We start from the raw sequence: 57,671 nt of genomic DNA, 5'->3' as shown, positions 1-57,671 counted from the left end.
AACTTTAAGGATTGCCGCTTCAATGGCATATTGCTCGGTTCCTTTCAATTTGGCTTTGGTTTCATCAAGCCCCGATGCCATTAACATTTCGGTAGCTTCCTCCATATTTTGACAGGCCCTGTATACTGCCGATTCTGAAGCATAGGTGCGGATAGCCTGTTGGGCCAGCTTGTATCTTATAGCCCCGTACTTTGAAATGGACCGGCCAAATTGTTCGCGTTCATTGGCATAACGTACTGATGCGGTTATCACATCCTTGCTTGCCCCTACTGTACCGCCACCTAATTTGATACGGCCAAGGTTTAATATGTTAACCGCTATCTTAAATCCATTTTGGCGTTCGGAAAGCAGGTTCTCCACCGGTACTTTACAATCGTTAAAAAATACCTGCCGGGTTGAGCTCCCTTTGATACCCATTTTGTGCTCTTCGGTATTCAGCGAAAGACCTTCAAAATCTTTTTCGACAATAAAAGCGCTCAGGTTTTCATCATCATCTATTTTGGCAAAAACGGTAAATACATCGGCGAAGCCCGCGTTGGTGATCCACATTTTTTGACCTGTGATGAGATAATGTTTACCATCAGCAGACAGCTTCGCCTTTGTTTTGCCCGAGTTGGCATCCGAGCCCGCAGATGGTTCGGTTAGGCAGTAAGCGCCTTTCCACTCGCCACTTGCCAATTTAGGAACATATTTTTGTTTTTGCGCTTCGGTACCATAATATAATATAGGCATGGTGCCTATACCTGTATGTGCCGAAAACGCCACTGAAAAGGAATGCCCGGCCCCCAATTTCTCGGTAACCAGCATAGATGTTTTAAAATCTTTACCAAAACCGCCATATTCTTCGGGTACCGATATGCCCAATAACCCAAGCGCGCCGGCCTCGTCCATTAAATGCCGCATCAGTCCTTCCTCCTGCTCGTCAATACGTTGCAGGTTGGGGGTTACCTGCTGGGCAAGAAAATTGGTACATGTTTCGGCAATCATTAACTGCTCTTCATTCCATTCTTCAGGAATAAAAATGCTGTCTGCAGCAGTTTCCCTGATCAGAAACTCGCCTCCTTTTATGGCTTTCATTGGTTCAGTGGCATTCATAAATAAGTATTTAATGGTTGTGTTTGGTCCCGTTTTAAAATTCAGCCGATTATACTAATCACTATGTTATATAAGTAATTATCAGCATGTAAAAAGCGCCCCGGTTTAAAGGGCAGCAATTGGTTTTATAATCAGGAGTAAAATTAGCAGCGATGATAAACTAAAGAAAGGGCTGCAATGCGGAGATATTAGTCAAAAAGTCGGATTGGGGTGGGGTGAGTGGTTGATTGGGTTGGATTGGGTTGATTGTGAGTGTTGTGTTGCGCAGCAGTTTCATGTCTGAACCGGGATTAAACAGATTTATCAGATTTTCAGGATTTTCATGAACTCAACTCAATAAACCCAATCCAACCCAATCAGCCAATCAACTTAATGCCCCGATACCGCCCTATAATCGGACGGCGACATGCCTGCATGTTTTTTGAAATATTTGCCGAAGGAGGATTGATCTGGGAAATGGATATCCTCGGCTACCCGGGCTATGCTTACATCGTGATTTCTTAGTAACACCTTGGCCTCCAGTATCACCGCATCGTCTATCCATTCGCCGGCCGTTCTGCCGGTAACTTCCTTAACGGTTTCTGTTAAGTGTTTTGGGGATACATACAACGCATCGGCATAATACTGCACGTTACGATGTTCTTTATAATGATGAAAAACCAGTTCCTGGAAAAGTACGTTCAGTTCCTGTTTCCGGGTTTGCTTACCCTTTATAATGATGTGCTGCTTTTCATAAATAGCTTGTATTTCGTAAAGCAGTGTCATTAAAGTACTCCTGGATATTTCAACATTATAAGGATGCCCTTCACGTTCTAATTTTTTCTGGATCAACAGGTAAATTTCCAATATCATCCTGGCATCTGCGTTATCGGGGTAAATTACCGGGATAGATGCGCTTTTAAAATAACTGAATGACTCCAAAAAGTGGCTGTTGACGCTATTTTCTGTTAAAAAGGCCTTACTGAACACAACAAAACGGCACAAAAAATCATCGCTGCTGTTATAAATTCGTAACACATGAAAAGGGGTTGCCAAAAGCATAGCATCGGGCCGGGCATCGTATACCTGCAGGTTAACTTCAACCTTGGCCGTGCCGCGTGTGCAAATACCTATTATATAACCATCCGACCTGTATGGGTATTCGCTCAAACTTAACAGCTGTTTTTCGTCAACAACAAAAAAATCAGCGCCGGCCAGCTTGTCGGCATATAGATCGGCAAATTTTGATAAGCTTAATTGTCCAACCTTATTGCTCATGTATGTTTTAATTATAATTATTTAATTCTTCTATTTTTCAAAAAAGGCCCCAAAACGGCGAAAGTTTTACAGTATTTTTTGCCCCTTAACTTAAATATAGGCGTTATCCGACTTTTTGACTAATATCTCCGCATTATAGCCCTTTTTTTCTTTTCAATCCAAACTAATTTTATTYCCGATAGCCGCCAATTGTAATCTACATGCAATTGCCTATTGTAACCAATTATATTTTTATGAGAAAAGTTTTACTTCTGATGCTTTTTATAGCACCGTTAACGGCTTTTTCCCAGGGTTTCCAGGTGAACCTGGAAGGGCAAAAGCAAATAGGTATGGGCCATACCGGGGTGGGTACCCTTCAGGATGGCGCATCTGTATTTTTTAACCCCGGTGCAGTAGCCATGCTGCCAGAAAACTACATACAGGGCGGCATAAGCCCATTATTTTTCAAATCTGATTTTAATCCGGCCGGCACATCAACTCAAAACAGAACCTTGAATAAAGTTGCAACACCATTTGAGTTTTATGCTGTTTGGGGTCCTAAGTCGTCTTTTTGGAAATTAGGGCTTGGCGTTTATACACCCTTTGGCGGTTTAACCGATTGGGGCAATACCTGGCAGGGTAAATACGTGCTGGAAAGCCTTAATCTGAAAGCTATTTATTTTCAACCTACACTAAGCATTAAACTGGCCGATTTCCTGAGTATTGGCGGTGGTTTTGTTTATAACCACGGCAGTGTTGACCTTACGCGTGCTATTCCCCTGGCAAACAGCTCCGGTGAACCAGGCCAGGCCGAATTAAAAGGCAGCGGAAAAGGCTACGGATGGAATGCCGGTATATATATCAAAACAGAATCGGGTATTACCGTGGGGATAACTCACCGTTCGCAGGTGAATACCACCATTCCCAATGGTAATGCCATTTTTAAAGTACCTACATCAATACAAAGCAGTTTCCCGCAGCCAAATACGTTTACTGCAACCATTCCGTTACCGGCCACCAATTCTATCGGCTTTGGGTTTTATCCCAGTAATAAGTGGATCCTGGCGCTTGATGTTAACCTGGTTGCCTGGGATGCCTATAAAACATTATCATTTGATTATAAAACCAATACAGCGGCTTTGCAAGACACCCACTCGGCCAGGAATTATCAACAGGCTGTTAGTTTACGTGGCGGCGCACAATACAAAGCTACAGATAAGCTTGCCCTGCGTTTCGGCGGAGGCTACGCCAGCACAGCTGTTGCAGATGGCTATGTAACGCCCGAAGCACCTGATGCCAACCGCGTTTATGGCACACTGGGCTTAGGTTATACATTAGCCAAACACCTGGATATAGATATCTCGTTTGAGTATGAACACCTGATGCAGCGTACCCAAACCAATATCGAATCGCAGCTATCGGGAACATTTAAAACTGATGTATATATTCCTGGTATCTCATTGGCTTATCACTGGTAATTCTTAAAAGAAATTAATACATGAAAACACTTAAACAGCATATTTATATTATTGCAGGGCTACTTTTATTAGGTGCCTGCAAGCCCGAGATCCATACTCCAAAACCGGTTGCCGGCTCGGCTGATTTCTCGCGGTACATATCGGTGGGCAATTCGCTTACAGCGGGTTATGCCGATGGTGGCTTATACCTTGCAGGGCAGCAGGTATCATACCCCAGCATTATTGGTAAACAAATGCAGGCAGTGGGCGGCGGCGCATTTACCCAACCCTTGTTCAGCACCGCCCAATCAAACGGATCGGGTTACTTATCGTTAACCGGTTTTAATGCCGATGGTACGCCAATAACTACTGCGGTTACCACAAACCTGGGTATCCGTGGCCAGGTAACTGTTCCGGGTTTTGGTAACGTTATTTTATATACCAAATACTCGGGCGATATTAATAACTACGGCGTACCGGGTATTAAACTGTTGCACATCACCTATGCACCTTACGGCAACCTTAACGGGTATTTTGAGCGCCTGCTGCCCGGAAATCCGCCAACAAACTCCACCACCTATCTTGATTTTGTTATGGCAAAACCGTTCACCTTCTTCTCAAACTGGCTGGGGAACAATGATGCTTTAAGTTATGCTACATCAGGCGGTGCCGGCGATGTATTGACAGATAAAAATACATTTGCCTATTTGTATAACGTATTGATAACTACCCTTACCTCCAAAGGGCAAAAAGGTGTAGTTGCGACGATACCCGATGTAACTTCTATACCTTATTTTAATACCATTACCGTTTCGGCAATACTGGCAGGAGTTCAAAAAGCAAACCCGACTGCCAAGGCGCTTTATATCAAGGCACTGGTTTCGGGTAGTACTTATGCGCCACGCGCGGCAACAACCAATGACCTTATTGTGCTTACCTTCCCGACAAGCAAAATTGGCCAGCTGGTTACAACACCTTATGGTAACTTACCTTACGGCTTAACCCCTTATACGCCAATAGATAACCAGTATGTACTTGATGAAAAAGAGGCTATCCTTACCGAAGATTATGTTACATCATATAACAATACCATAAAAACGATAGCCGCAGCAAAAGGCCTGGCTATTTTTGATGCTTACACTTTTCTGCGAAATATAAAACAGAACGGAATGGTGGTTGACGGGGTAAGTGTTAATTCCAACTATATCAGCGGAGGCCTGTTCTCGCTGGATGGGGTGCACCTTACACCACGCGGTTATGCTATAGTGGCCGATGAATTTATCAAAGCCATTAACGATAAATACAATTCGTCTATACCGCGGGTAAACATATCAGATTATAATGGGGTTAAGTTCCCTTGATGCAGTTGGCGGTTTTCAGTTTGCAGGCTGGGGAACATCTGACAGTTGTTTTGATAATTCCCAATTGATTATTATATAAACAGGATAAGCTACTCATCACCGGGTAGCTTATCCTGTTTTGGGGCGACATGTTTTACTTTTTTTGCGCCGGGATAAGTTCCTTTAGCTTTTCGTTGCCGTTGATGGTTTTTAAACCTTCTTCGTAGCCTATCATAAAAATTTCATCCACTGCATCGGTATCAAAAATACCGTAACCGCCTAAATCGTGTGGCTCAATAACTATATCGCACAACATTTTGTGGGTATTAAGCCCCGAGTTGATGGCTATCATAGCGGCCCTGTCAACCAGGTTACCAAATGATTTGATAGAGGTAACCACCGGTAAGTGGTTACACGATGATCCAATGATCAGGTCGCAATTACCCACTAACGGCTCGACGGGAAAATTATTCAGGATACCGCCATCTATATACATTCGGTTGTTGATGGTAATAGGCTTAAAAATTCCGGGTAAGCAGCACGAGGCCAAAACCGCCATGTCCAGCTCTCCATCGGTAAAGTAAACCAGCTTTGCTTCCCCCAGGTCGACAGCGGAGACGGTGATGCGCGTTTGGAGATTTTCGAAGGAATTATGCGGAATATATTTTGATATTAAAAACCGGGCTTTTAATATCGAGATCAACCCATCGCCACCAAAAGACGGGCGCAAAAGTTTAAGCAGGCTGTTGTCTTTAATCAGCTGCAATATTTCTTTTGGCGCATATCCCCCGGCAAAAAAAGCCGCGGCTATTGCTCCTGCACTTGTGCCCGATATATGCGAGAATTTAATACCATAATCTGTTAGCGCCTGCATTACACCTAAATGCGACACGCCCCTTACACCGCCACCCGAAAGTGCCAGTCCTATTTTTTTTGCCTTACCTTGATCGATACCTGAATTCATTGTGTATTTGTTTGTGAGCCATGTTATAGTGCCCCAATATTTGAGTGCGGGCAATAAGGCCTACTTTAATTCAAATAAGGTTAAAAATTTTGTCATATCATATTTTTATATGTTTTAACGGGGCAAACGCATCTTAAGTGGGTTAACATAACTTAACACATTTCAGATAAAATACTTTCAAGTATTTGATAGTCAATATCTTATATTCAATCATGGTTAACACTAAATTTAGCCTTTCACGTGTGAGTACAACATCCCGGAAAAAAATTCAGGCTAAAAAATGAGATTGCCGGGAATTGTAGTTACAGCAGGTTGTGATTGGATGCCGCCCCATTGCCAAACCGGTAACTAATGGATATTTCATGCGTGGCGTTGTTAAAGCCGCCCAAATTGGCTGATAAGGTGCCAAACTGGTAGCTGTAGCCTACATGGAAAGCATTCATATTTATGGTAACAATGCCGGCCATTGCGTTATCGGTGTTGTAGTTGATGCCAATGCCCAATGCCTGTTTCATGTACAACGTGCCGGATACATTAACCACAAGCGGCACGCCTTTGGCGTAGGCAACCAATGTTGCCGGTTTAAATTTAATATCCTCGCTGATATTGGTCAGCAATGCTCCCGAAAAGTAATAGTGGCTCTTGAAACTGGAATTGTTTTGTATAGATGCGGTACCCAAACTGGTTATGGTAAGCTCGGGCGCCGAGATTCCCAGGTAATACCAGTCGGTATAATAGATTACGCCAAATCCAATGTTAGGTTTGGTTCCCCGCACATCATTCCTGAAGGTGGGGTCGTTGGAATCCAATGATGAATAATTGGCCGTATAGTTACGGATACCGCCATTGATAGATACCGCTAAATAACTGTCGGGGTCCAGTTGAATCCCTTTTGCAAAATAGGCATTTACTTCGGTCTGGTGTTCTATTGCCAGCCGGTTGTCAAACACAATTAATCCGGCTGCGCCGTCAATAGATTCGATAGGCAGGTTTCCGTTGATGAGGTGGGTTACCGGCGCTCCGTCTATCCCCACCCACTGTTTACGGGCCAGGGTATGGATCGATCCAGCTTTATCCAAAAGGGAATAGGCCGGGTTAAAGGGTGTTAGGTTATCCATGTACTGGGTATAACTAAAGGCTTGCTGCTGGGCACAAGCACTGTGGCCTGTTACTATAAGTAACAGGCACAGGCTTAATGTAACAAGCAGGGAAAACTTGTTGTTATCAATCTTATTCATATCCCGCATCATGCCGCGTTATCAGTATTTAATGATGATGAAACCGGTTTTATGTTTATTTTCTTCGCCTTTCTTATATTCCAGCGTGTAAAAATAGGTGCCGGGTTGCTGCATGGTACCGCTGATGCTGGAGTGGCCGTCAAATACATTGGAGCTGTTATCATAGCCTTTTGCTTCAAATATTTTAACACCACTGCGGTTCATGATCGTTAATTTATTATCGGGGTAGGCTGTTAATCCGTCTATGATCAGCACATCGTTAATACCATCCCCGTTTGGCGAAAGGCCTTGGTGTACTACAATGCCTTCGTTGATGATGTCGCGCTGCGGCGGGGCTACAGCCACAGGTGCGCTCTTTAATGACATCAAGCCTGACGGAGGTTCTGTTCCGTAAATGAGCTGTCCTTTATAGTAAACCGTAATGTGGTTATTCTCTTTCATGACGTCTTTGGCCATGTACGAGTAATCATTCAGCTCATTAAAGTTCGACCAGTCTGCCTTGGTAATACGGTACTGGATGTTGCCCGACGAACTTAAAGGATAAAGGGTGCCTGCGGCCGAATTTACCGCAAGTTCAAAATAGGTATCGGCCCCGGTGAGCGCGGTAGCTAATGGTACAAAATTACCACTGATGTTACCGCTGCCTTTTTTAGCGTAATCTATCCAACAGTTCAGGCTCTGGGTACCGTCTTTGGTAAACCAGTAACGGGCTGTGATATCTCCAAAAGTTACAGGTACGTTGCCGGTATTATTAATTGCCAGGTAGGTGCTGATGGCATTGCCGCTGGTACCGGTGTTTTGGTTCTGGTAAAACACGTTAAGGCTGGTAAGCGGGGTAACGGCTGCCGGTTCGGTTCCCCATATCAGCATCCCGTTGCGGTAAAGCGTAATGTGGTTGTTATTAGCATAGCTGCCGGTATTGCTTTGGTAAGAGTAATCATCCGCCTCATTCAATAATCCCCAGTCCTGGTTGGCAAACCGCGATTGGATTTGCCCGGTATTACCGCCGGCACCCAGGTTGCCTGTTAGGGCAAAACTATAGTCGATGTAGCCCAGGGCACCATTCCGTGGCTGATCCAACGGAACATATTTCATTTTTACATTGCTGTTCCCCAGCTGGGCATAGTCTATCCAGGTATTCATGCCGGCATAATTCTCGGCCGTAAACCAGTAACGCATGGTTAATTCGCTGTAGGCTACACCAACGGAATCGGCATTCACTACTTTCACATATGGGCGGGCTATGTTATTGGTTAATTGCCCGGCATCGCCATCCTGGTATTGTACCTGCAGGTTAAGCGGTATAACCGTTAAGGTTTGGCTAAGCGTAGTATCTTTATAAGTTGCATTGCCGGGCTGGCTGGTTGTAATAATAGTTGTGCCGGTGCCAGTAATATGAACCAGTCCGTTTGTTACCGTTGCTACACCCGTATTATTGCTGCCAAGGCTTACCGGCAGGCCCGATGATGCGGTAGCCGAAACATTAAAGTCAGCATCACCTGGTCTTTTAGCAGGCAGGGCATTGAACGTAATTGTTTGGGCCAGTTTGTTTACCGTAAGGCTTTGGCTTACCGGACTTGCCGCAAGATAGGTAGCATTCCCGGTTTGCGAAGCGGTGATGTTTACTGTACCTGCACCTTTGATGTGAATTTTTCCATTTACAATGGTGGCAACTGTGGTATCAGCACTTACATAAGATGCCACCAGGCCTGAGCTTGCTACTGCGCCTGCATAGAAATCAGTATCGATAACAGTTTTAGGACTTAAAGTACTAAAAGCTATTGTCTGTCCTTTTTTAACTATGGTTAAAGTTTGATTCATCGATGTTGCTGCTTTATAACTTGTATTGCCGGCCTGCGAAGCGGTAATAACAGCTGCTCCCGCAGCTTTAATATGAATATTGCTGTTAACAACTGATGCGATTGTAGTGTCGGAGCTGGCGTATGTTAACGCAAGACCGGAAGATACGGTAGCTGGCGGCGCAAAATCGGCATCACCCATTACTTTTTGTACAATTGGATTAAAAGTTATGATTTGATCGCCCAGCAGATCGGCAGCAATTTCTGTGGCGCTTAATGCCCGGCTGTATATCTTAAACCCATCTATCGAGCCCTTGAACATGGGATCGGCAGAAAACTGCGATTTTCCTAAATAATTGGCACTTGTAGCGCCCAGGGCCGATGGTTTAATGCTAATACCTGTAGATGACGCCACCGAAGTTCCATTGATATACATGGTGCAGGTACTGCCCGACCGTGTTATGGCCAGGTTTGTCCAGGTGTTAAGTGGGAAAGTATAATTAAAATTAAAGTTCTGCTCGGCAGCCGATCCGTTTTTAATGGCATAGCGCACCGTTGATTTCCCGCTTACCACGGCCGCCTGAACGCTTAAAAACATATACTGGGTAGTGCTCGATCCAAAATCAAATACACGCATCCATGTACTGATAGCATCCATCCTTACCCAGGTCGAAATGGTGAAATCATTTAGCGTACTCATAATACCCGACGGAAGGGTGGCATATGAATTAGCTGTACCATCCAACAGGAGCGATTGGCCGTACTTGCCGGTACCACGGCTGGCTGTAGTTGCCAGTGTGGCATGGTTTGCGCTCCAGGCGTCAATCCCCTTTGTTCCGGCAGTTTCGTCAAATTTATAATAGTCGTTTTGGCCGGTATTTGGTTTCGCTACTACCTCTAAGCTGTTTGGGCTTTCGGCAGTACTGTCAATTGATGTAACTACATAAAAGTAGGTACTTCCGTTAGTTACGCCGGCATCTGTGTATTGCGTGGTGCTAACATTTGCAATAGTGGTATAAGGCCCACCCGAAGCTGAGGCACGCTTAACTTTATAGGTAAAGTTTGATATCGGCACCCATTCTATGATGTTTTTAGCATCGCCCGCGGCAACCAATAACCCGCTTACAACATTACTTTGAACGGTTAAAACCAGGGTTGCTGTGCCGGTGGTGTTCCCGTCTGACGCGGTTAGTGTTACTGTAAACACTCCCGTTTGCGTAGGAGTGCCGGAAATTACCCCGGTACTTGTATTAATATTAAGCCCTGAAGGAAGCCCGGTTGCCGAAAAACTATTGGGCGATTTAATAGCGCCAACTGTATAGTTAAATGGCTTCCCAATCAAAACAGTATCGGTTAAAGCGCTGGTAATGGTAACAAGCACAGTACGGTCGTCCAATAATACCACATCATTTCCTGTTCCGCCTTTATAGGTTATCCGGAAATTGTATGCACCAACGGTAATCAGCGCCATTTCGGGCAAATTTTTAAAGGTTCCGGCGATGGCACTGGTACCAGTGTTATCTATAATAGTATAGGATGTACCCAAGGGCAGTGTTCCGGCAATACCTGTTACCGACAATTGAGGAGAATTGGCCAGGCTCACACTGGTAGCTGTTACCTTATCTCCCGCAGCACTTCCCAAATCAATTTCGGCATTGTAGGTAGCATCAGATTTTAATGTTAAGGCTCCGGTTATCAGCGAACCGATGGCCTGGTTTCCGGGCTCAAGTATCGCCCCTGTTCCGCTTCCGGTTCCGATAGTAACTGATCCTGAACCCTTACCGGTTCCGCCGAATGAACCGGCTGTAACCGTAAGCGCGCTGTTAAATACGCCGGACGACGGATCGTTATTCAGCAAGAATTTTCCGCCATTGATGGTTGTGGCGCCGCCATATGAATTATTGCCGCTAAAAATAAGTACGCCCGAGCCTACTTTTTCAACGTTCATTGAGCCCGACATGACGCCTCCAAAATTTGTATTAAGGTTTAATGCACCAATGCTGATGGTAGGACTGCCTCCCGCATCTGTCCGGATTGCCCCCCTGCCGGAAAGTGCGCCAAAACTGATGGTACCGGTTGCGAACAGTATCCCCTGGCAGTCGTTTCCGTTGGCATCTAGGTTCCAGTAGGCCTTGGCACTGCCCGATTGGGGAACTTCAAAACGCACCCGGTTGTTACCGCTGCGTAATTTGGATACAAAAGTACCGGTGAAATTGCTGTTATCGCCAAAAAGGTGTAGGCCTGCGTAAACGTTTCCATCCTGTATAATGGTGCCGCTACCCAAAAGCTTACCATACAGGTTTATGGCGTTACTGGTTTGATAAAAATAACTGGTTTTACCCGCAGCTATTTCAAAATCGTTATAAAATGTCGCATCGCCGTTTGCAGAGAACAATGCGCCGCCATTCATAATAATTTTACCTGTGCCCAGCGGACCAGATGTTGGCGCCGAAGGCGTTCCTGTGCCAATGCCCGATACCTCCATGCCGTATACAGGGGGCCAGCTTTGCCCGTTACCGTTTAGCGTGGTATTACCGGTATAAGTATTGTTTCCTGATATATAAAGATATCCTATGCCGTTTTTAAGCAAACTTCCGTTGCCTCTTATGCCGCCAGTGAGGGATATAGTACCGTTGGTTACGGTGTTTACATTGAGTAAAGTATCCAAAACAATGGGCATGCTCAGCGTATGCGAGGTTGTAGCATTGTTAACCAGGTCATTCCTTAAACGAAGCGTATCGCCGGATATGTTGTAGCTATTTGCGCCAGCGTTAAATTGCATCCGCGAAACCGCAAGCCCTTTAATGTCATTAGTCAAAATGGTATCGGCCGATGCATTGAACATAACGATGGCCGGGCTTGCCGGGATAGCATTTTCTATCCAGTTGGAAGCCAGCTTTAATGAATCGGTTTCGGTTGCCGGTTTCCAGGTATACAAACCAGACCCGGGAACCCCGAATGCCTCGATCGAATTCGTGCTTTCTTTGGTTTGCCCTACTGACGAAACCACGTAATAATAAGGACTTCCGTTACTTACATTTACATCGGCGTAACTGGTACCCGGCACATTGGTTACGATTGTATAAGGGCCACCACTAACGGTGCTTCTTTTTACATTATAGGTTGCTGCTCCGGAAGCGGTGGTCCAGCTTAAATCAATTTCTTTGTTTTTATTGACCACAGTGGGTTGTGCAGGGGCCGCAGGCGGAACTGAAGCAAAGACCTCGTTGGAGTTACCACTTTCCAGATTCCCGGTAAGGGCCGTAATAACATAATAGTTATTTACTTCGGGCACAGGAGAAGCATCAGTAAAGCTGGTACCGCTAACCCCTGCCTGGATTGTTGTATATGCACCTCCGGCGCTTAGCGAACGTTTTACCGAATAACCGGAAGCGTTGGCCGAAGCTGCCCAGGTCAGTTTAATTTGCGAAGCGTTAACCACCGATGCCGCGGCCGAAGCAGGCGCTGCGGGCGTTTGGTTATTGATAACGTTGAAGATGAGGGTTGCCGTACCTGTGCCGCTGGCATTGGTAGCTGCTGTGGCAACTTCGCTTTGCCCTAAAGCAGTAGGTGTGCCGGAAATAATACCCGTAGCCGCATCAAGGCTAAGCCCGGCCGGCAAGCCGCTGGCATTATAAGAAGATGGATTAGCACCGGCGGTAATATTATAACTAAAAGGTGTGCTAATAGTAGCTGTGGCTGTGGTAGCACTGCTGATATCCGGAGAGCCGGCCGGCGCAGTTCGACTATAAGCTACATTGCTGAACGTGGCCGTATTGAGTGCCGAAGCATTACCAGAGATGGTATAAAACCCGGCATACAGATCGGTTGGGAAACCTGTTGCAGAATACCAGCAACTAAGATTGGTCCAGTTAATACCGTCCTGCGAATGGTAGGCGAATATACGCGTACCTACGCGTTCGATTTTTAACCACCAGGGGGCTTTGGGCTGCCAATGATTGCCGATACCGCCTGTAGCGTTGAGAAAAATATCCCAAAATGCGGAACCAGCAGCCAGCGATTGACGTAACATGACGCCGCAGCCGCCGGTATTGAGCGACATGCTGTTAACTTTTACCACCAGGCCAGCATTGCCGCTGATCTTTTTAAAATTGAAGCTGAAGGCATTACTGGTAGAAGTTCCGGCAGAATTAACTGTCCAGACCCCGTTATTCAACGAAGCGCTGCCTGCCAGCCCGGTATTACCGATATCCAGGTTGGTTACGTTACTCACCGCCTGTACATTATCGGCAGGGTAAACAACCGGCGTTAAAGGTGTGGCATGCGAGGTATCGGAAGATTTTAAATACAAAAACGAAAAACCATCTTCGCCTGCCAACGCCCGTATTTGCTCGGTATATGGTGTTGGGATGCCTTTACGCAGCGCATACGCTCCTTTAATAATATTGTTAAACGGATGCCTGTGAACAAATCCGGGAGGAATTCCCCAATTGGTCCAATAACTAGCATAGGCCCCGTATGGGATAAAAGATAAAGTACCGGCGGGCGACTGACTATATTGGCCATATAACTCGCCGATTTTAAGCAAACGATTATCAAATTCTGCAAACAGGTCAACCCCTTGTTTCCAGGCTACTTCGGCGCTCCACCCAAGCGCCTGGATCTGCTCAAACCAGTGGTCATCACGACCAGAGTCGCCTACTTCACCGTTAGGTAAGCTATTCCGCAACCCGCCGCCTGCATCCATGCGGTATACCTCAATGGCTTGCTGCCATAAAACAGGATCTTTTAAATAGGCCGATATACCAATTGCTATTGCAGTTTGAAGAGCCCCTTTATTAGCATCTCTTGTAGGGTAAGGCGACCAGGAAGTTGGAAATAAAACATTACGGAAATAATTGTTTACGTGCGTGTCATTAGCGGCTGTCCACCCGGGAAAGGTGCTTCTCAGGATATCGGCTCCTACAACAAAATAAGCTACCCGGTCGCCAATATCCAGCATATTTTCTCCGCCACCCCAGGTGGTGTTGGTAACCGCCCATGCATCCAGCATATTGGTGGCTTTACGGGCGTATGTGGAATCGCCTGTAAAAACATACATGAACGCCAGGTTATGAATAGCGATCATATCATCCAGCCAGGCCGGGTTGTTTAAATTGGGTGCACGGGTTACCGTAGCAAAAGGGCCCCTCATTCCATAGCTCAACTGCGAATGTGAATCGCCTTTGAGGGAGTTATATCCCGTAAGCCAGGGCTCGGTATTCATATTGGCTTTTAGCTGAGTGAGGTCGGCCTGGGTGAAGGGGACACCAGGGCTTGCAAAGGTTTGGGCAATTACTTGGCCCGTCATGGCCGACGACAAAAGCAAGATTACCACCATTACTAAAAAATAAGTAACTTTTTTTCTCATATAATTTAATATTACACCGGTTTACGGATAGGTTGTTTAGCTTTGGTTATATAGATGTTTGGATAATACCGATACTCAAAATTTAGCTATTGTCTATTATAACCTATAGTTAGCCTTTGCCAATACATAGGCAATTCACTAAAATGTTAGTACAATAACTTTCCGGGATCCTCCCGTTTTGTTTTAGAAAATACAGTTTTCGTTTAACTCCCGATTAACACCGATCGTCTAAAGGCATGAACTGTAAGGTTTATTTGCTTATTGATTTAAAATCAAATGTCGGCCCTAAAATGGAGATACAAGGGTGAACCAGCGACCAATTATAGGGGACAAAGCAACATTCGGAATACTTTGCGCCCTATTTTTCAGCGTGATGTGAGGGAGCGTGAGATTTCTGCTAAAAGTAATATTACCGGCAGATTCTGGGATTTTGTGTATTTTGGTGAGGCAGGCCGCAGCCTGAATCATACAATTCTTTTGGGGGACTGAAGGTAGAAGGCAGCCGGTAAGCTGCCTTCTACCAAAAAAACATTTGTGTTAAGGTGGCTTTGTGTTTAGTGTTAGCTATTATTTAAATCCGTTGACAGATCGGTATCCTGTTGATTTTTCTTTGCCTTTTTTGTCAAATTTTGCATCATCGTTTCGGCCACTTCTATAAAAACCATTAGCTTTTCTTCGCTTATGCCGGTTTTGGCCATTTCGTTTACCTCTCTTACTTTCATTTCCACATATGGAACAGATTTTAAAGCATGCGGGGATAACGAAATCAGGTGCTGACGCTTATCGGCGGGATTGGTTTTTACGATGACGATCTCGCTTTCTTCCATCGAAAAAATGATATGAGCCACTCTGGATTTATCGATGTGCAACAGTTCGGCTAATTGATTTTGGGTGATCGGCGCTGGTTGTTTGGCCAGTATAAGCATTACCTCAAAATGATGGTTTAACCGAATGGAAGACAGCTCCCTGGCGAGGTTCCTGGTATAAAAATAATTGATCAATCGTAAATTTTGCGATAGCAGTTCTGTGTTTTTCATTTGCTACTGTGCTATTTTGTTTTACCCGATGCTTTGTATTCATTGTGCTGGGCATGTGCTTCGGCAATATCATATTCCAGCTCCGGGTCGATATTTTGTGCCTCTACTTTCCGCGCCTTCTCCATTAACTCTTCGTGATGTTCCTGCAAATAGGCCAGCTGTTTTTTTCCGTACGAGAAACGGGTGAACAAAACAAAAAGCACCGGCACAATAAATATGGATATGGTTGATGAAGCTATCATGCCCCCTAAAACAGTTACTCCTATGGTATTCCGGGATTCGGCACCGGCACCGGTGGCCAATACCAGCGGCAATACACCCAAGATGAAAGCCAGCGAGGTCATGATGATGGGCCTTAGCCTCAGGCGAACAGCTTCCAGGGTGGATTTCACCAGCTCTTCTCCCCTATCAACCCTTATTTTGGCAAACTCCACAATAAGGATGGCATTCTTGGCAGAAAGGCCGATTAACGTGATGAGCCCTATTTGCGCGTAAACGTTATTGGTGATAGTTGGCACTACAGTAAGCGCCAGGATAGCCCCAAATGCGCTTATCGGCACAGCCAGCATCACCGAAAATGGTACCGACCAGCTTTCATACAATGCAGCAAGGAACAGAAATACAAACATAATGGAGAACATAAAAATGTAAACCGTAGTCGACCCTGCTTTTAATTCCTCGTAACTCAATCCCGAAAATTCATAGGTATACCCGCGAGGTAACGATTTGGCAGCTAAAGCCTTTATTGCCTCAATTGCCTGCCCGCTGCTGTATCCCTGTGGAATGGAACCATCAACTTCGGCAGAGCGGAAGATATTGAAGTGGGTGATGAGCGGAGCAGCCACTATCGGCTTATAACTGATTACCGTGCTTAAAGGAAGCATTTGGCCGGCCGAATTGCGCACATAATATTTATTCATATTGGAAATGAGCGCCCGGTAAGCCGTATCCGCCTGTACTACCACATGGTAAGTTCTGTTGTATAAAGTGAAATTACTGACAAACAAACTGCCCATATAAGCCTGCATGGTTGAGAAAACATCAGAAATATTGATGCCCAGCTTTTCGCATTTTTCACGATCTACATTAAGCTGATAACTTGGTGTATGCGCCGAAAAATAACTGTAAGCCCCGGCAGTAGCGGGATTGGCTTTTGCTGCCGCCACAAACTTTTTAACCACTTTTTCAAAGGTGTAAATATCATCGGTAGAGTTGCCTTGCTCAATTTGCATGCTGAACCCGGCGACCTGGCCAATGCCCCTGATGGGTGGCGGTTGCGCAACCACCACGTTGGCATTTTTGATACCGGCTTTGGCAATCTTTTTCTTAATCACGTTCATCAGCCCTGGCACTCTGGTATCGGGCGTCGTACGATCATCCCAGGGAGTAAGCATGCAAAACATGGAGCCGTTGTTGGAGTTGGCACCACCATTCAGGATATTGAAACCCGATATAGCGGTATAATGCAGGATTCCCGGTGTTGATGCCACAATTTTCATGAGCTTGTTCATCACATTAACCGATTGAATGGTTGACGAAGCTTCGGGCAGCTGATAAGTTACATACAAACGGCCACCGTCTTCTGCCGGCACAAAGCCCGAAGGCTTCAGCATGAACAGCATGTAAGTACCCACGCAAATACAAACCAGCAGCACAATGATGTATCGTGCGCCTTTAATACTTTTGTGTACACCGTTGGTGTATTTAAAGGTTAGTTTTTCAAACATCCGATTGAAACCCCTGAAAAACCGATCGAGCCAGTTCGATTTATCTGTTACCGGTTTGGTAGGCTTCAACAATAAGGTACAAAGCGCGGGGGTTAAAGATAAAGCAATAAATGCCGATAGAATAACTGAAATGGCGATGGTGATAGCAAACTGCTGGTATAAACGCCCGACTATCCCCGGTATAAAACCAACCGGCACAAATACCGACGCCAGGATGAGCGCGATGGCGATAACCGGTGCCGAGATCTCTTTCATGGCATGATAAGTAGCCTCCTTGGGCGACATGTGCTGCTCGTCAATATAATGCTGCACAGCCTCTACCACAATAATGGCATCATCTACCACTATACCTATCGCCAGTACAAAACCGAACATGGTTAAGGTGTTAACGGTGAAGCCTAAGGGTATAAAAAAGATGAATGTAGCCAATATGGATACCGGGATGGCCAATATAGGAATCAGCGTTGAACGCCAGTTTTGAAGGAAAAGAAACACCACAATGGCCACTAAAATAAGTGCCTTAATTAAAGTGCCAATTACTTCCTGCATCGATACCTTGATAATGGTTACCGATTCAAAAGGTACCACGTAATCAACATCGTTGGGGAACGATTTTTTCAATTTGGCCAAAGCCGCATATACGTTTTCGGCAGTTTGCAGGGCGTTGCTTCCCGGCGATTGATAGATCTGGATGGTAGAAGCGCGGTTGCCATCAACAAACGCATTGCTGGAAAAGGTGAATTTACCCAGTTCAACCCTGGCCACATCTTTCAAATGCACTAACTGACTGGTGCCGGGGATGCTTTTCACGACAATATTTTCATAATCCTTCACCTTGCTGATCATCCCGTTAACCAAAATACCGGTTTCATAGGTTTGGGAAGCGTCCTGCGGTGGGGCACCAACCGAGCCGGCGGCAACGTACACGTTTTGCGCGTTTAGCGCGGCGGTTACATCGGCCGGGGTTAAGCTATAGGATGCCATTTTATCGGGGTTCATCCAGATACGCATACTAAAATTATCGGTACGGGCGCTTACATCACCAACACCCGGCACACGTAATATGGCATCCTGGATGAAGGTACTGGTGTAGTTATCCAAAAAGGTAATATTATGGCTATGCTTTGGCGAGTAAATAGCGACCAGCATCAACTGATCGGGGTTACTGGCGCGTACGGTTAGCCCCAGTTTACTTACTACGGAAGGCAGCAAGGGGGCCGCTATCCCCACACGGTTTTGAACGTTTAGCGCAGCAATATGTACGTTGGTGCCTATTTTAAAGGTTACCCTGATACCCATGCTGCCGCTGTTGGTACTGGTGCTGGTCATATACTCCATTCCGGGCGTACCGTTTACCTGTTCTTCAATCGGTGTGGCTATATTTTGCTCCACGGTTTGCGCATCGGCACCCGTGTATGACCCGTTAACCGATACACTAGGCGGCGAGATATTGGGGTACTGATCAACCGCGAGGTTAACCAGGCAAATTACCCCGGCAATCATCAATACCAGCGATATTACGATGGCGGTTACGGGCCGCTTTATAAATGTATTTGAAATCATCCTTAATTAGCTTTATGTAATGCACGGGATTTTTCAATCTCATATTCCAGTTCGGGATCAATGTTTTGCGCCTCCACTTTTTTGGCTTTTTCCGCCAGGTCGGCTTTATGCGCTTGCAGGTACTCCAGTTTTTCTTTACCGTAGGAGAAGCGGGTGATGATTACAAACAATACCGGTACAATGAAAATAGCCAGTGTAGATGCTGCTATCATCCCGCCCAAAACGGTAAAACCTATGGTTCTGCGGGCTACAGCACCTGCACCAGTGGCTAATACCAGCGGCAGTACACCCAAAACAAAGGCAAGAGAGGTCATGATGATAGGCCGTAAACGCAGGCTTACCGCTTCCAGGGTTGATTTGATGAGCTCCTCACCCATATCTACCCTTACCTTGGCAAACTCTACTATCAGGATGGCGTTTTTGGCCGCAAGCCCGATGAGCGTAATTAACCCGATTTGCGCATACACGTTATTGGTTAAACTTGGCACCAGTACCAATGCCAGGATAGCTCCCATGGCACCTATCGGCACAGCTAATAATACAGAGAACGGTACCGACCAGCTTTCATACAAGGCCGCCAGGAACAGGAACACAAAGGTGATGGAGAATAGGAAAATGTAAATGGTTGTCGAGCCGGCCTTGATCTCCTCGTAACTCAGTCCCGAAAACTCATAATCGTACCCCTCTGGCAAAACTCTTTTTGCCAGCTCCCGCATGGCGGCTATGGCTTCGCCGCTGCTATGGCCTTCGGCTGCTGCGCCATCAACTTCGGCCGTGCGGAAGATATTAAAGTGGGAAATTAGCGGCGGCGCGTCGACAGGTTTATAGTTCATCAAGGTACCTAAAGGCACCATATCACCGGCCTGGTTACGCACATAGTATTTATCCATATTGGCAACTACTTTACGGAAAGCCGTATCGGCCTGTACCACTACGTGGAAAGTACGGTTATAGGTAGTAAAATCGTTAATGTATAAACTGCCCATATAAGCCTGGATAGTAGTGAATACATCGGCTACGTTCACGCCCAGTTTTTCGCATTTTTCCCTGTCGACAGTTAAACTGTAGTTAGGGGTATGCGAGGTATAAAACGTGAAGGCTTTGGAGATCACCGGATTTTTATTCGCCTCGGTCACAAATTTGTCTACTACTCTTTGAAAGTCCTGCAGGTTATCTGTTGTGCTTCGCTGTTCTATTTGTAAGCTGAAACCAACGGTTGTGCCAATACCTGGCAGTGGTGAGGGCTGGATAACTTCTACGTTAGCGTCCCGGATCCCTGCATCGGCAATTCGTTTTTGCAATTCGCCTATAATGCCCGGTACCTGCTCGGTTGTTTTGCTGCGCTCGTCCCATGGCGCAAGCTGGCAATAAATGGTGCCGTTATTGGAGTTACTGGCATTGGTTACCACGTTTAAGCCAGATAACGCCGCATAGTGCGCCACGCCCGGTGTTGAGCCGATAACCTTCATCAGTTTCGACATCACTTCTACAGATCTTGCGGTAGATGACGCGGGCTGCAACTGGAACGCAACATACAAATTGCCGTCATCCTCTGATGGAATAAAGCCTGATGGCTTATGCTGGAATAGGAAGAAAGTTGCCACGCAAATGCACAGCAGCAGGATCACAATAAAGCGGGATGCCTTGATGCTTTTTTTAACACCTTCGGTGTACCTGTCCGTTACCCTTTGAAACCAACTGTTAAATTTGAAAAACAGTTTGTTGATGCCTTTTGCGTCGGCGTCAATATGCGATGGTTTTAACAACAGCGTACACAAAGCCGGCGTTAATGATAGGGCGATAAATGCCGATATGATCACCGATATGGCTATGGTAATAGCAAATTGCTGGTACAAACGCCCAACTATACCGGGAATAAAGCCTACCGGTACAAACACCGCCGCCAATATGAGCGCGATGGCGATTACCGGTGCCGAAATATCCTTCATGGCCTGGTAAGTAGCCTCTTTGGCCGACATGCCTTCGTGATCGATATAATGCTGAACGGCCTCAACCACAATAATGGCATCATCAACCACAATACCTATGGCCAGTACAAAACCAAACATGGTTAGGGTATTAATGGTAAAGCCAAGTGGTATAAAAAAGCAAAACGTACCAAAAATAGATACCGGGATAGCCAGAACCGGGATCAGCGTTGACCGCCAGTTTTGCAGGAACAGGAATACCACCACGGCCACGAGACCCAGTGTTTTCAGTAAAGTTCCTACCACATCTTCCATAGAAACTTTTACTACCGTAACCGATTCAAACGGCACCCGGTATTGCACATCAGATGGGAAGTTGGTTTTCAATTTGGCCAAAGCCGCGTACACACCGTTGGCCGTTTCCAAAGCGTTGCTGCCGGGCGCCTGGTAAATTTGCAGGTAAGACGCCTTATGCCCATCAACAAAAGAATTACTGGAGAAGGTGAATTTACCCAACTCAACCCGGGCCACATCTTTCAAATAAACCAGCTGCCCGGTAGCAGGGATGGTTTTTACAATCACCTTTTCAAATTCCGATACTTTACTCAAGCGTCCGTTTACCAGGATGCCTAACTCGTAAGTTTGGCTGGAAGCCTGCGGCGGCACACCTGCTGTACCCGCCGCTACCTGCACGTTTTGGGCGTTAAGGGCGGCAATTACATCAGATGGGGTTAAGCTGTAGGCGGCCATTTTATCCGGGTTCATCCAGATACGCATGCTAAAATCATCCGTAAAGCGATTAATGCTACCTACGCCGGGAACACGCAACAGTGCATCCTGGATAAATATATTGGTGTAATTATCTAAAAAAGTGATGTTGTGCGTGCCTTTGGGTGCGTAAATTGCCACCATCATGAGCATGCTTGGGTTTACCGCGCGTACAGTTAACCCAAGCCGGCTTACCACGGCTGGCAACAGCGGGGTAGCAATACTCACCCTGTTTTGAACATCAAGCGCGGCAACATCTATATCCGTACCCATTTTAAAGGTTACGTTCATGCTCATTTGCCCGTTATTGGTATTGTTGCTTTGCATGTATTCCATGCCCGGCGTTCCGTTCACCTGCTCCTCAATGGGCGTGGCAACGGTTTGTTCAACCGTTTGCGCGTCGGCACCGGTAAACTGGCCGTTAACCTGTACAATAGGCGGGGTAATATCCGGATACTGATCTATCGGCAACATGAGGATACTCACGGTACCGGTAATAATCAGCACAATAGATATCACGATGGCCGTTACAGGTCTTTTTATAAAAGTATTAGCGATCATAGGATGTCTTCGTCTAAAATTTTTTGTTTGTGTTTTAACGTTACCACTAACGGGCTTTACCACCTGCCGATGGGCCTACCTTGTTGGCAGTGGTTATTTTTGAACCATCGTGCAGTAACTGCACGCCATCAACAATAACCTGTTCACCTTCATCGATGCCGCTTTTGATGATCATGTTGGGGCCAATGGTTTCGCCAACCTGTACCTTTTTCTGAAATGCCACCAGTTTTTTGATCTTGTTTTTGGCCGAATCGGCACCAGCTTTAGGGTTGTTCATCATGGTATCTTTGGCGGTATACACAAAGTATTCGCCCATTTGCTCAACAACGGCTTTGCCCGGTACTACAATTTGCGGCCCCGACTCCTGGTTGTGCACACGTACCACGCAACTCATGCCTACTCTTAACATTCCTTTGGGATTAGGGAATACCAGCCGGATGGTGATGGCACCTGTTTGCGAATTCACCGCCCTATCTATCACCGCTATTTTGCCGTTCACCGGGTAAAGCGAGTTATCTGCCAATAGAATGGTGAAAAGCGAATCGGTTGGTTCGTGCTTGCTTTGTTGCAGGCGCTCAAATTTTTGCAGCTGTTTTTCGTTGATCACAAAATCAACAGCCATTGGGTCGTTGGTTGAGATGGTATTTAGCCCGGTAGTACCCGCGGTTACCACGTTACCCAACTTCACCTGGCTTAGGCCAATAGTGCCATCAAAAGGCGCATATACATCGGCGTAGCTTAAATTGGTTTTAGCCGTCCTTACCGCCTGGTCTGCCGATTTTACCTGGCTTTTGGCGTTATCAAGGGTGATTACGGCATGGTCATACAGCTGCCTGGCAACGGCGTTATATTTATTGAGGTACTCATAGCGGTCGGCATCCTGCTGGGCCTGCAGCAATGTGCCTTCGGTAACTTTACGGTTGGCAACGGCGGCATCGTAGCTATCCTGGTAAATCCGCCTGTCAATTTCGTACAGCTTTTGACCTTTTTTTACCTCGGTTCCTTCGGTAAAAAATATGCCGGTTATGGCGCCCTGTACTTGCGGCAATAAGGTTACCTGGCTTAGCGCAGCGGTGGTTGACGGGTACTTATCATAATACAAAACCCGTCTTGCCTTCACCTTGTACAGGTTTACGGGCACTTCGGTATTTTCGGGCGGCTGCTTTTTTTGACAGGCTACAAAAAGTACTATACTTATAACAATGGCATTTAAAAATACGCGCTTCATCGGACTGGTTTTTTTAGTATTAATAAGTGATATCTCCCATCGCTTTTTCCAGGTCAATTTTGCTTGATAGCAGCTGAAAAAGCGAGTTAGTGTAATTGATTTCGGCTGTGATCAGGTTTGATTCGGCAGTGATCACGTTAAGGTAGGCTACAATGCCCTGTTTGTATTGCAGGTTTACCACAAAGTAAACACGCCGGGCCATAGCCACATTTTTGCGCTGCACATTAAAGCTAAACAGGTTGCTTTTATAACCGGCCAGCCCAGTGGTGTATTCCTTATACAGCTGCGATCTCAGGCCGACCACATCCCAGTGGATCAGCTGCTCCTGTAACTGCGATTTATGCACATTATGCATCCTTGCAAACCCCGTAAATATGGGAATACTAAGCGATACGCCAACAATTGAGCTTGGGTATGATTTTGACAACAGATTTGAAAAATTGTTGTTGGCATATTGCAGGCTGTAATTGAAAAAACCGGATACGGTTGGCAAATAAGCGTACTTGTAGTAATTGGTAAGCTGTACCTGCAAATCTTTTTGGGTTTCCACCTGCCTATATTCAATCCGCTTTTCATATTGTAATTGCCGGGTGGTATCAATTTGAATATCGGCCATCATCTGGGCCGTATCAATACTTACATTAAAATCCTGTTGTGGCTCGTAACCCATCAGTTGCTTTAATGCAGCGTATTGCGGTATAATATTTTCATTGGCCTGCTTTAACTGCGCCACCGAATTGTTGAGGGTGATAGTGGCTTGCAGGTAGTCGGTTTCGTCCACAATGCCACCTTTATATTGATGATAGGTATCGCGCAGATTTTTACGAAGCCTGGCGGTATCTTCCTTTAATACATTAATCTGCTGCAAAGTAAGCAACACGTTATAAAAGGATTTGCTCACTGCCGATACCAGGTATATTTTGGTACTATCGGTAACCTGCTGTGCCTGCTTTACCAACAAGGGGGCGCTTTTAGCCGCATACAACAGGCTGGGGCTTAAAATGGCCTGCGATACTGCCAGCTCCGGAATAAAAGTATTGTTGTAACTGCTGCGTACAGTACCGGTAGAGCCGGTGCCGGTTGTGGTGCCGGTGCTTGTAGAGATATTAGCGTTTGATTGCTGAATATAATGCACCACGTTACCATTGGCGTTCACCTGCGGTAACCAGGCTGCTAAGTTGATGGAATTGGTTGTACGGGCAATAGCGGTACTGATTAATGATTTGTTTAAAGCCGGCTGATGTATCAATGCGTAATCGATACATTGTTTAAGGGTTAAATACTCCCCGCCGTTTTTACCGGCATCGGTAGCGTTAGGCATTATCGGGAAACCGACCGTACTGGTATCGGGCACATTTTCGGGTACAGGAAATTGCTTCTTCTTATTACTTTGCGCGGCTGCGGTTAATGATAGTAAGAGTAGGCCTGCAAATAAAAACGGCCTTAAACCATAAATATTTATTGGTATGCGCGTCATGGCAAAACAGGTTGATGTTATAGTGAATGACGTTTTAACCGCCCTTCTGATTAAAATTTAGAAAAAAGGAAAACAGGGTTTGAAAGCGTCAAAACTGCAATGCCTACAAAAGGCATGAGATTGACACAACATTTACCGATTCCGGGTGCGGATTAACACCTGATCAGTAAATTCAAAAGATAGATAAACTCAAATTCGGAGCGTGCGGAGGCTGAGGTAAGAAGGGGACGAATGGGAATATACAGCATCCAAAGTGCCGTTTGGTTTGTTAGCAACAGTGAAAGCCGCAGCAGCAATAAGCAGGAATGCAAAAAACAGGATCACTGTTCTGGTGGGCGCAGCTAAATCCTTTCGGCTTTCAATGGAGTGAAAACTTCTTTGAAACTGAACCCGCGGTAAGTTGGCATTACCATTTTTATGGAGAAAATCTATAGAAGGTGGCGAATGCAGACCGCCTGCATCATTTTGCCGCGGCAGATAAGCGATATGAAAAAAACCAATAGCCTGGTACATCACCAAAAGCGATAATACTATGTATTGTTGTATGGTTTGTTTATACCTTTTCACCGCGCTATTTAACTAAGGCAAAAATAGTTCATCGCGCTAAAATGTTTTGTAATGATTTGGATACATGACTTTTGAAGGCAATATCCGCAGCTTTCCAGGCTGGCTCAAACTAAAATGGCAACCAAGTGCCACCAGCAGTTACCCAATTGATTTTATCGCTTTATAATTATTCAACAGCGGCGGCATACCCCATACTTCATTGATAATGTGACATATAGCTTTGACCAGCCTGTTGGTTATGTCACTTTGGGGTATTGTTTTTAAGCTTCAGGGTGCCTATCCGCCATTACACCAAAAAAAATAAAAAAAACATTTGGTTGTATCAAAAAAGCCTCTTACTTTTATTAAAGAATAGAACAGAACAGAATAACCAATTATTCAACAACCAAACCAATTATTATGAAAAAAAAAGTACCACCTAAAAAACTGGGCATGTATGTATTATGCCTTATTTTGCTACTTTGTTGCCAGCAGGGTTTTGCCCAGCAAAAAAGAAGTGTATCTGGCCATGTAACCGACGAACACGGCCAGCCCCTTCCCGGAGTAAGTATTTTGCTTGACGGAACTGCTGAAGGCACAAGTACCGATGTGAACGGATTTTACAAGATCAGCGTTCCCGAAATCAATGCAAAGCTCTCGTTCTCCTTTATCGGTTATTTGAAAAAAACAGTCGCAGTTACCAAAGACTGGAATGGCGATGTAGCCATGGCACCAGACAAAACCTCGGGAAACCTTGGCGAAGTAGTGGTGATTGGCTACGGCACCAGGAAAAAAGCAAACCTTACCGGAGCTGTAAGTACCATTAAAGGGACAGAACTGGAGAAATCGCCGGTTGCTAACGTATCCAATACGCTTGCAGGCGCTGTACCGGGGCTGATTGTTAACACCCGGAGCGGCGAACCAGGCGCTGATGATGCCAGTATCCTGGTGAGGGGAAAAGGTACCCTGGGTAATACCAGTCCGCTGGTTGTGATCGATGGTATCCCCGATCGTGGTTTTAATCGCTTAGATCCTGCGGATATCGAATCCTTCACCGTTTTAAAAGACGCTGCCGGGGCTATTTACGGTGCAAGGGCGGCAAACGGTGTTATATTGATTACCACTAAAAGAGGTACAGCAGGAAAAACCACTTTATCATTTACGTCCAATTTTTCTATGACGCAGCCTACTCGGGTCCCCAAAATGTTAAACTCCTGGGAGTTTGCGCAATCGGCCAATGAATATGACGACCTGGTTGGCCAGCAGCATGAATACACTGCCGATGATATTCAAAAGTACAAAGATGGCACCGACCCGCTTGGCCACCCCAACACCAATTGGTGGAAAGCAGTAATGAGAAACTGGGCAACTCAAACCAATAACGTGTTAACGTTAAGAGGCGGTTCGGATAAGGTAAAGTATTACATCTCGGGCCAGCACCTGTTTCAGAACAGTATATATAATAGCGGTACCGATTATTACAAAAATGACAATGGCCGCGCCAATATCGACATCTCGGCTACCGATAATTTCAAGATCGGCGTGGACGTGATGTACCGCGCTGAATACAAAAACGGCGAAGCGCCGGGATACGACGCCAATGCTATATTCAGCCAGTTGTGGAATGCCTATCCTTACCTGATTCCAGTATATCCAAATGGTAAAGTCGGCGTAGGTATTGGTGGCGGCCCTGCCACCAGTATGGTATATATATTGAATGGCGACCTGGGCTATACCCACAACAATTATAACTTTTTGCAAACGAAAACATCGTTCAGCTGGGCATTGCCAAAGGTAACGCCAGGCCTGCATCTTGACGGCTATTTTGCATACGATGTAAACTCAAACCAATATAAAGGTTTTAACGCGCTGCCCCCTCCTGCTTATAGTTATAATAAAACAACAGGCAATTATGATGAGTTTACCTCTACCGTTCCTCCAAATTTATCCATTACCAATAGCCAAACTGTAAGCAGGCTGGCTAACATTAAACTAGGCTACGAGCACAAATTTAAAAAGCATGGTATAGAAGCATTTGTAGCCTACGAGCAGCAACAACAAACGTATACCGAGCTGGATGCTTACCGTACCGGCTTTTTAAGTAATAACGTAACCGAATTATTTGCCGGCAGCACCGTAGGCCAAACCAACAATTCTATAACTACACAATTTGCCCGTCAAAACTTCATTAGCCGGTTATCTTATAACTATGATGACAGGTACCTGCTGGATTACAATATGCGTTATGACGGATCTCCTAACTTTCCGGCAGGCAAACGCTTTGGTTTCTTCCCATCCTTATCAGCCGCCTGGCGGATATCGCAGGAAAGCTTCTTCCACTCGTCTGTAATTGATGACCTGAAACTGAGAGGATCATGGGGCAAAACCGGTAATGATGCGGTTAACGCCTTCCAGTACATCCAAACCTATGGGCTTCAGGCAGGCCAGATATCACAATACCTGGGGGCAGGTTATTATTTTGGCCCCAACGCTACCCAGGTACCTGGTTTCTCGTTAGGCCCAACACCAAACACTAATATCACCTGGGAAGTGGCTACAACCACCAACCTTGGGATTGATGCGCAGTTATTTCATGCGCTTTCCATCAGCGTAGATGTTTTTCGCTCGTCAAGGAATAATATACTGGTTGCACCAAGCGCGGCCGTACCCGATTATACAGGGCTTACCTTACCCGATGTAAACCTGGGTAAAGTAAATAACAAGGGTATGGAGCTTGACCTTGGCTACAATAAAAAACTAAACGAAGATTTCTCTTTCAATGTTAATGGTAATATGACCTATGCGGTTAATAAGGTGATATACGGTGCCGAGCCGGCAAATGTACCTGCTTACCAGCGCGTAACAGGCTATCCCATTGATTCATGGTTGCTATACCAGGCCGATGGTATTTTTCAGAATACCACTGAGCTAAATGCTTCACCTCACCCAACAGGTACCGGTGTTGGCGATATCAGGTATAAAGATATAAACGGAGACGGAGTGATAAACGACCTTGACAAGGTAAGAACTACACTTTCAAACACACCGCAGATCCTTTACGGCCTCACCCTTGGCGGGCGGTATAAAAACTTCGATCTAACTATATTTTTCCAGGGACAGGCCAAATCAAAAGCCATTTTATTACCAAGCGGATTGAATATGGCCGAAGAGTTTTTCACAGGCCGCTGGCAAAAAGAAGGGGATGATACCTACCCCCGCACATTTAATGGCCCAACAAGCCGCACTTTTGGCTCAAACGCTTATCCATCAACTTTCTGGCTTCGCAATGATGCTTTCCTGCGCCTTAAAAACGTAGAGATTGGCTATAGCTTTTCTAAAGACCTGTTAGCCCGGATAAAAGTAAAGGCGGCAAGGGTATTCGTAAGCGGAAATAACCTGTTCTCCATTGACAGCTTTGGCCCTTCGTTCGACCCTGAAAGTGCTACCGGTACCGTTAATAACGGCAGGATCTATCCGCAGCAACGGGTCATCAATCTTGGGGTAAATGTTACATTTTAAATGATTTACGCAATGAAAAAAACAGTCAATATATTCAGTTTAGTACTGCTGCTGTGTACAGGTATCTCCTGTAAAAAAGTACTCGACTTGCAGCCAACCAGCTCCTTTTCAACCAATACGGTTTGGACGGACCCCGCCCTTATACAGGTATTTGTTAACCAGATATATAAAGAATCGGTATTTGCATTTAAAGATGGCGGCTTTGGATGGGGCTCTCAAACAGATGAGTTATACAGTAACTTTAACTGGTGCCATGAAAATACCTACGTGCTGGGGCAGGCTACTCCAGATAACCAGGGCAGCTCTTTCCCTTTAAATTACAGTTCTACCCTTAATTATTGGACAACTTTGTACAGCACCATCCAAAAAACCAACCAGTTTTTTCAAAATGTGGTACAGGCAGATACCGTGGGCCATGGTGCACAGCTCAACAATATGAAAGGTGAAGTTCACTTTTTAAGAGCATTATGTTATTTTGAATTATTGAAGCGCTTCGGCGGGGTACCATTGATCACCAAAGTTTATACGGCTAATGATAATACCTTCAATGAATCAAGGGCCACCTGGGACCAGACCAGAGATTTTATCCTGACTGATATTGCCGCAGCAGCTGCCATACTTCCAAAAAGCTATAGCAATACCGATAACTATGGCAAGGCCACCCTGGGTGCTGCGCTCGCGCTTAAATCGCGCCTGTTGCTGTATGCGGCAAGCCCTACTTATAACACCGGAAATGAGGCAGGCAGGTGGCAGGCAGCTTCCGATGCGGCAAAGGCTGTTATCGATCTGGGTCAATACTCGTTGCATGGCAATTCCTCAACCTACAACACCATTTTTACCGATTTTTTTAACAGCGAAGTAATATTTTCAAGGGTATTCAACGCAACTGTTCAGGAGGATAGGTACAATACGCTCTATCGCGACCTTAGCCCGAACGGATACAATGGCTACAGCGCTTACAATGTACTGGAGCAAATGGTGGAAGACTTTGATATGGCCGACGGAACGCCGTTTAACTGGGCTACCAACGGTGCGAACCCTTACCAGAACAGGGATCCGCGATTTTATGCAGACATCCTGTTTAACGGATCGCCTTTTCAGGGCCGGGGCGCGCAGTTTTATGAAGGCGGACTCGATTCAAAAGAAAGCTCTTTATCTCCATGGAATGCTTCAAAAACAGGGTATACCATGCGAAAAATGGTTGATGAAAGTTATAATTTTAATATTCAGCCCTATAGCGCCTGTCAGTGGGTATCATTCCGTCTGGCCGAAATTTATTTAAATTATGCAGAGGCTCAAGCCGCCCTTGGCAATAGCGGGCAGGCATTACTTTACCTGAATAAGATAAGGGACAGGGCCGGGATGCCGGCAATTACAGCAACCGGAGCCGCTTTAACAGACGCCGTTCGCCATGAAAGACGAATAGAACTATGTTTTGAAGGGCATCGTTACTTTGACCTGCGCCGATGGGGCATGGCCGAAATTGGTTCAAAGGATGGCTTGGGTATTACCATTACACCAACCTCCTCTGCAAATACTTCCTTTACTTACAAGGTAGTTACCATGCAAAAAAGGACATGGGTGCCCAGTTTTTATTACTATCCTATTCCCCGCAAGGAGATACAGATTAATCCTAACCTAAAACAAAACCCCAATTACAACTAAAACATACTACGCTTAAAAAAAGGCAGCAAAGCAGCTGCCTTTTTTTGCTTACTTTGCCTAAAACTACACGTACTCAATGGATAGAATTTTCGAAGAAATAAGGAAGCTGGCCGAAATCCCATCTTACTCAAAGCACGACCGCTTTGTACAGGGGATTATTAATTCTATAGATGAAAAAATAATTGGCCAGGACGAAATGCTGCCATCAGTAAACCGGCTGATTAAAGAGCTTGGTTTTTCAAGGGAAACCATTGTGAAAGGCTATAAGGATTTAATTAGCCGTGGGATTGTAGAAGCGAAGAACCGTTTGGGTTATTTTGTAGGCAACGGCAATACAGGCCAAACTTTAAACGTAGCCTTGCTGATGTATAACCTGGATACTTTTGAAGAGCAGTTTTACCGGAATTTCAGGCACGAACTGGGCGAAAATGTCCAGCTAACTCCTTATTTCCATCACGGCAATATCGAAATATTTGAAACTATACTGCTGCAAATAAAAGGCAAATATGGCATGTACGTAGTTGCTCCTATTCCGCATCCCAAAACAAAAGAATTATTGGAGACCATCCCCCGCAATAAATTCCTGATGTTTGACCGCTTTGAACAATTGGACGGCGACTTTAACCACATTACCCAGGAGTTTGGGGATGCATCTTACGCTGTTTTTTCAAAGCTGGCACCCAAAATAAAACAGTTTGATGAATTTATATTTTATCATTCGGCAAATTCATTAGATCCTAAAGAGATTGTAGATTCATTTAAAAAGTTTCTGAAAGAATTTAGCATCAAAGGCCGGATAGAGGAAGAATACCTTCCAGGTTCTGTTGAAAAGGGAAAGGTATATTTTACATTGGACAACTTTGCCTTATGGCAGATTATGCGCGATTGCAAAACCCAAAAACTTAAACCGGGTAAAGACCTCGGTGTGTTATCACATAATGATGAACCCGCTAAAGAGATCATCGGTATCACCACCTTTTCTGCTGATTTCTCGAACATGGGAAAAATGGCCGGCCATGCTGTTTTATCAAAAGAAAAAATACAGCTTACCGTTCCTATGAACCTGTTTGAGAGGCATACGCTTTAGGCTTTGTTATGAACGCCAGCATGATTATCGGCTTACTTTTTTTTACCGGGATAGTGGCTTTTGCTTTCTGGTACAAATCTGGCAAACCCAAGGTCAGTACATTAAATGGTCTATTCTTTGCCAACAGGAGCCTGGGGTTTTTACTTGTTGGCGGCGGCCTGCTGTTTACCAATATCAATACAGCCTCTATCATTGGCGAAAACGAGCTAACCTATACCAATAACATGACGGTTATGGCCTGGGGAGTAAGTTCGGTATTGGCCATGCTGCTGGTATCGGAATTTATAATGCCACTGTACATTAAAATGGGTATAGCAACCACGCCCGATTTTTTGACCGCAAGGTATGGGGGTGGCGTTGGCAAATTGGTTTCGGTTATATTTTTGGTCAGCTACGTATTCAACCTACTCCCATCAGTATTATATGCAGGGGCCGTGGCCTTTAACGGTTTATTCCACTTTTCAGACGTTTGGAAAATAGAATATTCAACGGTCATCCTGATCCTGGTTTGGATAATGGGAACAATCGGCTGCCTTTTTTCGATGCTGGGCGGCCTGAAGGCAATTACCACATTGGATATCCTGCTTGGTATTGGTTTTTTTACCGGGGGAATCCTGCTGCCATTCTTTGGGTTAAAATATATAGGGCATGGCGATATCCAGGCAGGTTTACACCAGGTGCTTACTGTGCATAAGGAGCACTTGAATAGTATCGGCTCATCATCAGACGCTATCCCTTTTGGCACCTTATTCACCGGTATGTTGCTGGTTAATCTTTACTACTGGGGTACCGAGCAATATATCATTCAGCAGGTACTTGCCTCAAAAGATCTTAAAACTTCGCAAAAAGGCTTGGCCATAGCCTCATTAGGAAAACTGATCTCGCCCCTGCTTTTAAATATACCTGGTATTATAGCAGTGCATGTTTTTTCAAAAATGCATAATACCGCCGAAGTTTTTCCGCGACTGGACAGCGTGGTATCCCCTCCTTTTATAGCTGGCTTTATTGCCGCGGTGATATTTGTTGCCGCCCTTACTACTTTTAATGCAGGCCTTAACAGTTCCAGCACCTTGTTCATGCTTAATATTTATAAGCCCTGGCTACAAAAGTATTCAAAACAGGTGCCCGAAAAAAAGCTATTAAGAACAGCCAAGCAATTTGAAATTGTTGTTTGCCTGGCTGCCATGTTTATTGCCCCGATGATCCTGTTTGTAAAAAATGGCTTTTATACTTATGTGCAAATAGTTAACGGCTTTTTTAATGTGCCCATATTTACTATTATGTTTATGGGCTTTGTTACAACCAAGGTCCCGGCAATTGCGGCTAAAACAGGACTGGTTTTTTTTATTGTATGCTATGCCATTTCGCAGTTAGTTTTTGATACGCATATCCATTTTCTCCACATCATGGCTATTTTATTTGTGGTTACCTGTGGTATTATGCTGGCTATTGGCAAATTATACCCCATGCCCGTTCCGTATACACTGAAGCTTAATAATGCAGTGGATATAAAGCCCTGGAAAAACCGGCACTATTATACCGTGATATTGCTTGTACTCATGATAGCGTTATTTGTTCTTTTTTCACCGCTTATTCTTGCAAAATAATTTTGGCACTATAAAAATATTTAATAATTTTATAGAATAGAACAGAATAGTATTTTTCCAAACAGGCGAAGTTTTATTCGATGATCAAATGGCGATCATACCAGTTCAAATTTAGTTTACCAATTCATTTAACCTGATAATTATAACTTACACAACATGGTTTTGCTTAAATACAAAGCAGCTTTAATCTTATTCCTTTTTACGGGCTATAAAATTATCGCCCAGGAAAAGGAGGTCACTTTTACTTCTTCTGATAAAGAACTTGTACAATCATTCAACTGGGCCAAGGAAACAGCACTGCATTATAAAGGCGCTGATACCGACCCCGTTGGCCCCTGGTATGAATCCGCTCTTCCGCCCAGATCGGCATTTTGTATGCGCGATGTATCGCACCAGTGCATCGGCGCCGAGATATTAGGACTTAGCCGCCAAAACACCAATATGTTTAACCTGTTTGCGGCTAATATATCCCAGTCAAAAGACTGGTGCACCTATTGGGAAATTAACAAATGGGCAAAGCCGGCACCAGATGATTACCGGAACGACAAGGAATTTTGGTATAACCTGCCTGCCAATTTCGATATTTTGAATGCAAGCTGGCGGATGTACCTTTGGACCGGCGACAGCCATTATATTAACGCCCCCGCTTTTGTTAATTTTCAGCAAAAAACGGTAAAAGAATATATAGACGCCTGGGTGCTTTATCCCGATTCTATGCTCAAAAGGCCCGCCCATCCTAATGCGCCGGCCCCTTACAACGAAAACGATGCTTTTCACAGGTGCCGCGGATTACCTTCTTACTCCGAAGGAGTGCCGAATTTAAAAACAGGTGCCGACCTGGTTGCAGCCCTGTACCGGGGAATGCTTACCTATTCGGAAATTTTGGCAACAAGAGGAAAGCTTAAAGAAGCGGCACTTTATGCGCAAAAGGCACAACAATACAGGAAACACCTGGAGGCCGACTGGTGGAACGAAAAAGACAACCAGTATTATACCTATTACAGCAACAACAGCCAATTTGGTATGCAGGAAGGAGAAACCTTTCTGCTTTGGTTTGATGCTTTAAAAGACACAGTAAGAGCAAACAAAACCATTAAACGCGTAGCTGCTTCGCGGTGGAACGTTGAAAACATGTCCTACTACCCTTACCTGCTTTACAAATTTGGTGCGTGGGAAAAGGCAAGGGAATACATCCTATTCCTATCCAACCCATCAACAGCAAGGCGGGAATATCCCGAAGTATCCTATGGTATAATTGAAGGAGTTGTGCAGGGCTTAATGGGTATTGTTCCCGATGCGCGAACCAAAACGCTGGGCACCATTTACAAAACTAACAGTGCAGGCAACGCTTCCGTTGATCACTTATCTCTTTTAAACACCAGTATCAGTTTGGCACATATAAACAGRCAACAATCAACTATTACTAATACAGGGAAACAACCATTTAAATGGAAAGCGATGTTTTATGGTTCATTTAAACGGGCTAATATCAATGGAAATGTTGTTACCTCAAAAAAAGGAACTGATGACCAAAACAAGATGATATCTTTTGTAGAAACAACCGTGACACCAGGTAAAAAAGTAAACATTAAAGTGTATTAATTTTATCGTTATTTCCATCGTCCGTCCTTATGAAATTTCTTAAAAAATTGTTTTTTTCAATTTTAGTTATCCTGTTTACTCATTTAACAATCTATGCACAACAACAAAATTTACCGGTACAAAATGACAGGTGGACCATCCAAAAAGACGGCGCCATATCCTGGAAAATAGATAGCAGGCTTCCGCATGCAGACCATATCGAAATGTCGGGCGAAAAGGTTTCGCTGTGGGTTGGCTACCGCGTAGATACGCCTGGTTTAGCTAACATTACCCGTACGGTGGTTTTCCCTACCTTCAGGATGCTGCCCGATGATACCCGAAGCCATATAGCACACACCTTTCAGGATAATGAATTGCCCCGGATCTATATCAATAATAAACTGCTGACAATTAATAATACCACCCAGGGAGTAGCGGCCGACGAGATACCCCTGAAGGTGAAAAGCATTAGCCAGCACGGTATTATGCGCATATCCGCCCAAGCCGGGAACACCAGGCTGGTAGATATTGAGCGGAGCTTGTTTCCATCGGTAGTTAAACCATTAGCCATAGAAAGATTTAAGCTGACCAACGTTAGCGCTAAACCGGTAACAGTTTCGATGGAAAAGTTAAAACGGGAGGTGACAACAGACCCGCTTACCAGCAAATCATCGCCGCATACAGTCATCATTAAATCGGTTAATGACGGTAACCATGTATTGCAGCCTGGTAAATCTTTCACCTTTTCGATTTGCTTTCTTGCCACCGACCATCCTGATGCCTTAGCTTCGGTGAATCCAGATTTGGAAGAAAAAGCCAGGGAAAAACGGATAGCAGAAATCATAAGTCCCCTGCAGCTGCAAACGCCCGATAGCATACTAAATACCGAATTTGCCTTTGCCAAAATACGCGCTACAGAAAGCATTTTTAAAACCAAAAGCGGCTATATGCACGGGCCGGGTGGCCTATCCTACTACGCCGCTATCTGGGCCAATGACCAGGCAGAGTACGTTAGCCCCTATTTTGCTTTTTCGGGCGATAGGATAGGAAACCTATCGGCCATGAATTGTTACCGGTTATTTGCCCGGTATATGAATCCGCAGTATAAACCGATACCAAGCTCCATAGTTGCCGAAGGCGATACAACCTGGAATGGTGCAGGCGACCGCGGCGACCAGGCCATGATTGCCTATGGCGCTTCAAGGTACGCGCTTACTTATGGAAACATTGATTCGGCCAAAAAACTCTGGCCATTAATAACCTGGTGCCTGGAATACAGCCGCAGGCACATTAACCAGCAAGGGGTGGTAACATCCGATGCAGATGAACTGGAAGGGCGGTTTCCTGCCGGCAAAGCCAATTTATCTACCAACTGTTTATATTATGATGCATTGATCTCCGCTGCTTTTCTTAGTGAACAACTCCAGTTATCAAAAAAAATAGCTGCCGATTACAAGCAGCAGGCCGCCCGGTTAAAAACAAATATTGAGCAATATTTCGGGGCCTCTATTAACAATTACAAAACCTATAGGTACTACGAAACTAATAATACATTACGAGCCTGGATCTGTATGCCCCTGGCCATGGGAATTTTTGACCGGAGCAAAGGCACCATCGATGCACTATTTTCCCCCCAGCTGTGGACAGCCGATGGTTTAGCTACCGAACAGGGAAAAGATACTTTCTGGGATCGCTCTACCTTATATGCCTTACGGGGAGTTTTGCAGGCTGGTGAAACAGGTAAAGCACTTACATTTTTACATTATTATTCGCGCAGAAGGCTTTTAGGTGAGCACGTTCCCTACCCTGTTGAAGCCTACCCCGAAGGCAATCAAAGGCACTTATCGGCCGAAAGCGGCCTATACTGCAGAATTTTCATTGAAGGGCTATTCGGGATCAGGCCCACCGGGCTAAATAAATTCAACTGTACCCCCAGGTTGCCCAAAAACTGGAAAACCATGTCGCTAAATAATATTCATGCCTTTGGGACCGAATTTGATTTAAAAGTTGCAAAAAAAAGAGATGGAAAAATAGAAATAACTATACATAAGGGAGAGAGCAGACATACCTATATTATTCAAAACGGAGAAACTGCGCATATCCAAATATAGTTGATTGATGTGGAGATGCTGAGACTTCATTAACCACCTATTCAGAAAAGTAAAAGATAAAGCCAAGCGATTAAGCGCTTGGCTTTATCAAAAGTCAACAATTAAAGCGCCGTAAACTTAAAGCTGTGAATAATTACTTCAACAGGCTGGTTATCGGATGGGGCATATCCGTTAAAAAGCCATAAATTAATATGTACCGGCATACTAAGTGTACTGATAGACGTGCCTGGCGTATTGAAAGTATCCGTCTGAAATTGATTCGCATCTCCATCCTGGAAACCATATAAGCTTTGCAGTTTTACACTGCTGCTGGTTCTCTTGAATCTATGGGTTGTATAAGTACCATTAGGTGTGGTAAATGAATGAGTAGTAGATCCGGGGCTTCCGGTAACACCCGTTGCCGGCCAAATTGTATAATTTAAATTATCCCAGGCGGCATTTCCCCAGCGGGCTATCTCGATATCCATTTCGTCGTGGCCATCATTACCCGAATAGTTGTACATCCCGAAAACGATATTTTTATCAAATGAGCCTAATGTTCCTTCAACCTGCCACTGGTAAGTTCCGTAACCAAGGCTTGCTGTGGTATAAACCTCTGCGCATTCCCAATGATTATTTGATGCATTTTTCGCAATTTTTAAATGCAGCCAGCCATTGGCATCAACCCAGGCATTTGATCCGTTCCAGTAATTGGGGCCGGGGCTTACCTGGCCACTCGGAGCGCTCACAACCCAGGTATAACCGGCAAACGATAAAGTGCTGTTTACTGTTTTTTGTTTTGTAACAGCAGTAGCTTTACTTGCCGATTGTACGTTTGAGCTTTCTTTTTTACAAGCTGTTATCATTACAGCTGCAAGGAGTACCAAAAACATTTTTTTCATGGTGTTTGTAAATTAAGTTGTTAAAAAATTATATAGGTTGTTTGTATTGCATGTTGTTATATAATTATATTCTTAACCTGTTTTCAATAATCTTTTAGTTACTACTCTTTAGCATTGAATTGCCTTGCGCATTAGAAACCGATGGTACTATTATGTTAATCATGTAATGACGGATAGTCCTTAGTCGAAAGTTTTAAGTTCTTAAATTGGGCTTTTGACTTAAGACTTAGTACTATTAACTTAACACTACTTTAAGGCCTGATGAAGAACAGTCAACAGGGAACTGGAGCCCGTCGCATCATAATCGGCAGCCCATAGGTATGCCCCTTTAAAGCCGTTTGCATTGATATAATTAGCCTTTTGAGTAACCAACGGAACGCCGTTATAATATGCCCCTTTGGCAATATCAGCCTTTTCTTTACCGGCGTTTGCAGGGTCGGCGGCTATGATAGCTTTGTAGGTCATGTAATCATATGAGCCCCAGCTTTCGTTGTTACCAGCCGCGTTAAGCGAGTTGTAACGCAGACCAAATGCCGGTATCCCAACAACAAGTTTACTGGCAGGTAAATGAAATGCTGTCCATATATGTGCGCCCGATACCATAAAATCATAGCTTGATGATTGCCCCACGGGTGCATCCGGGCCTATATGAATATTATCTTCAAAAGCGTGAATATTCACCCAGTCGGCCTTTGAAAGATCGGGGTACTCCCAATGCTGGTAGTTTACTGGTGCTGTAACAGTAACTAAAGCGCCCGCGGGCAAGGCCGCTTTTAATGCCGTTAAAAATGGCCCTATAGCATGAATGTTGTCTGGCGCGTTCCCAGAGTTGATATCCGTCATATAAATATCTACACCATCCAGTTTTTTACGGGCAACGTAAGCTTTTACCGAATCGATAAGCAGTTTCATAGATGTTGGGTTACGGATGGCTGTGCCAAAATCATTGCTTTCGTAAATGGCCCATCCGTCAATACCTGAAAGGTGGCCGCTGATACCCATAATAACCGGTATGCCTGCAATGTGGGCACGAGCAACAATTTCATTTACATGCTGGTTTACGTTTCCTTTGGATACATCAAGGGTTCCATCTGCAGCAACTTTACCTACCTGGTACTCCAGGTGTGTGATATTACTCCAAACCACATCGGCGGCGGTACCATCTTCTGTAAGGTTGGCCAACACAACTTTTGTATAAGGTTTAAAGGTATAGGTTGATGGATTCACCAACACTTTGGTTTGGCGCGATGTTGAATCGCCGTTGTAAGTAGCTACCAGTTTGATGGTATATTCGCCACCCGCTGTTGGGGTAAACTTAAATGCCGGATCGGCCGACATTTCTTTGCCATTTACCTGCCAGCTTATTTTAACCTTACCTGCCGGTGTAAACAACACGCCCGAAAAACTGGCGCTTGTACCTTCGTTAATGATCTGGTTTGATCCAAACACCTTCAGGTTATCAAATATTCGTGGATAATATGGATTAGCGTCCTCTTGTTTTTTAACTTCATCTTTTTTACACCCGGTAAATGCCATAAGCATTACCAGCATAAATACCGGTATAGGGGTATACTTAATCTTTTTCATGTTTAATATTTTAAAATAGTAATTGATCATTTTGAGTGTGATTTTATCACTGTATTAATGGTGCCCAGCAAGGAGTTTGCCCCTGTTGCATCCTGTCGCAATTGCCATATCATGATGCCCCCGGCCTTTGCAATCGACAGCTCCGTTTTGGCCTTTATGGTTGTGATGCCGTTGTAATAAATTATGCCTCCGCCGTTAACTGTTACCTGGTCAAGGTTCACGGCATCAGGATACGTGGCAACAATCTGGCTGAACGATATATCGGCCGGTGCGTTTGTACCAAAGCCATAACCATAAAAAGGCACTCCTAAACTGAGTTTTTCTTTGGCGATGCCACGCGTACCGCTCCAATAAGCCATGTCGTCAACCGCCATGCTATACGGCGAGTGCTGGCCCGGATTTGACGGCTTCCACGGCCCGGTTTTATCGTATGACATTACGTTGATAAAATCCAGCTTAGCCAAAGCGTTTTCAGGATACCTGCTGGCATAAACCGTAGCAACGGCAGCGGTTGTAAGCTTGCCTTTGGCCTTTAACGCGGCAGCAAGGGCGGTAACAAATGATTCGTAATTATTATCAATAAGCTCCTGCTCAATATCCACATCTATGCCATCCAGCAAATTATCATCAACAAGCTTTATGAGCCCGGCAATAAATTTAGATTGCATGGCCGGGGCTATCAATTTGCTGAAATACGCAGGCGGAGTGCCGCCTGCAATAGATGCCAGTACCTGAACCTTATTATTATGGGCCATTATGGCTACCTGTTTCAAATCGGCATCGGCGGTAAAATCCCCATCGGCATCGGGATTAATGAAAGCCACATTGAGATGGGTTATTTTGCCCATATCAATAGCCTTTGCCTCGTTAAGCAGGTTATCTCCGTACCTAAGGTAACCTACCACCCTAAAATTTGCAGCTACTGTTGTAGTAGTATCAGATTTCACCTCGGCCTTTACATTGCTTTTTTTACAGCCGATGGCATTCAGCAACACAAAAACAACAACGGTTAGCAAGGCTTTATTTTTTAATATCTTCATTTGTTATCTTCTGTCAGGTTTATTGTTTATCCCACCAAATACGTGCTGTCCAGGTATCTTTACCGCCAAGCGCGGTAATCGCAGCTGCAATGTTTGCCGAGTTTTGTTCGCGTTCGGTTAAAGGATATTCAAACCTTCGTGGTATAGTAGTTATGTCCGATTCGGCTGTTACACCTGGCACCAAAACAGGGTAACCTGTGCGCCGCCACGTGGCATATGCCTCGGGTCCGTTCATTAATTGCGCGGCCCATATTTGGGTATCTATTTGCTGCAGTTCTTTACCCGGTGCAAGCTGGTTGTCCTGTTTAAATTTCAGGATCTCGGCTGCACTCAATGTGGGTCCGGTTGGGTATAAGCCCAGTTGCAGGCAGGCAGCCTCTAAACCGTTCTCAAAATGTTGTTTGGCTGTGCCACCTAATGCCAGGCCCCACCGCGTATTAGCTTCGGCCAGCAAAAATTCAACTTCGGCATAGGTCATGTGCAAATAAGGAGCATCGCTGCGCACCATAAAATCGGCCAGTTGTACCTTTTGCCCTCCGTTTGGAACAGACAATGTACCACGTCCGGGATAATCGATATTGATAGGCCCTAAAAAGTCGTCATAATTGTATTTACCAGGGCCAACGCCTATCAGCCCAACTTGTGCTTTTACCTGTGCTGTAACATCAAGCCTGTCGGTTAATTTATCGGGGTTAACCCAGTATGCGCGTGCGATATAGTTTAGGCGCGGATCATTGGTGGCCTTCATTTCATCAAGCAACGTTGTACAAACCCTTGGGCGGCCGTCGTCCTGGTATTGGTTAATGCCTACTGATACACCGTTACCCCTTATCTCTGAATAACCATTGGTAATATTTATATAATCCAGTTTACAGATGTCATCGTTACTTGTCATTAGCCCGGCGTTGAAGGCATCTGTAGCCTCGGCTTTAGCTGTTGCATTGTCAATTTTCACCAAACGCATAGCTAACCGCAAGCGTAGCGAATTCGCGAATTTTTTCCACTTGGTTAAGTTGCCATGATATAAAAGCTCGTTGCTAACATCATCGATGCTGCCCGAACCAAGCTGGGCAACAGCTGCCTTCAGCTCCTTAAAAAAGTCGGCATAAATATCCTTTTGGGTGTCAAATTTGGGGCGTACTGTACCATTAATATAGACTTTACCTGCCTGTGTATAAGGAATATCGCCATATAAATCGGTGAGCCTTGCAAAAACATAAACCTTCATAATGCGGCAAATGGCATTCAGGTTGGGTTTAGTTGCGCTGCGTTGCACGGCGTCAACAATATTTAAAACATCATTGGGGTAGCCCAGTTCCCAAAGTTCAGACATGTACTGCCTGTCTTCAATATAAGCGCTGCCATAGCGGGTATAATAAGCGCCGCCTATTTGTTGCGCCATAGGCATTGTAAGGATGATACTTGTACGCTCATTAATAGTTACATCGCCGCCAAATCTCAACTCTACATAGTTAAGCTGATTAATAGGATCAAGGTTGGCAGATTTTGTTGGGTCGGTATTTACATCTCCAAATTTTTTGCACGAGAATAGCAATAACGGCATCAGGAGTGCAGCCAACGTATATTTGTTTAAAGTTCTTTTCATGTTGTTCGTTCTTAAATTATACATACCCTGTTAAAACCTGAAGTTGACGTTAAATCCCCAGCTTCTTCTTGAAGGTAATGAACCATACTCCAGGCCCTGGCCATTGCCGTTGTTGTAATTTGAATCGGGATCAACGTTCGGAACATTTTTATGGATAATAAATGGGTTGCGGCTTACTACAGCAACCGTAAGATCTTTAATGCCCAGTTTTGCAATTGCGGATGAAGGGAATCTGTAGCTTAGCGTTATTTCGCGCATTTTTATGTAGCTGGCATCGTAAATAAACGGCGTAGCAACACCATTGCCATCGCTATAAAATTGCGACCAGTAGTTTGAAGGATCAACCGCTGTGGTGTTCTTCGTATAAACAGGGTTTCCGTTAGCATCTGTACCGGTTTGCAAAACACCTTGTGGTATGTAGCCCTGCACTTTACCTGCTGCGCGCCATTGTTCAATGGTCATACCGGCGGTTTGGCGTTGCTCTTCAGATTTTATCCATTCGGCCCGGCCCGGTAGTGTAGAAACGTGGCTGCCCCGTATAATAGCAAACATATTGGTCATCGAAAACAAGTCGGCGCCATGTTTAATATCAATAACCGCGCTTAAGCCAAAGTTTTTGTAACGAAAGGTGTTGGCCAATCCGCCCGTCCAGCTCCAGGTGCCTTTACCAAGCACACTGCGCTCTTCGGCTTGTTTTGGCGCCAGCGTTTGCGGATCGAGCACGATGTTGCCTTGCGAATCGCGCTGATAATCAAAGCCCAAAATAGAGCCGTATGGCGAACCCGGTTTTGCCACTACTGATACGCCCAACCAGCGCGCGTCAGACAACGACAGATATGGAATACCATCGGCAAGGGATAACACTGTATTGGTATTTTTGGCGAAGTTGACATTAATCTCCCACCCAAAATCTTTGGTGGCTACCGGCGATCCATTCAATGCTATCTCGACGCCCTTATTGCCTATTACACCAGCGTTAACCAGTTGCTGCGCAAACCCTGATGATAACGGCGCCGGCACCAGGTTAATCTGATCGCGTGATTTGGAGGTATAGTAAGAAACGTCAAGATTTAACCGCTCGCCAAAAAACTTTAGCTGTGTACCAATCTCAAAAGATTTAGTACGTGTAGGTTTCAGGTTTTTGTTGGGCAATACAGTGCTGGCTATCCCCCCTACCGAGGTACCATTAAAGGTTTGCGGATAAAGGTTGTAATTTAAGTTTAACAGGTACGGGTCAGTATCGTTACCAACCTCGGCACCCGATATTCTTAATTTACCAAAAGAAAGTATTGAAGGGTTTATCTTAAAAAAATCGCTAAAGATAAAGCTTGCGGCAACCGAAGGATATACGTAGCTGTTGTTATCTTGTGGCAGGGTTGACGATGCATCTTTACGTACGCTGGCATCAACATACAGGTATGATTTATAACCAATGCTTAACAAAGCGTAAGCTCCGTTGTTGCGTTTACGGTAATGGTTTTCAACAACCGATTTATCTGAAAAGCTGTTGGGGCTTACCACATCGGGTACGTTAAGATTGATAAAAGTTGAGGTTGTACCGGGGTTATCTATCCTTGAAAAACTGCCGCCAAGCCTTAAGGCCAGGTTAAGCGATGGACTTACCTGCTTTTGGGCTGTTAACAAGGCATCGCCTTCGGTTGTGCCCATTTTTTGAGCAAACTGATCCAGCTCGCCGGCCAATGCGCCGGGTGTGGTACGCGGGCTGAATTTGTTATAAGTAAGATAAGTAAAATCGGTAGATATGCGACCTTGCAGGTTTAGCCAGCTGGTAATGATATAGTTACCTTGTAAAGTACCAATAAACCTGTTTTTACGGGTTTCGTTCCGCATTTCGTTAATCACCCAATAGGGGTCTAAACGATATTGGCCGCCTCCCCAGTCAACATAATTGCCTTCACTGTCTTTGTAGCCGTTTTTAAAGTAGGCCTGATCGACGTTATTGGCCAAGCCAACAAAGGCATTGCCTATGTTGCCCGGATCATCGGCCAGCGCGGGACGGTTAACCACATCTTCGTTAAGATACATCACCTTTGCCGATAGCGTAACCTTGCTGCCGAATTTGGAACTACCGGTGAAATTAAAAGTATTACGACGCAAATTACTACCCGGCACAATATCACGGCTGCGCATATCGGTTATTGACAAGCGGAACGATGAAATATCGTTTGAATTAGAAAAAGCTACGTTGTTGGTGGTTGTAGCGCCGGTACGAAAAAAGTTGTCGATATTGTTTTTGACCAACGCGTACGGGCGGTATTTGCCATCAAACCCAATAACCTGTAAATTAGGATCGAGCCGGGGACCGAAGTTGTTGAACAGTGTATTTTTTGCCTGCGATGGATCTACCACCATTTGCTCGGCGGTACCCTGGCCATAAATATATTGGTAATCGTTGTAATGGGTAAGCTGGTTTTCTATCGATGAGGTGCTGTTAACCTCAATACCCAGCTCTTTTTTTGAATTACCCTTTTTTGTTGTAATCAATATTACACCGTTGCCTGCGCGACTGCCATACAACGCCGAGGCCGAAGGGCCTTTCAGCACCGAGATCTTGTCGATATCATCGGGATTAATGGCCGAGATAGCATCGCCAAAATCAAAACCACCTGAATACTTCCCGCCACCTACCTGGCCATAGTTTGAGTTATCTATCGGTACGCCATCAACCACATAAAGCGGTTGGTTGTTACCCGTTATGCTGGTATTGCCCCTGATGATAACCCTTGACGAGCCCGCCGGTCCGCCGGCTGTGCTGTTGATGATAAGTCCAGGTACTTTACCGGCAAGTGAGTTGATCACATTGGGCTCGCGGGCATGTTTAAGATCGTTACCGTCCACTTCGGCGGTAGCGTAGCCTAATGAGCGCTCTTCTCTTTTAATACCAAGCGCTGTTACTACTACGGTATTCAACTCGGTAGCTTTTGTTTTAAGGGTGATCTTTACTGTTTTGATTTTATCAGTAGCGATGATTGAATGAATCTCATAACCCATCATGGCAAAGGTTATAACATCACCATTGGTTACAGTTATTACAAAGCTGCCAGTTTCATTAGTTACAGCCGACCGATTTTTGGTGGTATTTACAACGGTAACGCCCGGCAACGGCTGGTTTTGATCGTCGGTTACCTTACCGGTAAGGCTAAAATCCTCAACAACCTGCGAGCTTACTTTTGCAGTTGGCTTTTCTGATTGGATCATTACCGTTTCACCAACAATTTTATACTGGGCATGAAGTTCCTTCGTCACAAGGTCAATTACCTGTTGCAAACTTTGTTTGCTTACCGTAAGGCTGATTTTTTTTTGCAAATCAAGATCTTTAGGATTGTATGAAAAATGCACATTGGCAGCCTTCTCTATCTGGTTAAATACAGTCGGTATCGGTGTATTTTTCCAATTGAAAGAATAGGCCTGTGTTGATGACTGCGCGTACCCGGAGAAAGATACAATCAATAATATTGACGGTATCATCCTCTGCAGCATCCAGGAGAGCAATCGTGAACGGAGTAGTGGTTTTTGCATATAGTTTGGGTTTTTAAATATTTAAAATCATTAGGTTTAAATTCAGAATATCAGTTTTATGACGTTGCCGTCCTGTTTGTAGGTAAAATGATTGGTAAAGCCAATAGCGTCCAGTACTTCGGCAATGCTTTTTCCGCTAAACTCGCCGGTAAATGATATACTGTCACCCGCTTTATCAACCGGGGCAATTACTATCCCGTACATGGCCTTCATTTTCAGGGCAATCTCCGCCAAGCCGGCACTTTTAAACACCAGTTTTCGGTTTATCCAGTTTTGAAGGTCGTTGGCATTAAAGTTGGTTTGGGTAAATACCTTGTCGCCTTTAAAAAGCGTGGCTTTCTGACCTGGTATAAGGGTTACATCGGCCACTTCCAAATCGGGCTGCGTACACTCAACTTTAACCTTACCGGTTGATAACATTACACTTGCCACACCCGCTCCGGAATAGCTTTCAACCTTAAATGAGGTACCAAGGGCGGTTGTGGCCGTTTTACCGGTAATTACAACAAAGGGTTTACGCTTATTTTTTGTAACAGAAAAGAAAGCTTCACCGCTTAGTAAGAGGTGGCGGTTATGGGCATTATAATCGGTGGCAATTTTTAAAGAGGTTGCCCCATTAAGCAGCGCTGTGCTTCCATCGGGCAGGCGAATAAATTTGCGTTCACCGGCACCGGTTTGCCCTACCAGGGTATAGTTATGATCGTTAGCCGCGCTGTAAAGAGCCGCGCCTGTAGTATTGGTAGTTAACTGATACACCGCGAATGCGCCTGCCATAATTAATAACGCAGCAGCAACGGTCATCCATCGCATAAAATAATTACGTAAGCCAATAATCCTGCCTTCGGGTTGTTCTGCTTCAACTGTTTCGTCCAATGCGCTTTTAAGGCGTTCAAGCCCTGCGGCCTTTTCTGCAGCGCCAACTTTAATGCCCAATAACAGGCATAACTCGCGGGCATCATCCATTTTTTTGCCAATACCTGGGTTTTGGGCCAATATATTTTCCCATTTGGCAATAGCTTCTGCATTCTCGGCATAGCAGTATGCCACAAAGCTATCGTCAGTTAAAAAGTCTTCTGTTTGGTATGAAGAATAGTCCATTTGTAATATAATTTGAAACGTTTACATACAAGTGCAATAGATTATWCTTTTTTACCAATGCTTTTCAAAATAAATTTTATGTTTCAGTTTTCAGGACAGCGCTATTGCATTATTCAATAAGTATTATGTAGTTTTATAAAAATTTTAAAAAGTTAACCATTTGTAAATCATGCGTTAATTTTCAATATTTAGATGGAAGTATCAAAAACAGTGCTGATGAGTCCTAAACACAAGGACATTTACAAGAACTGGCAATTGCTTGCAGAAGGTGAAAAGCAGGGACTTTATGAATGCTTTAATATTTTTTATGATGATTTATATCGCTTCGGGCTTTCTCTTTACAAAAACCCCGAGCTTGTAAAGGAGGGTATCCATAATTTATTTTTAGAACTTTGGAAGATCAGGCATAAACTGGCCGATGTGCAGAACATCCAGCAATATACGCTGACCATTTATAAGCGGATATTATATAAAACGTATCAGCAATTATCAGCCGAAACTCAAACAGGCCATTTGATAGATGAGCTATCTATAGAAGATATCCCGGCCGAACCCTCCTATGAGTCGATACTGATAGCCAGCCAGCATGATGAGCATATGAAAAAAAGGTTGCAAAAGGCGCTGAACGAGCTATCGCCCAGGCAGAAAGAAATTATCCGCCTTCGGTACTTTGATGCCGTTTCATTTAAAGATATTGCCGACCAAACAGGCCTGAGCGAACGCACCGTTTACAACACTTTGCACAATGCCATCAAGGTTCTGCGCGATGTAATTTGCTGGGTAATCATTTTTAAGGGAAGCAGAGCGATCCATTAATTGACATAATTGGACACTAACGAGGGCAGATGACGATTCCCTGTTGCTAAAAACGGTAACTACCTGCAGAAAACATAACACCATATTTTGCCGTACTCAACTACAATACAACCGAAAACAACGAGCACATGTACCGGTTAAAGGTTTTGCCCCCATCCGGACGGAAAAACAGAAAAAACCATTAAGCTATTATTTTTTAATTTGCCTGATGTAATCCAATAATCACCTGGTTTTTAAATAGATCAAGTATTGCTACACCTTATCAGCATTAAAAATTTGCTTCCCCTAATACCTCTCAAGTTCTTTTTAGATAGAAAATTTTAAGGCGGTTCATAGGGTTGGCCAACAATATAGTTTCGTACTATGCTTTGTATGCTTATCTTGTGATGGAATATCGACAGGAGAAGTATTCGGGATGCAGACAAAATCAGAACTTTATCAAAATGCGGCCTCGTTGGCCGGGCTGGGAATCTGGGAGCGCAATTTCCTGGAGGGGACATTTTACTGGAATAAGATCATCTTCCAGATTATGGAGGTTGACGACGACTATAAGGGCTCGATGGAGGATGTCATATTTTTTTACCGGGAACCAGCGAAGGTGAGGGCCTTAATAGATAAAGCGATTGTTTCAGGGCTGCCAGAAAGAGGCGAACTGGAAGTACTCACTGCGAAAAACACCCAAAAATGGGTTGAAGTGCGCGTACAGGCAGAATCGGCCGATGACCGCTGCACGCGCCTTTATGGCACGCTAACCGACATTACAGACAGGCGCTTGCAGGCTATGGCCCTGGAAGAAAGGGAACAACGCTTCTCCAAAGCGTTTGATCATGCGCCGATCGGGATGGCGCTGGTATCGCTCAACGGGGGCTGGATAAAGGTGAACACCAGCCTATGCCAGCTTTTTGGCTATACAGAACCGGAATTCCTCGGTCACACTTTTCAGGAATTCACTTATCCGGCAGACCTGGAAAGCGACCTCGAGCAACTCAATTTACTTGTTGCAGGTGACATCGGCTCCTATACAATGGAAAAAAGGTACTACCATGCTGATGGCCGGATCATATGGGCCCTGCTGAGTGTTTCGCTGGTAAGAAGCGAGAGCGGTGCACCCCTTTACTTCGTTTCGCAAATTAAAGATGTTACCGACCAAAAAAACAGCATGGAGATCATTCGCCTCCAAAACGACCGGCTCCTGAATTTTGCGCATATCGTATCGCATAACCTCCGTTCACATTCTGGCAATATCCGGATGCTGACGAGCATGATCCTGGAAGAAACAGACCCGGCAGAAAAAGAGACTCTGGTGCAAATGCTTGACGGGAATGCTGCCAGCCTGCTGGAAACCCTGGCGCATTTGAACGAGGTGGTGAAGGTTCAGGAGAGCAGCGCAGACACAAGGGTAAGAATCGACCTGGCACATGAAGTAGAAAGAGGGCTAAATATCCTTTCTGCCTCTATCCGCGCCAGTAATGCAAGTATAATTAAAGATATGGATGATGGAATCACAGTTGTGTTTAATCCGGCTTACCTGGAGAGTGTACTGGTTAACCTGATAGGCAATAGCCTTAAATACCAGCATCCGGAGCGCCGGCCCGAAATAAAGATAAGCGCCAACCTGGATGACGGAGTGCCATTGCTTATCATCGCAGATAACGGTTTAGGGATCGATCTGGCCCTGCATGGCCACAAACTATTTGGTATGTATAAAACCTTTCACCGCCATCCTGATGCCAGGGGCATGGGGCTTTTCCTGGTAAAAAACCAGGTAGAGGCTATGGGTGGGAGGATTTGGGCCGAGAGCCAGCCCGGTGTTGGCACTTCTTTTTTTATTCAGTTTACACCCCTTATACATGAAAAAAATTGATATCGCCTGTCTGATCGATGACGATAAAATATTTACCTTTTTGATTTCCAAACAAATGCGCCTGGTAAATTTTTGTGAGCGCCTGCTTGTTTTTAATGCCGGCGATGAGGCGCTGGATTATTTAAAATCGGCGATAAAAATCCGGGAGAACATGCCTTCAGTAATCCTGCTTGACATCAACATGCCAGTGCTTGACGGATGGCAGTTCCTTGACGAGTTTATCAAATTCGATGTGCCCGAAAAAATAACGATTTACATCATCAGTTCTTCTATTGATCAGGCAGACCGGCTTAAAGCCGCAAGTTACCAGGAAGTTTCCAACTTTTATATAAAACCAATTACGAATGACGACCTGATTGAGATGCTGAACGGCACCAGGATTTGACGAAATGTAGCGCGAAACGACATCTTGAAAGGGGGACGCGGACAGCAGAAAAAATCTTAACATTAATTATTTCGAAACACAAAAATGAACGGGTCCACTGGGACAGCCTTGCAGAATCCGCACGGTTTTATTGATGAATTGACTAAAATAGGCGGTTTTTCAAAAATTATCGATTATGATCTTAAAAAAGAATAAGCCCCTAAGTAGATCGTAATTGGGGAAGTAAAGAAACGAATGAGCATGAAAACCCTTCATATTTTTATCATCTGTACTGTAGCAGTATCGGCTAAAGTGTGGCTAATCGCACCGTACCTTTTCCAAAAACAATACAAATCAGACAATTACTTTAACATTGCAATCCAGACCCGGTTTTCATATGCCGAAGAATTCTAAAGCTGTCTTTCTCTTTATTACATATTGACCATTATTTGGCTGTGAGCTTATAAAGTGAACCTCAACCGAAATTCCGTTGGCTGATGTCTTTAAACCTAATGCCGTTTTTTAATAGTTTTGCACCCCTGCAAACATCTGGGTTTATAAGGATAATAATAGTAAGATATATTTTTCAATTTTTGCGTTCGTTAAATTTAACAGGATTTATTTTTCCGGGAAAATGGAACCTGTTATATGAAAAAAGTCAAAGTCAGCCGCCCCTCCTATATTTTTTGTGGCATAATTAAACAAAGCAAAACGATAGCCCATGAAATGCGGAAAGGTATAGGCCATTTTTAATTGCGTGCCCAATGGTATCCACGTTTTCCCGTCCAGGCTATAAAAAAAATCTGCCACGTCTTTTCTGTTCGTAAAATTGCATTCCGCCTTAAAGTATACTACCTTTTGGTTTAAGGGGATTGTTTGTGCTTCTACAGGTTTTCCGGTGCTTGCATTGATCATGACGACAGCTTTGCTATCCCCGGTTATTTTGACACCTGCCAACCCGTAATTTTTTTGCAAAAGGCCCAAACCCGCGAAATCACCATCTTTCATATTAGAAACGTCGAGCGAAACTGCCCCTGAGCATACCGGGCCGATAGTGCGTTGTGTCAATGTATTTCGAGCCGCCAGGAAATTGGTGTCAATCCTGCCGGTGCTGAGCCGTAAATACCCTTTCCGCGCGGTAACAGACCACAAGCTATTATCCGGGTTATGATTCCATTGCCAAACCAGTGGTAATGCACGTTCACCTTTTTTACGGGTAAACTCGTCTGAAGCGACGATGCCCGGGATCAAACCTTTACCGGCCGGAAGGTCGAGTGTATCGGTCACTTTGCCGTGATTGCCCAAAACGGGCCATCCATCCTCCCACTTTACAGGTACCAAATAGGGAATACGGCCCACCGAGCCATAATCACGGAACAAATAAGAATACCAGGCTCCATTTGGCGCTTCAACCAATCCACCTTGTGCCACACCCAGGTCCTGGAGGCCAATTCGCCCTTCGTACGGGCCAGTGATTTTATCTGCCCGGTGTATGATAACAGTGCGTACGTGGCCCGGTGGCCATGTAATATTAAAAAGATAATATTTGCCTTTTATCTTAAACAACTGAGAGCCCTCCGGACCGAGGCCAATGCCGCCCGAAGGCACGTTTGCTTTTTTAATGATAACCTGGTCCGTTCCGCCAGGCTTTATACCGGAAAGATCGTCCTTTAATTCAACTAACCTTAAATCTCCGCTCCCGCTAATCATATAAACCTTTCCGTCATCATCAAAAAACAAGGAGTGATCACCCAGGTCGGGGGCAAATGACCTGGCTTTCCATGGGCCTTTTTCGATATTTTTAGTACTGTAAATGTGCATTTTGCCGGTATTTGCAGAAAATGTGCTTACATAATAGGTACCATTATGGAAACGGATAGAACTTGCCCACGAGCCCTCCCCATACATATTTTTGCCATTTGTAAGATTTGTTGCATCAATATTTGCTAAAGTATCGTACGCATAACCCACCGTCTTCCAGTTCACCAGGTCGTTCGACTTCATAATCGGTACACCGGGACTCATGTGCATCGTTGTGCTGCTCATGTAATAGCTATTGCCTACACGCTCTATGGATATATCCGGTACATCTGCGTAAATAATGGGATTAGTGGCTTTTTGCGCATATAAACACGGCACTATAAGCGTGATAATTAAGGCCATCATCCATAACCTGTAAATCGCATTTCTCATATTGACATTTTTTTGTCCTGGTATTCTTATCTGGTTTTATTTAGTTTCTTACTTGGTTTCAACTATTTAGTTAATGTATTTATTTGAAGCATGCTTACTGAATATGGATCGAAAGTCTTTGTAAACTTAGCGCCTGCCACTTTTATCCTGGAGGTAACCGGAACTATTTTTACCGGATCGCTGATCGTGTTCGTATCTTCGGGTTTATTGCCTTTTATTACTACCAGGGTACCTTCTGGTGACAAATTTCCGGCACCATTTAAATCGATATCAACCTGCTGCGGCTTTCCTGTTGTATTTACTACTTTAAGAAACAGTTTCCCCGTTTTGGTGTCCCGGGTAGCTACATAAAACATGGCGGGTATAGGTTTGGGCATTTTATTGGCGGCACTGTCCTGTTTGGTAGCAGGCCGCGTTTGGGTGGGGATATTGGCGCCCGCTATAGACACCACTTTATTGCCGATATAGCTATTAAACATCTTCTGCACGTAATACGATGGCGAACCAAAGCTTTTTAAAGCATCGTAACCTATCAGGTCCGAGTCCCATTGCCAGGCTTTTGGCGCAGTTGCCGTGGCTTTATTTATATTTACAAATAATGGCGCGTAGCATGACAAGATAACCAGGTCTGAATTTCGTTCCATGCCTGTCATCCAGGCGGCATCGCCCAGGGCGGCGTTCATATTGGTGGTTGGTTCGCCTTCACGCGTTGCCCACTCTCCTACAAACACTTTATAGCCTTTACGGTCGTACTTATCATAACGTGCCGCATCCTCTTCCATTTCCCAGGCAGTGCGGTAATAATGTTCATCTACAATTTCGGGCTTGCGAATGGTTAATTTACCCCTGGTCCCAAGCCAGTCCTTACCGCCGATGGTTGCAATACAGTGAAGGTTAGGGTATTTGGCTTTAATGCCATCATAAAACTGGGCAAAACGTCCGTCGTAACTGCCAGACGCGTCAAACCCGTCTTCGTTACCAATCTCCACATAGCTGAGTTTAAAAGGCGCCGGGTGTCCATCTGCGGCACGCTTGGCGCCCCAGTAGGTGTGTACATCGCCCGTAACATATTCAATTTCATCAAGCGCATCATCTACGTACGGCTTTAAAAGCGGGCCTGCGTCCACATGGTCGCCATCGAGTGAATAGCCGGCATGAACGGCAAGAAGCGGTTCCATTTTCAGGTCTTCGCACCATTCTAAAAATTCAAGTAAGCCCATTCCGTCGGTAGGGCGATAGCCCCATGAGCCGGTATGGCCGGGCCGTCCTTCAAGCGGCCCCAAAGTAGTTTTCCACGGAAACGCATCGGTCAATTTTGGGCCTTCAAGGAAATTACCGCCGGGGAAACGTAAAAAGCGGGGTTTCATATCGGCCAATAACTTCATGATATCTACCCGGTTACCATTGGGGCGGTTATGATAAGTTGGCGGAAATAAAGAGACGAGGTTAAAATAATAAACCCCGGTACGGTTTGTCGAAATAACAAAACGGGCGGCAGATGTTGGTTTAACATCTGCGCCGGTTGTTAATTTAAGTTCATATTTTTTCCAAAATGCGCTTTTTACCAAATTAATAGTCCCCGAAGCATATACCGTTTTACCGTCATTGCTTTCTATACTCACGGTTATAGGCCCGGCAGTATTATCAGCAATTACCGGAACTGCAGTTTTAGGCGCGGGAGCCCATTGCTCGGTCAATGGCTTGCTTTCCATACCTTTAATATAAAAAGAGGCGGTATAAGTTGTATTAGGCAAAACAGGTATGCCCCAATAACCTTCATTTGCAATGCCGGCCCGGCCACCGCTGGTATCCACCAACAATCTTAAACAAGTGGTTAACGCGCCATTAATTGCATGGCGCCGCTCATCTGCAGGTATATAGTTGGGGTTTGCGGCAACTAATTGAATGGTGGCCTTCGCGCCACCTTCCTTGATTACGCTCCAGCCTTCCGGCGTATTTGGATTATCCTTAAATATCCTGTTCCTGATCAGCTCGGCATACAAACCCCCATCGTACGAATGGTTGATCTCTTCGGTCATCAACCCATACAGTTGCGGACTTACATCTGCGCCGGGTTTAGTTAAATTAAGCGTAAGCTTAGGATTTTGCGCTTTCAGGCTTGTCGCTGTAAACAGGAACAGGCACAAAATTGAAATGGGTAATAACTTTTTCATCATGAAAGTTAATATTATTTGTTGTGTTTTTTACACTTATTTTATAAGACCAACGGGGTATTTCCATTGAAAATTATTTCTCAGTTTATCGGTATTCGGAAGTCCGGTTCACAGATTTTCCATAAACTTCACACTGCTTCTGAAATGGGTTTATTTAACCAAGATTTTTACTGTTTTTGAAATATTGCGTGATGAATTACCTAACTGAAGGATGTATTCGCCGGCTTCGGTATTCCATGCTTTTTTTGTCTCGTCATAAAAAGCCAAATCTCCAACCTTTACATCCAGTTCAACTGTTTTCGTTTCGCCCGGTTGCAGAAAAACTTTTTGGAAAGCTTTTAGTTCTTTTTCAGGACGCAAAACTGAACTGACCGGATCACTTACATATAATTGCACAACTTCGGCCCCGTAGCGGCTGCCTGTGTTTTTGATAGTGAATTTTGCGTGGATAGTTTCATTTTTTTCGTAAGTTGTTTTATCGGCCGAAAAATGGCTGATGGAAAAATCAGTATAGGAAAGCCCATAACCAAAAGGGAATTCCGGTTGAATTTTCTTCGTGTCGTACCAGCGGTAGCCAACCAGTATGCCCTCTTTATATTCGGCCGTAGCGCCTTCGCCCGGATAAGTATTTAAAGCGAAAGCAGGGGAATCTTTTAACGAGACCGGGAAGGTAAACGGCAGCTTTCCCGACGGATTGATGACACCTTTTAATACATCAGCCAGTGCAATCCCAGCCTCCGAGCCGTTAAACCACGACCAGACAACCGCATGGTTGGCTTTTTTAATTTCATTCAGATTATACGGAGCGCCGCCCATGATTACAATGATGGTATTAGGATTAACCGCCGTAACCGCGGTAACCAACGCCTGCTCGCCAAAGGGCAGTTCCAGGCTTTTACGATCATGCGCTTCACTTTCATATTCCCGATTTGAACCGATACATAAAATGGCAACATCGCTGGTTTTAGCAAGCGCTACCGCCTCATCAATCAATTTTTGATCGGGCCAGTCATAGCCACGATTTTGTTCGTCACTATTACTTGCCAGGTAGGTTGCTTTATAGCCCTGCGCAAAGCTGATACTGGCTGTTTTGCCGAACCTTGATTTTATACCGTCTAATGCTGTTATCTCGTGTTGCGCTTTTACACCGGCGCCATACCCACCCAAAGCAAATGTGCGGATGGCATTATCGCCGATGACCGCAATACTTTTAATCTTATCTGCTTTTAAGGGCAGCAACCGGCTGTCGTTTTTTAGCAGGACTATAGATTCTGTCGCGATATCATATGCGGCTTTGGTATGCGCCTGTGTAGCGATCGATCCTTTAGGATGGTTAGTGCTCATGGAGGTGTGATACATCACCCACAAAATCCTGCGTACTTTATCATCTATTATTTTTACCGGAACCTGCCCTTCTTTAACAGCTTTAAGTAAGGGTTGGGCAAAATACCATTGATCATACGGCCCGCTTGATCCCATTTCAATGTCCAACCCGTTATTGGCCGCGGCAACGGTATGGTGCGTCCCGGACCAATCCGACATGACCACTCCTTTAAAGCCCCATTCGTTTTTTAGCACCTTATTTAATAAAAAATCATTCTCGGAACACCAATAACCATTCAGCTTATTGTAGGCCGACATAATGGTGTAGGCATACCCTTGCTGTATGGCTGCTTTAAACGCCGGGAAATAAATTTCGCGTAATGCCCTTTCATCAACTATCGTGTTTACGCTATCGCGGTTAAGTTCCTGATTATTGGCGGCAAAATGTTTTATACAGGCTGCCACATGCTGGCTTTGAATTCCTTTTACAGATTGAACAGCCAATTGGCTGTTCAAATAAGGATCTTCTGAATAATATTCATAGGTACGGCCGCAAAGCGGCATCCTGCAAATATTGAATGCCGGTGCCAGCATTACAATCTTTTTACGGGCATTGGCCTCCTCCCCTATTACAACTCCATATTTGTTAGCCATAACCGGGTTCCAGGTAGCGGCTATGGCCGAGCCATTTGGCAAGAATGTGGCAGAATCGGTTGTCCAGTTAGCCGAAGCCCAATCAAAACGCTTGATTTCTTCACGTACGCCTAATGGGCCATCATCGCAGGTAAGTTCCGGGATGCCTAAACGGGGTACGCCTGCCGAGGAAAACAGCGCGTTGCCGTGAAGCATTCCTATCTTTTCTTCCAGCGTCATTTTGCTGACGATGTTGCTGATCTTCGCTTTAAGCGCAACCTCACCTTTGTTTTGTGCCGAAACGCCGCCGGCCACTAAAAATGCCATAAAACAGGCAATGGTATATTTCATAAATATTTCTTTTCTTCTTGTCGGTGCTGTTTATCTGCAGCCGTAAGTTTCAACAGACCCTGCTTTAAGGCCGGCCAGGCCAGCCATTTTCTTCTTTTAAGTTTTCAACTTGTTGCGTGGGCATGCCCATATCCAGATAGCGTATCGTTGAAATCTTATTTTGAAAGGTAACGCATCCCATAATGTTCTAAACATTTTTGAGTGAACTTCTTAATAAGAACCAGGCCCTCGTTACACATTTTTTTCGATTCCGGCGTTAAGATGGGGTTACCGACGATAGTAACGTGCTCCTTAAGCAACATACCAATCGTATCAAAATTCTCTATCAAAGCTTTAATTTCAGCTTCATCTAATTCCGGCGCCTTGGAAATCATTTGATTTTTCATGTTCTAGTTTTTAACCAGGTATCATTTGCCGCGGATATTGTCATGCGTTCAAATAGATCATTGTTGATTTCCATCATGTTGAAAACAGAATTGTCAGAGTTAGAAAAAATGCCGGGACCTCTCAGTAAAGGCCCCAGGCATCCACTTATATTCAACTAAAACTCTCTCTTATTTAATTTTCAAATTTTTGATCTTTTATCTTAAAACTCCGGGTATTTTTAAAGCCCCACCCCTCTTTTCAGCGGAGTTGGGCATGCAGGCAATTACTGTTTATATCCTGCTTTAATGGCATCCATCATACGCTGATCAAGCACCTGCCTGGCTCCCAAAAGAGAAAGGCTTAACCGTTTCACCTAATCGGCAGTAACAGCCCGTTTTGATCGAACGTCTACTTATAAATAGCATCAATAAACCAGCAACCGGACTTAATAAAACTTCCATTCATCAAACAAAAAACCCTCTCCATTAAATACAAAATAGATATTCCCTACTCCTTTCTTTATGTTCAGTTCTATTTTCTTTGAGAGCGTAGTCCAGTCCTTCGCATCACATATAAGGGAAACAAGAGCCGGGCCTTTAAGATTATTTACATAAACATCAATTCTACCTGTTCCTTTCACCCGGGCTTCGAATTTGGCAGGAACCTGTTTGCTAAAATCGGCTCCCCGCACCATAAGACATTGTTTATCTATTTTTCCTATGGCAACCATATTACCCTCATTGCCATCAGCTTCGAACTGGACTTGCCCCGAAGTGCCCGCCGTGGTTTCTGCTTGCTSAACAACGAATGGATTTAACAGGTTAAGTTGTGAGGGGCCTTTAAAAGTTGCGCTGACCATGGGTAAAGTCACATCACCCCCTTCATCTACCTGTATTGGTTCGATACCCGCATTACGAAAACCACCCTTGG

General features: G+C 44.7%; 33 protein-coding genes (1 of these 33 running past the window's edge). 11 read left to right on the top strand and 22 right to left on the bottom strand.

The genetic code is table 11. The features are described 5' to 3' along the window. Both AC1DV1_RS22890 and AC1DV1_RS22885 read right to left on the bottom strand, forming a co-directional pair. Positions 1-1,095 carry the 5' portion of an acyl-CoA dehydrogenase family protein gene (locus AC1DV1_RS22890; RefSeq protein WP_477363998.1) on the bottom strand. The gene continues 702 nt to the left of window position 1, outside the view, so the window shows 1,095 of its 1,797 coding nt (coding positions 1-1,095); its start codon is at positions 1,093-1,095; its stop codon lies off the left edge, out of view. A gap of 369 nt (positions 1,096-1,464) precedes the next feature. Continuing rightward, positions 1,465-2,352: a helix-turn-helix domain-containing protein gene (locus AC1DV1_RS22885; protein ID WP_477363995.1), complete on the bottom strand. Its 888-nt coding sequence runs from the start codon at positions 2,350-2,352 to the stop codon at positions 1,465-1,467. A gap of 233 nt (positions 2,353-2,585) precedes the next feature. On the opposite strand from AC1DV1_RS22885, the gene AC1DV1_RS22880 reads away from it, so the two are divergent. After that, complete coding sequence (locus AC1DV1_RS22880; RefSeq protein ID WP_477363992.1) at positions 2,586-3,809, top strand: OmpP1/FadL family transporter; 1,224 nt, start codon at positions 2,586-2,588, stop codon at positions 3,807-3,809. A 20-nt stretch (positions 3,810-3,829) separates the two neighbouring features. Next, a complete protein-coding gene (locus tag AC1DV1_RS22875) occupies positions 3,830-5,149 on the top strand; it encodes an SGNH/GDSL hydrolase family protein (RefSeq protein WP_477363989.1) in 1,320 nt (439 codons plus the stop codon). A gap of 133 nt (positions 5,150-5,282) precedes the next feature. Here the strand turns inward: AC1DV1_RS22875 and AC1DV1_RS22870 are convergent, their stop codons facing one another. The 9 genes from AC1DV1_RS22870 to AC1DV1_RS22830 form a co-directional block, all read right to left on the bottom strand. Continuing rightward, complete coding sequence (locus tag AC1DV1_RS22870; protein WP_477363985.1) at positions 5,283-6,092, bottom strand: patatin-like phospholipase family protein; 810 nt, start codon at positions 6,090-6,092, stop codon at positions 5,283-5,285. 302 nt (positions 6,093-6,394) lie between these two features. Beyond that, on the bottom strand, positions 6,395-7,330 hold the full coding sequence (locus tag AC1DV1_RS22865; protein WP_477363982.1) for a PorP/SprF family type IX secretion system membrane protein: 936 nt from the start codon (positions 7,328-7,330) through the stop codon (positions 6,395-6,397). Positions 7,331-7,351: 21 nt separating this feature from the next. Beyond that, entirely contained in the window at positions 7,352-14,500 is a 7,149-nt protein-coding gene (locus tag AC1DV1_RS22860) for a cellulose binding domain-containing protein (protein WP_477363979.1), read from the bottom strand. A 560-nt stretch (positions 14,501-15,060) separates the two neighbouring features. Next, positions 15,061-15,537, bottom strand: coding sequence for a MarR family winged helix-turn-helix transcriptional regulator (locus AC1DV1_RS22855; RefSeq protein ID WP_477363975.1), 477 nt, complete (start codon positions 15,535-15,537; stop codon positions 15,061-15,063). A gap of 11 nt (positions 15,538-15,548) precedes the next feature. Beyond that, positions 15,549-18,827, bottom strand: a complete 3,279-nt coding sequence (locus tag AC1DV1_RS22850; protein ID WP_477363971.1) for an efflux RND transporter permease subunit — start codon at positions 18,825-18,827, stop codon at positions 15,549-15,551. Between the two features lie 2 nt (positions 18,828-18,829). Then, positions 18,830-22,084, bottom strand: a complete 3,255-nt coding sequence (locus AC1DV1_RS22845; RefSeq protein ID WP_477363968.1) for an efflux RND transporter permease subunit — start codon at positions 22,082-22,084, stop codon at positions 18,830-18,832. Between the two features lie 46 nt (positions 22,085-22,130). After that, positions 22,131-23,312, bottom strand: a complete 1,182-nt coding sequence (locus AC1DV1_RS22840; protein ID WP_477363965.1) for an efflux RND transporter periplasmic adaptor subunit — start codon at positions 23,310-23,312, stop codon at positions 22,131-22,133. Between the two features lie 19 nt (positions 23,313-23,331). Continuing rightward, complete coding sequence (locus tag AC1DV1_RS22835; protein WP_477363961.1) at positions 23,332-24,789, bottom strand: TolC family protein; 1,458 nt, start codon at positions 24,787-24,789, stop codon at positions 23,332-23,334. 189 nt (positions 24,790-24,978) lie between these two features. Continuing rightward, positions 24,979-25,356, bottom strand: a complete 378-nt coding sequence (locus tag AC1DV1_RS22830) for a hypothetical protein (protein ID WP_477363958.1) — start codon at positions 25,354-25,356, stop codon at positions 24,979-24,981. Between the two features lie 399 nt (positions 25,357-25,755). Between AC1DV1_RS22830 and AC1DV1_RS22825 the strand changes: the two genes are divergently transcribed. The 6 genes from AC1DV1_RS22825 to AC1DV1_RS22800 all read left to right on the top strand — a co-directional run bounded on the left by AC1DV1_RS22825 (position 25,756) and on the right by AC1DV1_RS22800 (position 36,905). After that, positions 25,756-28,854, top strand: a complete 3,099-nt coding sequence (locus tag AC1DV1_RS22825) for a SusC/RagA family TonB-linked outer membrane protein (RefSeq protein ID WP_477363955.1) — start codon at positions 25,756-25,758, stop codon at positions 28,852-28,854. A gap of 12 nt (positions 28,855-28,866) precedes the next feature. Then, positions 28,867-30,519 (top strand): RagB/SusD family nutrient uptake outer membrane protein, encoded by a 1,653-nt coding sequence (locus tag AC1DV1_RS22820; RefSeq protein WP_477363952.1) that lies wholly within the window; start codon positions 28,867-28,869, stop codon positions 30,517-30,519. Positions 30,520-30,595: 76 nt separating this feature from the next. Continuing rightward, a complete protein-coding gene (locus AC1DV1_RS22815) occupies positions 30,596-31,606 on the top strand; it encodes a winged helix-turn-helix domain-containing protein (protein ID WP_090651889.1) in 1,011 nt (336 codons plus the stop codon). A gap of 8 nt (positions 31,607-31,614) precedes the next feature. Continuing rightward, entirely contained in the window at positions 31,615-33,213 is a 1,599-nt protein-coding gene (locus tag AC1DV1_RS22810; RefSeq protein ID WP_477363949.1) for a solute:sodium symporter family transporter, read from the top strand. Between the two features lie 156 nt (positions 33,214-33,369). Further along, complete coding sequence (locus AC1DV1_RS22805; protein ID WP_477363946.1) at positions 33,370-34,815, top strand: hypothetical protein; 1,446 nt, start codon at positions 33,370-33,372, stop codon at positions 34,813-34,815. 29 nt (positions 34,816-34,844) lie between these two features. Beyond that, positions 34,845-36,905 carry a hypothetical protein gene (locus tag AC1DV1_RS22800; protein ID WP_477363943.1) on the top strand — a complete coding sequence of 687 codons (2,061 nt, stop codon included), beginning with the start codon at positions 34,845-34,847 and terminating at the stop codon, positions 36,903-36,905. 101 nt (positions 36,906-37,006) lie between these two features. Here AC1DV1_RS22800 and AC1DV1_RS22795 read toward each other — a convergent pair whose 3' ends face one another. The 6 genes from AC1DV1_RS22795 to AC1DV1_RS22770 all read right to left on the bottom strand — a co-directional run bounded on the left by AC1DV1_RS22795 (position 37,007) and on the right by AC1DV1_RS22770 (position 46,657). Then, positions 37,007-37,786 carry a glycoside hydrolase family 16 protein gene (locus AC1DV1_RS22795; RefSeq protein WP_477363940.1) on the bottom strand — a complete coding sequence of 260 codons (780 nt, stop codon included), beginning with the start codon at positions 37,784-37,786 and terminating at the stop codon, positions 37,007-37,009. Positions 37,787-38,032: 246 nt separating this feature from the next. Beyond that, entirely contained in the window at positions 38,033-39,373 is a 1,341-nt protein-coding gene (locus tag AC1DV1_RS22790; protein ID WP_477363937.1) for a glycoside hydrolase family 18 protein, read from the bottom strand. A gap of 26 nt (positions 39,374-39,399) precedes the next feature. Continuing rightward, entirely contained in the window at positions 39,400-40,413 is a 1,014-nt protein-coding gene (locus AC1DV1_RS22785; protein WP_477363934.1) for a glycosyl hydrolase family 18 protein, read from the bottom strand. Between the two features lie 19 nt (positions 40,414-40,432). Continuing rightward, positions 40,433-42,019, bottom strand: coding sequence for a SusD/RagB family nutrient-binding outer membrane lipoprotein (locus AC1DV1_RS22780; RefSeq protein WP_477363931.1), 1,587 nt, complete (start codon positions 42,017-42,019; stop codon positions 40,433-40,435). A gap of 30 nt (positions 42,020-42,049) precedes the next feature. Then, a complete protein-coding gene (locus AC1DV1_RS22775; RefSeq protein ID WP_477363928.1) occupies positions 42,050-45,559 on the bottom strand; it encodes a SusC/RagA family TonB-linked outer membrane protein in 3,510 nt (1,169 codons plus the stop codon). A gap of 42 nt (positions 45,560-45,601) precedes the next feature. Continuing rightward, positions 45,602-46,657, bottom strand: coding sequence for a FecR family protein (locus AC1DV1_RS22770; RefSeq protein WP_477363925.1), 1,056 nt, complete (start codon positions 46,655-46,657; stop codon positions 45,602-45,604). 192 nt (positions 46,658-46,849) lie between these two features. On the opposite strand from AC1DV1_RS22770, the gene AC1DV1_RS22765 reads away from it, so the two are divergent. The 3 genes from AC1DV1_RS22765 to AC1DV1_RS22755 all read left to right on the top strand — a co-directional run bounded on the left by AC1DV1_RS22765 (position 46,850) and on the right by AC1DV1_RS22755 (position 49,722). Further along, positions 46,850-47,473: an RNA polymerase sigma factor gene (locus AC1DV1_RS22765; RefSeq protein ID WP_477363922.1), complete on the top strand. Its 624-nt coding sequence runs from the start codon at positions 46,850-46,852 to the stop codon at positions 47,471-47,473. A gap of 415 nt (positions 47,474-47,888) precedes the next feature. After that, a complete protein-coding gene (locus AC1DV1_RS22760; RefSeq protein WP_477363919.1) occupies positions 47,889-49,337 on the top strand; it encodes a sensor histidine kinase in 1,449 nt (482 codons plus the stop codon). Next, on the top strand, positions 49,324-49,722 hold the full coding sequence (locus tag AC1DV1_RS22755) for a response regulator (protein WP_477363916.1): 399 nt from the start codon (positions 49,324-49,326) through the stop codon (positions 49,720-49,722). The genes AC1DV1_RS22760 and AC1DV1_RS22755 overlap by 14 nt, the downstream gene beginning before the upstream one ends. Before the next feature lie 597 nt (positions 49,723-50,319). On the opposite strand, the gene AC1DV1_RS22750 is transcribed toward AC1DV1_RS22755, so the two are convergent. The 5 genes from AC1DV1_RS22750 to AC1DV1_RS22730 form a co-directional block, all read right to left on the bottom strand. Then, the gene (locus AC1DV1_RS22750; RefSeq protein WP_477363913.1) at positions 50,320-51,894 is read right to left on the bottom strand and encodes a glycoside hydrolase family 43 protein; all 1,575 of its coding nucleotides are present in this window, start codon (positions 51,892-51,894) and stop codon (positions 50,320-50,322) included. Positions 51,895-51,956: 62 nt separating this feature from the next. Further along, positions 51,957-54,071 (bottom strand): alpha-L-arabinofuranosidase C-terminal domain-containing protein, encoded by a 2,115-nt coding sequence (locus AC1DV1_RS22745; protein ID WP_477363910.1) that lies wholly within the window; start codon positions 54,069-54,071, stop codon positions 51,957-51,959. A gap of 147 nt (positions 54,072-54,218) precedes the next feature. Then, complete coding sequence (locus AC1DV1_RS22740; RefSeq protein ID WP_477363907.1) at positions 54,219-56,375, bottom strand: glycoside hydrolase family 3 C-terminal domain-containing protein; 2,157 nt, start codon at positions 56,373-56,375, stop codon at positions 54,219-54,221. Between the two features lie 155 nt (positions 56,376-56,530). Continuing rightward, positions 56,531-56,761: a hypothetical protein gene (locus tag AC1DV1_RS22735; RefSeq protein WP_477363904.1), complete on the bottom strand. Its 231-nt coding sequence runs from the start codon at positions 56,759-56,761 to the stop codon at positions 56,531-56,533. Between the two features lie 425 nt (positions 56,762-57,186). Next, the coding region (locus tag AC1DV1_RS22730) for a hypothetical protein (protein WP_477363901.1) at positions 57,187-57,671 on the bottom strand (485 nt) is incomplete at its 5' end.

The organism is Mucilaginibacter sp. P4_D1, from assembly GCF_056401935.1.
Note: the sequence above shows the minus strand (reverse complement) of the source record. Positions and strands in the feature narration are given on the sequence as shown.

Bases quoted from the DNA above. Each gene is read 5' to 3' on its own strand.
- AC1DV1_RS22855 (WP_477363975.1), bottom strand. From the start codon at position 15,537: ATGAAAAACACAGAACTGCTATCGCAAAATTTACGATTGATCAATTAT.
- AC1DV1_RS22790 (WP_477363937.1), bottom strand. From the start codon at position 39,373: ATGAAAAAGATTAAGTATACCCCTATACCGGTATTTATGCTGGTAATG.
- AC1DV1_RS22800 (WP_477363943.1), top strand. From the start codon at position 34,845: ATGAAATTTCTTAAAAAATTGTTTTTTTCAATTTTAGTTATCCTGTTT.
- AC1DV1_RS22820 (WP_477363952.1), top strand. From the start codon at position 28,867: ATGAAAAAAACAGTCAATATATTCAGTTTAGTACTGCTGCTGTGTACA.
- AC1DV1_RS22740 (WP_477363907.1), bottom strand. From the start codon at position 56,375: ATGAAATATACCATTGCCTGTTTTATGGCATTTTTAGTGGCCGGCGGC.
- AC1DV1_RS22780 (WP_477363931.1), bottom strand. From the start codon at position 42,019: ATGAAAAGAACTTTAAACAAATATACGTTGGCTGCACTCCTGATGCCG.
- AC1DV1_RS22875 (WP_477363989.1), top strand. From the start codon at position 3,830: ATGAAAACACTTAAACAGCATATTTATATTATTGCAGGGCTACTTTTA.
- AC1DV1_RS22755 (WP_477363916.1), top strand. From the start codon at position 49,324: ATGAAAAAAATTGATATCGCCTGTCTGATCGATGACGATAAAATATTT.
- AC1DV1_RS22795 (WP_477363940.1), bottom strand. From the start codon at position 37,786: ATGAAAAAAATGTTTTTGGTACTCCTTGCAGCTGTAATGATAACAGCT.
- AC1DV1_RS22865 (WP_477363982.1), bottom strand. From the start codon at position 7,330: ATGAATAAGATTGATAACAACAAGTTTTCCCTGCTTGTTACATTAAGC.
- AC1DV1_RS22745 (WP_477363910.1), bottom strand. From the start codon at position 54,071: ATGATGAAAAAGTTATTACCCATTTCAATTTTGTGCCTGTTCCTGTTT.
- AC1DV1_RS22825 (WP_477363955.1), top strand. From the start codon at position 25,756: ATGAAAAAAAAAGTACCACCTAAAAAACTGGGCATGTATGTATTATGC.
- AC1DV1_RS22765 (WP_477363922.1), top strand. From the start codon at position 46,850: ATGGAAGTATCAAAAACAGTGCTGATGAGTCCTAAACACAAGGACATT.
- AC1DV1_RS22870 (WP_477363985.1), bottom strand. From the start codon at position 6,092: ATGAATTCAGGTATCGATCAAGGTAAGGCAAAAAAAATAGGACTGGCA.
- AC1DV1_RS22810 (WP_477363949.1), top strand. From the start codon at position 31,615: ATGAACGCCAGCATGATTATCGGCTTACTTTTTTTTACCGGGATAGTG.
- AC1DV1_RS22815 (WP_090651889.1), top strand. From the start codon at position 30,596: ATGGATAGAATTTTCGAAGAAATAAGGAAGCTGGCCGAAATCCCATCT.
- AC1DV1_RS22880 (WP_477363992.1), top strand. From the start codon at position 2,586: ATGAGAAAAGTTTTACTTCTGATGCTTTTTATAGCACCGTTAACGGCT.
- AC1DV1_RS22850 (WP_477363971.1), bottom strand. From the start codon at position 18,827: ATGATTTCAAATACATTTATAAAGCGGCCCGTAACCGCCATCGTAATA.
- AC1DV1_RS22760 (WP_477363919.1), top strand. From the start codon at position 47,889: ATGCAGACAAAATCAGAACTTTATCAAAATGCGGCCTCGTTGGCCGGG.
- AC1DV1_RS22785 (WP_477363934.1), bottom strand. From the start codon at position 40,413: ATGAAGATATTAAAAAATAAAGCCTTGCTAACCGTTGTTGTTTTTGTG.
- AC1DV1_RS22860 (WP_477363979.1), bottom strand. From the start codon at position 14,500: ATGAGAAAAAAAGTTACTTATTTTTTAGTAATGGTGGTAATCTTGCTT.
- AC1DV1_RS22735 (WP_477363904.1), bottom strand. From the start codon at position 56,761: ATGAAAAATCAAATGATTTCCAAGGCGCCGGAATTAGATGAAGCTGAA.
- AC1DV1_RS22750 (WP_477363913.1), bottom strand. From the start codon at position 51,894: ATGAGAAATGCGATTTACAGGTTATGGATGATGGCCTTAATTATCACG.
- AC1DV1_RS22885 (WP_477363995.1), bottom strand. From the start codon at position 2,352: ATGAGCAATAAGGTTGGACAATTAAGCTTATCAAAATTTGCCGATCTA.
- AC1DV1_RS22840 (WP_477363965.1), bottom strand. From the start codon at position 23,312: ATGAAGCGCGTATTTTTAAATGCCATTGTTATAAGTATAGTACTTTTT.
- AC1DV1_RS22775 (WP_477363928.1), bottom strand. From the start codon at position 45,559: ATGCAAAAACCACTACTCCGTTCACGATTGCTCTCCTGGATGCTGCAG.
- AC1DV1_RS22845 (WP_477363968.1), bottom strand. From the start codon at position 22,084: ATGATCGCTAATACTTTTATAAAAAGACCTGTAACGGCCATCGTGATA.
- AC1DV1_RS22770 (WP_477363925.1), bottom strand. From the start codon at position 46,657: ATGGACTATTCTTCATACCAAACAGAAGACTTTTTAACTGACGATAGC.
- AC1DV1_RS22835 (WP_477363961.1), bottom strand. From the start codon at position 24,789: ATGACGCGCATACCAATAAATATTTATGGTTTAAGGCCGTTTTTATTT.